At 51.5% G+C, this 57,671-nt stretch carries 38 protein-coding genes (2 of these 38 cut by a window edge); 10 read left to right on the forward strand and 28 right to left on the reverse strand.

What is annotated here, in order from left to right:
- The 3 genes from ACYVBJ_RS19540 to ACYVBJ_RS19550 form a co-directional block, all read left to right on the forward strand.
- Positions 1-750, forward strand: the 3' portion of a protein-coding gene (locus tag ACYVBJ_RS19540; RefSeq protein ID WP_460983989.1) for an NAD-dependent epimerase/dehydratase family protein. 312 nt of this gene lie to the left of the window's left edge; only the last 750 of its 1,062 coding nucleotides appear in the window; its start codon lies off the left edge, out of view; it ends in the stop codon at positions 748-750.
- A gap of 258 nt (positions 751-1,008) precedes the next feature.
- Entirely contained in the window at positions 1,009-2,502 is a 1,494-nt protein-coding gene (locus tag ACYVBJ_RS19545; RefSeq protein ID WP_460983990.1) for a Gfo/Idh/MocA family protein, read from the forward strand.
- 285 nt (positions 2,503-2,787) lie between these two features.
- Positions 2,788-3,450, forward strand: coding sequence for an OBAP family protein (locus ACYVBJ_RS19550; RefSeq protein ID WP_460983991.1), 663 nt, complete (start codon positions 2,788-2,790; stop codon positions 3,448-3,450).
- A gap of 90 nt (positions 3,451-3,540) precedes the next feature.
- Here the strand turns inward: ACYVBJ_RS19550 and ACYVBJ_RS19555 are convergent, their stop codons facing one another.
- The 3 genes from ACYVBJ_RS19555 to ACYVBJ_RS19565 form a co-directional block, all read right to left on the reverse strand.
- Positions 3,541-3,945 carry a hypothetical protein gene (locus ACYVBJ_RS19555; RefSeq protein ID WP_460983992.1) on the reverse strand — a complete coding sequence of 135 codons (405 nt, stop codon included), beginning with the start codon at positions 3,943-3,945 and terminating at the stop codon, positions 3,541-3,543.
- A gap of 80 nt (positions 3,946-4,025) precedes the next feature.
- Positions 4,026-5,123 carry an FG-GAP repeat domain-containing protein gene (locus tag ACYVBJ_RS19560; protein ID WP_460984153.1) on the reverse strand — a complete coding sequence of 366 codons (1,098 nt, stop codon included), beginning with the start codon at positions 5,121-5,123 and terminating at the stop codon, positions 4,026-4,028.
- A 262-nt stretch (positions 5,124-5,385) separates the two neighbouring features.
- Positions 5,386-6,234, reverse strand: a complete 849-nt coding sequence (locus ACYVBJ_RS19565) for a helix-turn-helix domain-containing protein (RefSeq protein WP_460983993.1) — start codon at positions 6,232-6,234, stop codon at positions 5,386-5,388.
- Between the two features lie 136 nt (positions 6,235-6,370).
- Between ACYVBJ_RS19565 and msrA the strand changes: the two genes are divergently transcribed.
- Both msrA and ACYVBJ_RS19575 read left to right on the forward strand, forming a co-directional pair.
- Complete coding sequence (msrA, locus tag ACYVBJ_RS19570) at positions 6,371-7,030, forward strand: peptide-methionine (S)-S-oxide reductase MsrA (RefSeq protein ID WP_460983994.1); 660 nt, start codon at positions 6,371-6,373, stop codon at positions 7,028-7,030.
- Positions 7,031-7,118: 88 nt separating this feature from the next.
- Positions 7,119-8,327 (forward strand): MFS transporter, encoded by a 1,209-nt coding sequence (locus ACYVBJ_RS19575; protein ID WP_460983995.1) that lies wholly within the window; start codon positions 7,119-7,121, stop codon positions 8,325-8,327.
- A 111-nt stretch (positions 8,328-8,438) separates the two neighbouring features.
- Here the strand turns inward: ACYVBJ_RS19575 and ACYVBJ_RS19580 are convergent, their stop codons facing one another.
- The 17 genes from ACYVBJ_RS19580 to ACYVBJ_RS19660 form a co-directional block, all read right to left on the reverse strand.
- Complete coding sequence (locus ACYVBJ_RS19580) at positions 8,439-10,283, reverse strand: glycoside hydrolase family 9 protein (protein ID WP_460983996.1); 1,845 nt, start codon at positions 10,281-10,283, stop codon at positions 8,439-8,441.
- Positions 10,284-10,342: 59 nt separating this feature from the next.
- Positions 10,343-11,131: a ThuA domain-containing protein gene (locus ACYVBJ_RS19585; RefSeq protein ID WP_460983997.1), complete on the reverse strand. Its 789-nt coding sequence runs from the start codon at positions 11,129-11,131 to the stop codon at positions 10,343-10,345.
- A 121-nt stretch (positions 11,132-11,252) separates the two neighbouring features.
- Entirely contained in the window at positions 11,253-13,628 is a 2,376-nt protein-coding gene (locus tag ACYVBJ_RS19590) for a TonB-dependent receptor (RefSeq protein WP_460983998.1), read from the reverse strand.
- 18 nt (positions 13,629-13,646) lie between these two features.
- A complete protein-coding gene (locus ACYVBJ_RS19595) occupies positions 13,647-14,729 on the reverse strand; it encodes a DUF4249 domain-containing protein (protein ID WP_460983999.1) in 1,083 nt (360 codons plus the stop codon).
- 56 nt (positions 14,730-14,785) lie between these two features.
- On the reverse strand, positions 14,786-16,126 hold the full coding sequence (locus ACYVBJ_RS19600) for a Kelch repeat-containing protein (protein ID WP_460984000.1): 1,341 nt from the start codon (positions 16,124-16,126) through the stop codon (positions 14,786-14,788).
- A gap of 398 nt (positions 16,127-16,524) precedes the next feature.
- Positions 16,525-22,116 (reverse strand): leucine-rich repeat domain-containing protein, encoded by a 5,592-nt coding sequence (locus ACYVBJ_RS19605; protein WP_460984001.1) that lies wholly within the window; start codon positions 22,114-22,116, stop codon positions 16,525-16,527.
- A gap of 616 nt (positions 22,117-22,732) precedes the next feature.
- Complete coding sequence (locus ACYVBJ_RS19610) at positions 22,733-23,158, reverse strand: cupin domain-containing protein (protein ID WP_460984002.1); 426 nt, start codon at positions 23,156-23,158, stop codon at positions 22,733-22,735.
- Positions 23,159-23,415: 257 nt separating this feature from the next.
- Positions 23,416-23,856: a cupin domain-containing protein gene (locus ACYVBJ_RS19615; protein WP_460984003.1), complete on the reverse strand. Its 441-nt coding sequence runs from the start codon at positions 23,854-23,856 to the stop codon at positions 23,416-23,418.
- Between the two features lie 60 nt (positions 23,857-23,916).
- On the reverse strand, positions 23,917-24,528 hold the full coding sequence (locus ACYVBJ_RS19620) for a Crp/Fnr family transcriptional regulator (protein WP_460984004.1): 612 nt from the start codon (positions 24,526-24,528) through the stop codon (positions 23,917-23,919).
- Between the two features lie 293 nt (positions 24,529-24,821).
- Complete coding sequence (locus ACYVBJ_RS19625) at positions 24,822-25,871, reverse strand: ScyD/ScyE family protein (protein WP_460984005.1); 1,050 nt, start codon at positions 25,869-25,871, stop codon at positions 24,822-24,824.
- 658 nt (positions 25,872-26,529) lie between these two features.
- Positions 26,530-30,708 (reverse strand): hybrid sensor histidine kinase/response regulator transcription factor, encoded by a 4,179-nt coding sequence (locus tag ACYVBJ_RS19630; protein WP_460984006.1) that lies wholly within the window; start codon positions 30,706-30,708, stop codon positions 26,530-26,532.
- Between the two features lie 391 nt (positions 30,709-31,099).
- Positions 31,100-31,303, reverse strand: coding sequence for a hypothetical protein (locus tag ACYVBJ_RS19635; protein WP_460984007.1), 204 nt, complete (start codon positions 31,301-31,303; stop codon positions 31,100-31,102).
- Positions 31,304-31,549: 246 nt separating this feature from the next.
- On the reverse strand, positions 31,550-32,602 hold the full coding sequence (locus ACYVBJ_RS19640; protein ID WP_460984008.1) for a sugar phosphate isomerase/epimerase family protein: 1,053 nt from the start codon (positions 32,600-32,602) through the stop codon (positions 31,550-31,552).
- Positions 32,603-32,662: 60 nt separating this feature from the next.
- Positions 32,663-32,968 (reverse strand): DUF5615 family PIN-like protein, encoded by a 306-nt coding sequence (locus ACYVBJ_RS19645; protein WP_460984009.1) that lies wholly within the window; start codon positions 32,966-32,968, stop codon positions 32,663-32,665.
- Positions 32,968-33,204 (reverse strand): DUF433 domain-containing protein, encoded by a 237-nt coding sequence (locus ACYVBJ_RS19650; RefSeq protein WP_460984010.1) that lies wholly within the window; start codon positions 33,202-33,204, stop codon positions 32,968-32,970. Before ACYVBJ_RS19650 ends, ACYVBJ_RS19645 begins: the two co-directional genes overlap by 1 nt.
- Positions 33,205-33,243: 39 nt before the next feature.
- Positions 33,244-34,389 (reverse strand): Gfo/Idh/MocA family protein, encoded by a 1,146-nt coding sequence (locus tag ACYVBJ_RS19655; protein WP_460984011.1) that lies wholly within the window; start codon positions 34,387-34,389, stop codon positions 33,244-33,246.
- Between the two features lie 224 nt (positions 34,390-34,613).
- A complete protein-coding gene (locus tag ACYVBJ_RS19660; protein WP_460984154.1) occupies positions 34,614-35,750 on the reverse strand; it encodes a Gfo/Idh/MocA family protein in 1,137 nt (378 codons plus the stop codon).
- A 329-nt stretch (positions 35,751-36,079) separates the two neighbouring features.
- On the opposite strand from ACYVBJ_RS19660, the gene ACYVBJ_RS19665 reads away from it, so the two are divergent.
- Positions 36,080-37,333, forward strand: a complete 1,254-nt coding sequence (locus ACYVBJ_RS19665; protein WP_460984012.1) for an MFS transporter — start codon at positions 36,080-36,082, stop codon at positions 37,331-37,333.
- 254 nt (positions 37,334-37,587) lie between these two features.
- On the forward strand, positions 37,588-39,279 hold the full coding sequence (locus ACYVBJ_RS19670; protein ID WP_460984013.1) for a hypothetical protein: 1,692 nt from the start codon (positions 37,588-37,590) through the stop codon (positions 39,277-39,279).
- Positions 39,280-39,465: 186 nt separating this feature from the next.
- On the opposite strand, the gene ACYVBJ_RS19675 is transcribed toward ACYVBJ_RS19670, so the two are convergent.
- On the reverse strand, positions 39,466-42,387 hold the full coding sequence (locus tag ACYVBJ_RS19675; RefSeq protein ID WP_460984014.1) for a PAS domain-containing protein: 2,922 nt from the start codon (positions 42,385-42,387) through the stop codon (positions 39,466-39,468).
- A gap of 442 nt (positions 42,388-42,829) precedes the next feature.
- Between ACYVBJ_RS19675 and ACYVBJ_RS19680 the strand changes: the two genes are divergently transcribed.
- Positions 42,830-44,356: a serine hydrolase gene (locus ACYVBJ_RS19680; protein ID WP_460984015.1), complete on the forward strand. Its 1,527-nt coding sequence runs from the start codon at positions 42,830-42,832 to the stop codon at positions 44,354-44,356.
- 5 nt (positions 44,357-44,361) lie between these two features.
- Here ACYVBJ_RS19680 and ACYVBJ_RS19685 read toward each other — a convergent pair whose 3' ends face one another.
- Both ACYVBJ_RS19685 and ACYVBJ_RS19690 read right to left on the reverse strand, forming a co-directional pair.
- Positions 44,362-44,946, reverse strand: coding sequence for an HD domain-containing protein (locus ACYVBJ_RS19685; RefSeq protein ID WP_460984016.1), 585 nt, complete (start codon positions 44,944-44,946; stop codon positions 44,362-44,364).
- Positions 44,947-45,132: 186 nt separating this feature from the next.
- A complete protein-coding gene (locus ACYVBJ_RS19690; RefSeq protein WP_460984017.1) occupies positions 45,133-46,041 on the reverse strand; it encodes an LEA/WHy family protein in 909 nt (302 codons plus the stop codon).
- A gap of 173 nt (positions 46,042-46,214) precedes the next feature.
- On the opposite strand from ACYVBJ_RS19690, the gene ACYVBJ_RS19695 reads away from it, so the two are divergent.
- Positions 46,215-47,003 carry an META domain-containing protein gene (locus ACYVBJ_RS19695; RefSeq protein ID WP_460984018.1) on the forward strand — a complete coding sequence of 263 codons (789 nt, stop codon included), beginning with the start codon at positions 46,215-46,217 and terminating at the stop codon, positions 47,001-47,003.
- A 291-nt stretch (positions 47,004-47,294) separates the two neighbouring features.
- Complete coding sequence (locus tag ACYVBJ_RS19700; protein WP_460984019.1) at positions 47,295-50,780, forward strand: ThuA domain-containing protein; 3,486 nt, start codon at positions 47,295-47,297, stop codon at positions 50,778-50,780.
- A gap of 415 nt (positions 50,781-51,195) precedes the next feature.
- Here ACYVBJ_RS19700 and ACYVBJ_RS19705 read toward each other — a convergent pair whose 3' ends face one another.
- From ACYVBJ_RS19705 to ACYVBJ_RS19725, 5 genes are all read right to left on the reverse strand, one after another.
- A complete protein-coding gene (locus tag ACYVBJ_RS19705) occupies positions 51,196-51,951 on the reverse strand; it encodes a GLPGLI family protein (RefSeq protein WP_460984020.1) in 756 nt (251 codons plus the stop codon).
- Positions 51,952-52,002: 51 nt separating this feature from the next.
- Positions 52,003-54,870: a TonB-dependent receptor domain-containing protein gene (locus tag ACYVBJ_RS19710; protein WP_460984021.1), complete on the reverse strand. Its 2,868-nt coding sequence runs from the start codon at positions 54,868-54,870 to the stop codon at positions 52,003-52,005.
- 205 nt (positions 54,871-55,075) lie between these two features.
- Positions 55,076-55,567: a hypothetical protein gene (locus tag ACYVBJ_RS19715; RefSeq protein ID WP_460984022.1), complete on the reverse strand. Its 492-nt coding sequence runs from the start codon at positions 55,565-55,567 to the stop codon at positions 55,076-55,078.
- Positions 55,568-55,675: 108 nt separating this feature from the next.
- The gene (locus ACYVBJ_RS19720) at positions 55,676-56,974 is read right to left on the reverse strand and encodes an anthranilate synthase component I family protein (protein WP_460984023.1); all 1,299 of its coding nucleotides are present in this window, start codon (positions 56,972-56,974) and stop codon (positions 55,676-55,678) included.
- An 18-nt stretch (positions 56,975-56,992) separates the two neighbouring features.
- A protein-coding gene (locus ACYVBJ_RS19725) for an NYN domain-containing protein (RefSeq protein ID WP_460984024.1) crosses the window boundary here: on the reverse strand, positions 56,993-57,671 show its 3' portion. Its footprint extends 326 nt past the window's final position; the window shows 679 of its 1,005 coding nt (coding positions 327-1,005); its start codon lies off the right edge, out of view; its stop codon occupies positions 56,993-56,995.

A 57,671-nucleotide genomic window follows, 5' to 3' on the forward strand; every position in this document is an offset into this window, starting at 1 on the left:
TGCCTCAACTACGCGCTGAAGCATAAGGCGAATTTCGTTTTTCTCTCAACGAGTCGAGTCTACCCGATCAAGACGATTGAAACGCTGGATTTCGCCGAAGCTGACACGCGTTTCGTCTTGACCGACGATCAACCCGTCGCTGGTGTATCTTCAAAGGGCATCGCCGAAAATTTCCCGCTGGATGGCGCGCGGTCGCTTTATGGCACGACCAAACTAGCGTCGGAGCTGCTGATCCAGGAGTACAATGAATTTTACGGACTGAAAACGGTCATCAACCGCTGCGGTGTCATCACCGGTCCGTGGCAAATGGGTAAAGTCGATCAGGGCGTAATGGTGCTCTGGATTGCCAAACATTACTTTGAGCAGCAGCTGGCGTACATTGGGTACGGCGGTACCGGCAAACAAACCCGCGATATGCTCCATATCGCTGACTTGTACCGGCTTATCGACTGGGAGCTGCACAACCTGGATACGGTCAACGGCGAAATTCTGAACGCGGGTGGTGGCAACGAAAGCAGTGCCTCCTTGCAGGAACTGACCAAAGTGTGCCAGGAAGTGACCGGCAAAACCATCCCCATCAAAGAGGTAACCGAAAACCGAGCCGCCGACATCCGGCTGTACATCACCGACAACACCAAAGTAATCCAACTCACCGGCTGGAAACCCGAACTCGGCATCCGCGAAATTGTGAGCGACATCCATGACTGGCTTAACGAAAACCGGGCCGCCCTGGAGCCGATTTTAAAGTAAGTTTTAGACGCCGGTTGTAGAAATGCGATCGGCGTTTTTATAGTCTATCACTCTTGTGTGTATACTCTTTCTTAGCTTAGATAAAATCTATCAATAGCACAGTTGACAATTTATTCAATCAAACAAGATAGCTCTTTCTTACAGTCTACAGTTGGTCTGAACCAGCAAGATGAACTACTTATTAAAAAATTTGAAAAAACCGGGTAAAAAGACATAGGCGGGTACTTTTATAAGATAAACTAGTTTGATCCTTGATACATGAATCAGTCAGATAACTCAATGTCAAATCCGAAACCGGCTGAAGGAGCGACCACCTCCCGTCGGCAGTTTCTACAAACCGGCGCTTTGGCAGCAACCAGTTTCCTTATTGTACCACGTCACGTATTAGGTGGCAAAGGGTTCATCGCACCAAGCGATAAGCTCAACATCGCGGGGGTAGGCGTAGCGGGTAAAGGTTTTTCGGATACCAATAACGCCTTCAACAAAGGAGCGAACAACATGGTAGCCCTATGCGACGTGGATTGGGGACGCGATCAGGTGAAAAAGAACTTTGAACAGCATCCGAACGCGAAGCGGTATAAAGACTTCCGCGAGATGCTCGATAAGGAAGGTAAAAACATTGATGCAGTGACTGTATCAACCGCCGATCATACGCACGCGGTTGTTGCCATGGCCGCTATGCAGCGGGGCAAGCACGTATACGTGCAGAAGCCATTAACCCATAATATCTACGAAGCCCGGATGCTGACCGAAGCGGCCCGCAAATACAAAGTGGTAACGCAGATGGGTAACCAGGGTTCATCGAACCCGCAGCAGAAGCAAATGGTCGAGTGGTTCGACAAAGGCCTGGTCGGCAATGTACATACTGTTTATTTGTGGACCAACCGCCCTGTATGGCCACAGGGTATACCAGTGCCTCAGCCTGTGGCCGAAGTACCGGCTGATCTCGACTGGGATCTGTGGATCGGACCCGCTCAAAAGGTAGGCTACACCCCTCAATATCATCCGTTCAAATGGCGCGGCTGGTGGAACTTCGGTGCCGGTGCACTGGGCGATATCGGTTGCCATATCATGGACGTACCGTTCCGCGTTTTGGGCCTGGGCTATCCAACCGAAGTTGAGACCAGCATCGGCCAGGTGTTCCTGAAGGACTGGACACCCGAATACATTCCGGAAGGTTGCCCACCTTCGTCGCACGTGGAGTTGAAATTCCCCGCGTCAGCGAAGAACAAGTCAGAGATTAAGATGGTGTGGATGGATGGCGGTCTTCGTCCGTTCCGGCCCGATATGCTGCCCGCCAACGAACCGTTCCCTGAAAACGGCGAGAACGGCGTATTCCTGATTGGTGATAAAGGGTTAATTGCCTGTGGTATGTACGGCGATGATCCAAAATTGTACACGAAAAGCGGACAGAAAATGGAAGCCGCGCCGAAGCCGAAGAGTGACGTGCCCGAGAATGGTCACCAGGTTCTCTGGACAGAAGCCTGCAAAGCTGGCTTTAACAGCAAAGAACATAAGGCGCTTACGTCGTCGTTTGACTTTGCGGGTCCGCTTACCGAGTCAGTGCTGATGGGTAACCTCGCCATTCGCAGCTACACGCTCCGTACGCCCAAAGCCGATGGGCGTGGCTTCAACTACCCCGGTCGTAAGAAGCTGACCTGGGATGGTAAAAATATGAAGATCACGAACTTCGATGAAGCTAATCAATTCGTGTCACGTAAGTACCGCGAAGGCTGGTCGTTAACAACGTAGTTTGCTCAGTCTGATCTGTAACTCCGACAGGAACGGTCTGCCGTTGCGGTGTCGGAGCTACGCAGGAAACCGCTCGAAAGGGCGGTTTTTTATTTTCTGCCTACTTGATAACTAGAATAAACAACGCCCGCGCCAGCCGGTTCTGTCTTCAAAATCAACGGATAACAGCATGAAGCGGATAGTGAGTTGGTTAGGCCTAGTTGGTATAATGCTGGCCTGCGGGGGCGAAAATACGTCGCCGAACGTATAAGTACCCGGCAGTGAAAAGTCTGGGAAACGAAGGTGATGGAGGCTGGCGCAGCGGCTATTCAGGATAAAACGCCCATTGGCAAGCTAACTATCTATCTCAACGGCTTTCCCTTCTACAACGGTCAGCTTAACGGACAAATGGAAGCCCATCATTATTGCGCTAAACTTAATGAAGACGTAACGCAGTGCCTCATCTATGACGGCAACGGCGACAGCGCCAAAATCATGGGCGTTGAACACATCATTTCCGAAAAGCTGTTCATGACCTTGCCCGCCGATGAGAAGAAACTCTGGCACAGCCACCGGTATGAGGTCAAGAGTGGCGAACTAATTGCGCCCGGCCTGCCCAAAGTGGCCGAACACGAATTGATGGAGCAGGTTGTCTCAACCTATGGCAAGACCTGGCACACCTGGCATACCAATCAGGATATTGAACTGCCTTTCGCCAATCCGGCGCTGATGATGGGCTTTACCAGAGACGGGCAACTCAACCCAAAACTCGTTCAGGACCGTGACAAACGCTTTAACGTATCAACCGAAGAAAACCGAAAGAACCGGGCCGATATACCCGATCCGACTCATCAACCCGGTGCCGATTCCTGGGAAACAGGCGAAATTATTCAGTTGCCCGCGCTAACCGGCCACAAACACCAGCACGTTAAGCAAGATAGCTTCAAGGACGAGAAACCGATGAAATAGACGGTCATTGCGGTAAGTAAAACGAGTGGAATACGTTACATGGTGAACGTGTTCCACTCGTTTTACTTACCGCACTTAAAGCGATACCATTTAGGCCCTTCTCACAAAAAGAGACCGCGCGAGGGTACGTAGCCGCTCGTGAGCAACGTAAGCCCAGATCAGCAGCATATACATCGAAAAATCCTGGTACGATACAGGCAGTGCGATGCTGTTGAAATAGTAGCGGGTAACCGTAAAATCGAGGGTTGGCGTGAAACCTACCAGGTTTTCATAACCTAGAATAAGGGTTAGCCCTAAGACATAGAACAGATACTGTGGTTTGCGAAATGCCCACAGGATGCCTACCAGTGCGGTAGCACCAAAGCCAGCGTAATGCTGCCAGGTTAAGGTTAAGTCGGTGGTTGACGCAATGTAAACTGAATAAGCCTGAACGGCGGCCAGGACTCCTAAAATAAGCCCGTAGCCATAGAATTCCTTTAATTGAGCACGCTGCATAAACGAGTTGATTGAGTAAAGAGGAGATTAAGCATGTTAAAAATACATGCAAAACCGCTAAATAGATCGGTTATATAGAATTATTTTTTCTTAACTCCCTCATTAAAAAATACTACCAGCCCATCCTTTCCAGCTACCACAAGGTCATTGCGGCCGGTTTTGTGCAAATCGGCCACGGCAAAGTAAATACCCGTTCCTTTACCTACGCCAGCGGGCCCGTACGTAATGTCGTGTTTTGTAAACTGCTTACGCGCCATATCCCAGGTAAAATAATACAAACCGACGGGGTCGTCGGCACCGGGGTCATTGTCGTTGTGCGCCCGGAATCGCTTACCCGTTATCAACTCAGGACGGCCATCGCCAGTAATATCAATCCATTCCAGACAGTGATATTGCGAGTTCTTATCGTCGATCAGGTGTTTCGTCCAGCCCCGCTGCCCGTTTGCACCCTGCGTTTGCTCATACCAGTGCAGGCCGTATCCGTGCCCCTGTCCAACAATGAGATCGTTACGTCGGTCACCATTGACATCCGCTACAATAACGGGTACGCTGGCCGTTCCTAAGGCAAACTCCCTGTGTAAAGTCCACGGACCGGCATTGCGGTCAACCGGTGCTTCGAGCCAGCCATCACTGACAATAAAATCGCCACGGCCGTCGGCATTGATATCCCCAAAGCCCAGGCCATGGCCCTGCGTAGGAGCTACGTTAACCGTCTGAAACTGATTAGGCCCGGTCAATTTCAGGTACTTTAAGGGATGATTTGGGTTATTGGGTACAATTTCGACTACACCATCGCCATCGACATCCCAGGCGCGGGTAGTCTCTACGTTCCCTACCTTAGCAATATCGTGCGAGGGCCACAGGCCTTTTTTACCCGGATTTTCGACCCAGCGTAACGTAGCGTTAAACCAGCCGCCCGTTACGAAATCCATCCGGCCGTCGGCGTTTACATCGAGCGGTATGGTTGAGAAATCATCGTAGTATTGGTCTTGCCGAACCTGATCGCTGATTAATTGTCGACGCCAGAAGCGAGGGCCTTTGTACCAGAAATCGCCGGAAACAACATCGAGGGTATCATCTTTGTCTACATCAAATACGCCAACCGATTCAAAGCTTTCAGCCGCAATAAACTGCCGATTAAAACGCACCGTAGGCTCCGGAGCCGGCGGGGTGAACATCGAAAAAGAATACAAAACAAACAGGGAGCCAATTCGCTGAGCTACGTTCATAATCAATAAGGTTAAGCGCGGGTGTTAGGCAGGTTAAACGTTGTTCGTGTTACGTTCTAACAATATTCACAAATCATCGATCAGGTACTTTCCTACTCTTTCCTGTTCATCAAGCGCTGCGAATAACGCATCAGACCGATTTAATCAGCACTGTACCTGATCCGGAAACGGCATACTGGTAATGCCCCATCCGTAACAAGTCAACGCTGGCTTAACTTACCAATGCCTTCCGGTAGGCGCTGGGCGTCTGTCCGGTTATAGCGCGAAACGTTTTGTTGAAGTGCGACAGATTATTGAATCCAACCGTGAAACTTACGTCAGCAACCGTTCGGGACGATTGCAGCAGCCGCCGGGCCTGATTGACACGGTATTCGTTGACAAAATCCGTAAACGTCAGGTGCGTCATGCGCTTGAAATAGCGACAGAAGGCCGGAACGGTCATGCTGGCCAGATCAGCCACGGCCTGGATGTTCACGGGTTCAGCGTAGTGCTGCTCAACGTGCTGACACACCCGGTTGATACGTTCCTGCTCTTTCGGATTCAGGTCAAACCGAACCCCGTCGGCATGTAATAATTCGGCATCCGAGGCATCGGCTAACTGCTGTAAAATTTGAAGCAACGTTAAAAACCGCTCAAAAGGCGGCTGGTTGGGCAATTGCGTCAGCCAGGCACCAACCCGTTGTTTGGTTTCCGGCCCGAAGACAAGTCCCCGATGCGCCCGCTCGAACAGCCGCCGAACCGTTGCCAGTTCCGGTTTCTGTAGAAAGGCATCGCCCATGAAGTCTTCCCGCATCTGCACGACAATTTCTTCGTACTGCCCTTCTTTACCATAGCTGAAATTCAGGTGCGGCAGGTTTGGGCCGATAAAAGCCAGCTCGCCCGATTCATAGCGCGATACGTTAGTACCCACCCGTCGCCGACCGTCTCCGGCGGGTATATAAACAATCTCGTATTCAGGGTGGTAGTGCCAGTACACCCCACAGGTTTCTACCTCTGTGTGATGGATAACCCGAAACGAGCTACCAGCCTCGGGTTCTATTTTCTCGAATTGCAATTTCATAGGCGTAACCCGGACGTGATCATCCGGTTATAAATACCGTTTAGAGCAATCTGAACTTGTCTACTCGGCCTGTAGTCTTGAAACCGATCTCAGTGTTTATACGTTTATATACTATCAACTTGCTTCAAATATTGGTATGAAACAAATTCATTTATATGTACTTAGCCTGCTCCTGCTGGCCGGTTGCGTTCAGGGTCAGTCGAACGACTACGCGTTTGCCAAACTTCCGGCTTTGAAACCCGGTGAGGCCGTGGCCACCTTTGCGGGCGGCTGCTTCTGGGCACTGGAAGAAGGCATGAACCAGCTCAAAGGCGTCCGCGAGGTGGTGTCCGGCTACGCAGGCGGTAATGTCAAAAACCCGACCTATGAGCAGGTTGGCACTGACCAGACCGGCCATGCTGAATCGGTTCAGGTTTACTACGATCCGAAGGTGATTACCTATGCCCAATTGCTCGACGCTTTTTTTGCGGGCCATGACCCTACGACTTTAAACCGCCAGGGCCCTGACGTTGGCCGTGATTACCGCTCGGCTGCCTTTTACCGGACCCCTGCCGAGAAAGCCGAAATTTTGGCCGCCATCAAGCGTACAAACGACTCAAAGCACTACGCGAATCCGGTCGTAACGGAAGTATTGCCGTTGACCGCTTTCTACCCAGCCGAGAATTATCACCAGAATTATTTTGCCCTGCACCCCGACCAGCCTTACATCCAGCGTGTGTCGTTACCCAAGGTCGAAAAGCTGCGCAAAGCTATGGCAGGGCATTTGAAAAATAATACGTCGTTAACAATGAAATAATCGTTCTAATCCCATAACGGGTAATAGAGCACTAGAAAAAGCCAATAGATTAGAAAAATAGCCGGTACGTACCGGCTATTTTTGTGCCATGAATACAACCGTTTTATTTAACCGACCACGCCGAAGTTTATTCATACGTAACCTGCTGACCATCTTCCTGAATCCACAGGCGCTGGCGGTCGGCCTGGTGTTTGCCTCAGATAGTATTTTGCTGGGTAGCTGGGTAGCCCACATTCCGTACGTAAAAGACAAGCTACACCTGTCGGACGCGCAACTGGGTTTTCTACTGTTTGCGATGCCGGTCGGTCTGCTGATTATGAATCCGTTTACGGGCTGGATCATTGCCCGGCTTGGCGAAGCGCGTTCCTGCTTCTGGTCGGCAATTGCGTTAACATTTGCCGTTTGCATTCCCTTGAATGCGCCAAACGCGATAATAATGGCCATTGGGTTATTCCTGATGGGTGTCAGCGCAGCCCTGATTAACGTAGCGATGAACACCAGCGCGACCAATCTGGAACGGGCTCAGGGGATTGCTATTATGTCGTCCTGCCACGGCATGTGGAGTCTGGGCGGACTGATCGGTTCAGGTATTGCCGGTGCCGTAATTGCACTGCACGTGTCTCCACAGATACATATTATGGTAATGGCGGCATTGATTTTAGGTCTAACATTCTTGTTACAGCCACAGCTAGCTAAAATTCCGTCGAGCAGCCGGTCGGAATCGGGTGAGAAAACAGGTTCATCGTTTGTAAAGCCCAATCTGGATCTATTGCTTATGATCCTGATTGGGTTAGCCATTGCGATGGGCGAAGGCGTTGCGTTAGACTGGAGCGCCGTTTACCTGCGTCAGACACTCGGAGCCAGCAGTCAGATTGCCGCTTTAGGCTTTGCCAGCTTCTCGCTAACAATGACCGGTTTTCGCCTGTTCGGCGACGCGATTATTCCTAAAATTGGAGGTAAACGCTGGCTATTTTTTGGTGGGCTGCTGGGCGCGGTTGGTTTGCTGGTAGCCATTGCGCTTCCCTATCCCGCAACTGCCTTACTTGGGTTTGCCTTGCTCGGTGCGGGCTGTTCACTTGGCGCACCGATTCTGTATGGAGCATCCATGCGGATTCCGGGCATTCCGCCAGCCGCTGGATTGGCTACGTTCGCTACGTTTAGCTTTATTGGCTTTTTGGCCGGGCCTCCGGTCATTGGTTTCGTCGCTGAAGCGTTTGGCCTGTATTACGGCTTGGCGTTTGTCGCCCTGATCCTCCTTATCTCTGCAGGACTCGCTCGACTTGTCAGCTTATTTTAACGTGACTCGCAGCTAGAAAGCTTACACGTAGCCCCGCTACGCCAGCAAAGTGATGGGTTATAAATCAATTGACTTATACCAATTTGTAATTCAGATTATTTTAAAACTTAGTTATTCGTTATTGACTGCCAAGGCCATCAGGTACCACGCTGCGTGTGGTAGCCATTGTTCAGCCCACCGCCAGTCAGCGTCTTTTCCCGTCATTTTGTAGGACAGGTTGAAATCAATGTCCTCTTCGTCGTGTAGTCCCGACGTAACGCCGTTGACAATACCGCCTGGCGCATTCGTGTACTCAAACGTACCAAAGAATCCATAAGATGGGTTGTTATGACCGCTGCCCTGTAGCATACAGGCATCGTACGGATTTAGTCCCAGAATCCAGTTCAGTTGATTGAGCGCAAAGTCTTCGAGTTTTGCCTGAAACGCCTTATCGTCACTGAACAGCGGAGCGCTCAAACGGGCGGCTGTGGCCATAGACGCAATACGGGCATTTTCTCCCTGCCACCAGGGCGAGGCTTCGCTGCCGTGCGGAAAGAAGAACGTAGTACGTCGTTTGCCAAGTGTATCCTGCACTAACTGCCGACTGTAGCCAAACGGATTTTTGACTTCCTGCGTTACCGACAGTTCATACGTCATAGATTGCCGGATGACTTGCCTAATCGCCTTCTGTTTGTCGGCGGATGCCAGTGGGTAATATTCTATTAAACTGGTCACGGGCAAACCGGCGTCGGACGGATGAAAGAACGGCCGATCCTGATCATCAGCCCGCCAATAGTTTCGATACGTTTTCCAGGATGCCAGTCGGTTCAATAAGTTCTGAGCCCGTTTGTCAGCCGCTTTCCGATACGTATCCTGCTGGGTAGCCCTGTATAGTTCCGTGGCAGCGGTCAGCGCGCAGTAATCATCCACGATATTTTCTTTGCCATCGTTGGTCATTGCGGGGTTCTCTTTCTCCAGAAACGCAAAGGCCTGCTCGGCGGCTCGCCGGTAATCAGCGGGCCCGAAATCACCCGTCTGATCCGGCGCATACGTAGCCGCCATTGCCAGGGCCGCAATGGCCATACCCCCACCCGACCGGTAACTCACCTGATACCGACGCCAGTTTGTTTCGTCAGCCGTAGTAGCTAATGTCTGGTCTTTCGACTGCTTGATCCGATAGGCTTTGTCTTCCGCCTGAATAACCCGATCTTTTGCCAGTTTACCCGGCCCCGGCGCTTTCACGGAGCGGTAAAAGGAGCCGTCTTTAGCTTGCATTCGTACCAGATAATCAGCGCCATACATGGCCTCATCCAGCAGTCGGCGGTTGAACTGCCGAAAGTCAGCGCCTTTGCGCTTCGTCAGTTGCGCGTAGCTTTTTAGTAAACTGTAAGCCGTCAGCGTAATTTGCTGCGGATTGAAGTAGGACGAAAACGTCAGGTGCGAAAGATGCTTGCCATAGTCGCCCGTGGCATCGTACCAGCCGCCGTGCACGTCGAGTGTATCAGTCGCGCTACCCGCCAGCACCAGCTTGCGGTCCGCTTTATCCAGCAGTCCGGAGCTTCGCTGCCCTTTAAAGTAATAGATTACGTCCGACAGCGTGTACTGCTCCAGTACGTTCCTGCCAATCACGAACGGATAAGATGATACGTTTTTACCCGGCGTTGTAATTTGTACCTGATACGTTCCCTCCGTAGTGTACGCGCTGAAATCGACCGTCCAGAACAGCCAGTTTTTCCACTTGTTGACTGGTCCGCTATAGACCGGCTTGCCCGAGTAAACGACTTTGCCCGTTCCCGTATTGATGAGCTGAAACGTTGGAATCGAGACCTGGCGATCCGCCATCACCATCGCCCGTTTGGCTTTTGCCGGTTCATAGCCCACCTGATTTGTCAGCACTTTAACGCCCTGAGCCCGAAGCAGAAACGAAGCCAGAACGAAGCCGACCAGACTAACTAATTTTAGCAGTTTTTTAAGCATCGTATACTATGGATAACACCTGAATCACAATGACATCGGCGTTCCGTTTAATCAGTAGATCAGTTGCCAGCACCCCACAATATGGCATTCCGGACGATTTTCACGAACGCGTCGTTCCTGAACAGAGTAGGGTCATGGCCCATAAAAATATAGACGTTACGAGCTTTCATTCGCTCGTTGGACCAGATCACCGGATGATCGCCCCCCATTTTTATGGTTGATTCGGGCGAATACGTAGTCTCATCGACGGTGGCCAGTACGTTTACATTGGGGCGAGGGCTTTTATCGTAGGTATACCACTCTTCTTTCTCAACCGCAAACGTAGCGGGCAAACCTTTCATCACCGGATGGCTATTCGCTTCGACATGCACGGTTGCTTTGGCGAAGGTAGCGATGTAGTTTTTATACCGGATACCGCCCATAAATTCCGAAAACCAGGGCCACATCGCGTAGCCATCGAACTCGCCCAGCAACGTAGCGTGATGAAAGCCGACCCAGCCGCCCCCTTTTCCGTCTGTAATATATCTGCGAAACGCTTCTTTAGCCGTATCTGTCCACATATACGGTGGATAATTCAGTTGAACAAATAGCTGATACCTCGCCAGAAACGCATCGTTGATCGGTTCCGTATTCTCGATGTACTCAACAGTAAAATTGTTCTCCGACGCTACCTGTGCCAGCCATTTTTTAGCCTCTGCAACGAAAGGAGCATGGACACCCCCACCCTTTTCGGCAAGGGCCACCACTTTAAATTGAGGCTTTTGCCCAACTACTGCGGACGTGAAGCCCACTAGAAATAAGAGGAGTAAGTAGTAAATCCGGCGCGGAACGGCCGTTCGATTTTGCATTCTGTCTTTCAATGTGCAGCGTACCTGTTTAGAGCGGTAAAAGTAAACAAGGAATGGCAGTTCGGTAAACTTGAAACTAACGATTTGAACGCTGGTGTACTCCCTGCAGACGAGGGTATGCTCAATACGTAAAATTCCAGCTGACGGAAGGAATGATCGAGCCAAATACCGAGAGTTGATAACTTCGGGTAGTGGTATTGACACGCTGAAAGTAAACTGAGTACGGGTTTTTGCGGGCGTACACGTTGTAAAACGATACTGACCAGTTGCTGTACCGACGCTGGCCGGGCGTTCGTCGACCGTCTTTCGTAAACGCCACATCCAGCCGGTGATAGCCGGCAATGCGGTCGGCGTTACGTTGTGAATAGTCGAGCACCTTGGTTCCATTGAGCCGGTAACTGCCATCAGGGTACGTAGTCGGCCGACCGGAGGTATAGACGAAGTTAGTGCCGAACGTCCAGCCGCGTCGCCACTTCCACTGCGTAGCGATAGTCAGGTTATGGGGGCGGTCGAACGTGGAGGGATACCAGTCGCCCTTATTAATCAGATCACGGACAAACGTAGTTGGTACCCGAGCCAGCGTTCGCGAATAAGTATAAGCCAAAAGGCCCGTTAGCAGGCCGCGCGTTTTCTGAATACTCACTTCTACCCCGTAGGCCCGTCCCTGAGCCCGTAACAAATCGGCATCCAATGTCGGATTCAACAGCAGGGTAGCTCCGTTCCGGTACTCGATCAGATTCGTCATGTCTTTGTGATAGACCTCCACGGACGTTTCATACTGATTGTCCTGGAAATTCTGAAAGTAGCCCACCGCCCACTGGTCCGCTACCTGCGGAGGTACCAGTGCATCGCTTACTTTCCAGAAATCAACCGGTGAAATAGCGGTTGTATTTGAGATCAGGTGCAGGTATTGGCGGGTCCGGTTATAACTGATTTTCAGCGAGCTGACCGGCGTTATATTTACCCGAACCGTCAGGCGGGGTTCCCAGCCGCCATACTGAGCCAGCGGCTGGCCAGCGCCGACTTGAAGGGTATCGGTAATGGTCTCGCGACTACGGGCCTGCCCTTCGGCATACTGGTACGTAACACCCGGCCCTACGTTTGTAAACTGTGCATAACGAATGCCAGCCTGTACCGACAGCCACCGAACTGGAGTGAATTCTTCCGATACGTACCCCGCCCACTCACGGGCCTGCTCAGCAGGTAACGTTTGCGCATTAACATTCGTACGCTCGCCAGTCGGCGCAATAGCTCCCGGCAGCAGACTATAGCCCGTGAGTGAACCCCCGAACTCCAGCCGATGTTTTGAGAGATTTTTTCCGGAAGGCGGAGTCCAGAGCATATCCAACCGGGCCTCGCGCTGGCGCAGGGTTGAGCGGTATCGATACGTGTTTGTCGTGTTCTGACCATCCAGATAAAACCGATAATCGCTTTGTGTGGCGGTCGCATTTACTGACAGATTTGAATTCAGGCGCTGGCTGTAGCGGGCCGTAATCAGTGTCGACTGGGTGGTATAGAGCGTATCCTGCGGAAATTTGAACGTATCAAACGATCGATACACCGTAGTCGTTAACTGGCTTCCGGCATTAAATCGGTAGGTTAGTCGACCGTTCAGGTCATAAAAGGAAGCTCGGTTCCGGTTAGTGGGGGCTGGAAACAGGCCGAGCAGCAGCGACGGGTACGCGATGCGTCCCCCCGCCAGAAATGTTAACTTTCTGTTTTTGATCAACGGTCCCTGCACCAGCAGCCGACTCGTGATCAGCCCAATGCCGCCGTTTATGCTGATTCGTTCGGTTTCACCCGATTTAGTGTTCATCAGCAGCAAGCTGGATAGCCGCCCACCGTAGGCTGCCGGAATACCGCCCTTATAAAGCGTCACATCCTGAATGGCATCGGCATTAAGGTTACTTAGTAAACCCAGCAGGTGACTCGTATTGAATAGTGGGGCACCGTCTAACAAGACCAAGTTCTGGTCGGTGCGGCCACCCCGGACGTTGAAGCCGCCTGCTCCTTCGCCAACCGTGCTCACACCCGGCTGCAAGGTCAACGCTTTGAGAATATCTACTTCACCGAAGACGACCGGAATGTTGCGCAGGTTTTTCATATCGAGCTTGACAATGCTCATCTGGGCTGCCGATACGTTGGCATCGGGTGCCCGGCCGGTTACGTTCACCTCTTCTAACTGGCGAACGTCGGGATTCATCTGGACATCGACCACCTCATCGGCCCGGCTCAGGTCTGCGTATCGGTTACGGCTATAATACCCCACCGCCGAAAAAGTCAGGTTGTAAAGACCGGGTAACACCGCTAGTCGGTAGGCACCCGTGCTATCGGTGGTCGTGCCAGCGCCCTGCTTTTTGTCCGTAACAGACACGCCCGCCAGCCCGCGCCCCGACGTACCGTCGGTTACCCGCCCCCGGATGACGTAACGTGTCTGAGCCAGCAACGGCAGCGACAGGATAGACCCCAAAAAAACGATAAGCAGACGTTGATACATACAAACACAAGGTAAACGCTATTTCCCGTATGTAAGCCAGTTGGTGGGACCGGCTGGTTGACTTTGATCTTGCGCCAGGCCCGGAACCACGGGTGGCGTGTTACTAAACAGAATCGGCCCATATCGGGTCACAAACTTGGCGTAATTCAACGTGTCGGTGTACATAACGATGCGCTGGCGACTAACAGCCGACGCGCCAAAGTAACCCAATGCCAGCTTATTCGTATCCGCCACCGACCTGACGTTACCTTCAATGCTGGCGGGCTGCGGGTCGAAAATCGTTCCACTACGGGAGAGTTGTTCCTGGTATAGGAGCCAGTACTGATAAGCTTCCCGCGAGAGCGAATACTGCCTGACTTCTGCGTATTGCGTGCCCAGTGCCACCAGCGGTGGAACCAGGACCAGCTGCCCCTCGATTCGATTGCCGTTAATGAGTTGATCACTTAATACGTTGGTGAGCGTACCATAGAACGGAGCGTACCTTCCCGGAGCGGATACATTATTATAAAAACCTAACGGGTCGCTGCCCCCCCAGATGGGCATATAACACATGGCCTGCCAGCGGTAGAAGTTACCGGAAGTGGCTGGATCACGGGTGTCAATTTTTACTTGAAACGTATTGAATTGTATCGTGTTCGGATCCGACTCCTGGTACTCAGCATACAGTCGTTCGATGGGAGGCACGGGTGCCATTAACTCAGGTCGGGAGACGTATTGACTTCCGTCGGGCAACGTAACGCGTAGGGTGTATAAACGACCCGGTACACCCCGCAGCCGTTCATCGCGTAGCCAGTAAAAAGCGGGATTCAGCGGATCCTGCAGCAGTTGGGCCTGGTTGCCGAGGTTATCCTCTACCGTAACGGAAGCTCCGTTAATAGCCAGTTCGTCTGGAATCAGCAGCGACCGGCTTAAATTTCCCGAATACGTCAGCTTTATGGGATAAGGAGGAACTTCATCGGTAATCAGTCCCTCCACGACCAGTCGTCGCTCCGTTTGGCGGATGGGTAAGTCCACCTGATCAACGCATCCCCACAAGATGCACACTAGCAGGCACCCGGCCGCCCACCGTCGAATGAGGAGAAGAAATTGCCTATTTATCATTACAAGATCAAAGTGTGTATGACTAGACTCTACTCAGCCAGGTTCAAAACTCCGTCTCATGGTGTTAGCTCCCACCAGTCGGTGCAGCCCACGGTGCGGTTAACTCCCGTATTGATCCGTTGCGCTTCGTAACCCCATCCCAGGTAGGCCCGTTCGGGCTTGGCTCCGTCGGGGGCACTAAAGACGGCCAGCAACTGGTTACCCTGACCCGGATAGTCGGTTACGTATTGCCAACGATCCGTAGCAGGATCATACTGCCAGATGTCACGAAGACCCTGACCATCGAGAGTCAGGCCCAGACCGAAATAGCCTTGACGGGCCAGCGTAAAGCCTGTACCCCGTTGCCGGAACGGACCAGGAAAATCAGCTCGCCTGGTCCACGTATCGGTTGTTGGATCATAGGCCCACAGTCGGATTGGCTCGCCCGGCCGCTGGTTCACCACATAGCCGATGTTGCGAATAGAAAAGGTAGCGAGCGTGCCGGGCGGCTCGGGCAAGGGGGCACGTACCGTCTGGGTGAATATGGCGTGGATGCTGCGCATAGCTGGTGAACCATTCTGAGTTAGAAAATAAGCTTCGTCAGTGGTGGTGAAAAAAGCCAGTTCACCATCTTCACCGCCATAGAGCGGTAAAACAGGGCTACCCCCTACTGGAAAAACGGCCGACATATCGCGGTAATAGAAATACTTGCTGGGTGCCCGCTCCTCGGTAACAAAGCCCAATCCGCTGAATAGGTACCGGTCTACACCCAGGAAAAATAGGTTGTATTGTATCATACCGTGGCGAGGTATTCGGTTGTCGACCGGATAGTATGGCCAGCTATCGGTAGCCCGATCGTAGAACTTCACATCCATGTAGTTCCTCTCCTGCGGGCTAGGGTACCGTAACAACTTCACCTGCTTACCTATATACGCGCCGATACTCGGGTTGCCACAGCCATTGTCTGGATTAGGCCCGCAGATGCCATCCATCGCCACGGGGTAACCGGTGTAGTCGCCCCCGCTGAAACTGACATGGGCCAAGCGCGTCCAGTGAAGAGCAGTGTTCAGCTTGTGCGTGTACATCCGTACCGCCGTGATCGAGTCCTGATCAGCAAAGCGAAAGGCCAGCCGGACTTGATAAGTTTGCCCGCTGCTGAGGCCACTCATTTTCAAGGTTGTCAGATTGAAGTCCTTCAGAGCTTTGGTTTCACTAGGCGTTATGGTGACGTTACTACCCTTATCGTCTGGTGAAACCGTGATGCGCCAGTCAGCTGCTTCAAGCCGGATGTCTTTTACGATAATCTCCGCCGAGCTGGCATCTATAGCCTGAACACTTACCAGGGATGCCTGAGAGGCCGTAACCGGATCGAGTGGGATGATGGGCGCTACTACATCGGTGGTTTGGCAATCTACCATGGCGAACAGTATACCGAAACCAGCAAACCATCGAAAAACCCAGACTAACCAGCAGGAGCGATTTTCCATAAACGCTTCACAATAGGCAACAACTTAGTAAATATTGCATTTAACTTAGTGAAAACAATCCAATTAAAGGATTTACGAGCTACTTACCTCTCGCCGTTGTATAAGGGCATGTTAACGTCTGTTCGTTACGTCCGTCGACTACCTACTTTCATCGATTCAGGTACGACCATCACAAACAGGGGTATTAACCAGGGGTTAGCTGATCTTCGTTTGAGTTAGGCAGCACTACCTCTAACTCCCGATTAAACGTACTTGGCTCTCCAACGAGCTAAAACAACCTCAATCAGGCGTTTTTAGTACAGATCCTTATTCAGCAGAAAAACAGGCAGCTAAGGCTTGATTATTTTTAGGTTCTGCCGCTGAGCCTGAACGCCATTACCGGCCTCACTTACCACTCGCAAGAGATAAGCACCTGAATTTTGCCCCTGCATGTCCCAGTCCACGAGCTGTACAGCCTCCGCCTGATCCCAGTGCTGGCGATGGATCGGCTTACCGCTTAGATCAACCAGTTCAACTTGTAACGAGCGACCCTCAGCACCGCGAACAACGGCCCGTAGTTTATCTTGCTGGATGGGGTTAGGCGCTAATTCTACCTGCAGCGGTCTCTCGAATTGGGCCTCTTCCCGAGCCCGGCAGTTAGCGTCAACCGCTAACCGATACGGACCGTAGACCTTCACCGCGCCCGAGCGGTCAGTGACTTTGACAAAGAAGTTGCCCTGGGTGTTACTCTGCGCGTTGATTAAGGTCAGGCTCGACGTAGCCGTACCTCTGAAAAGCTGGGGCGTCTCCATCAGCTTAGGACTCGTCAGGCTGTTCTTGTACCATTCATACTTCACCGGATCTCCATCAACGACTACGTTAATGACGGTTGTCGCTCCCCGGCAGGCGGTGGGGTTATTGCCCCCCAGCACCGTCGTGGAAGCCGTAGCCGTACAGCCATTGTCTAAACGGATAACGGTTACGGAGTAGACGCCCGTGGTGGTTACTTTAGCCGTGTTGCCGCCCTCCTGCTGAACAGCGCCAGTACTGAAGACATAACTGTAGTTGGGGCTGGACGTAGCCATCAACGTAACGGAAGTGTTGGTAAAGGATAAGGGACCGTTGTTGGTCAGATCGACCGTAGCGGCATTTACGTTGATACCAACTGTGGTAACGGCCGATGCTGAGCAGCCATTATCTCCCGTCACCGTCACAGTATAAGTACCCGGCTCGGTTGTCGTAGCCTTAGCGAAACCCGTTTGAGCGATTGTCGTTGACCCGGCAAAACTGTAACTCAGAGAGCCCGTAGTACTGCTGGCAGCAATAAGCTGGGCAGAGCGCTTCGCGCAGGTAATCGCTCCATCATTAGTTAAGGTTACATTTTGAGGAGCGGTCGTGTTACTCTCAACCGTTGCTGTTGTCGCAGCGGAGCAGCCATTAGCGCCCGTGACTGTAACCGTGTACGTACCACCTTCGGTGACGGAAGCTATGGCATTGGTACCGCTCTGGTTGAGGCCCGGCCCGGAGAAAGCGTAGTTGCTCTGACCTGATGGCCGCGCGGTCAGTGTGACCGTAGGATTCGCACAAGTGATTGTGCCAGAACTAACCAGGCTGGCGTTGGGGGCAATCGTGTTACTCTCAACCGTCGTGACTGCGGTGCTTACACAGCTATTGGCACCCATAACGGTTACGGTGTAGGTACCGGGCTGGCTTATCTGTGCAATACGCCCGGTGGCGCTTATGGCCTCTGGCCCGGAGAAGGTGTACGTAACATTTTCTGTGCTGCTGCCAGCCGTCAGGCTGACGCTGGTTTGGGCACAAGTCAGCGTACCGCTATTACCTAAAGTCACATTTTGGGGAACCACTGTGTTACTCAGAACTTCCGTAGTTGCGGTGGCCGTGCAACCAGTAGCGTTGGTCACTGTAACCGAATACGTACCGCTTGCCGTGAGCGAAACGGTTGGGCTGGCTCCACGCTGGCTGAAGCCTGGTCCGGAGAAAGCATAGCTACTCTGCCCTGATGGACGGGCTGTCAACGTAACGGTAGGATTCGCGCAGGTGATGGTACCCGAGCTGGCCAGACTGGTAGTCAAAGCCTCAGGTTCACTGATGGTGAACTGGCGGTTCATCTTGCAACCGTTAGCATCCTCCACTGTAACGATGTACGTACCGGCTGACAGCCCGGAGGCTGTGGCTTCTCTTCCACCCGAGGGTGACCAGTTGTAGGTGTAGCCCGGTGTGCCACCTGTTGTCGTAACGGTAGCGGAGCCATTGCTCCCCCCAAAGCACGTAACATCCTGCTGAGAGCCGCCGGTTTGCAGCAAAGGTGGCTGATTGACCGTAACCTGTTGGGTGAGAGTACAGTTGTTGGCATCAGTCACCGTCACACTGTAGACCCCTGCTACTAGTCCGGTGGCAGTAGCCTGGTCGCCCCCCGACGGCGACCAGCGGTAGGTGTAAACTGCTGCCCCCCCGCTGACATTGACCGTAGCACTACCATTACTACCCCCAAAACAGGAAACATCCACACCAGATGCGGTAGCCTGTAAGGGCTCGGGCCGTGACACGGTCGTGGTTGCCGTTGAAGAGCAGCCATTGGCTCCTGTCACCGTTACGGAGTAAGTGCCGCTTGCCGTGACTGATACGGTTGGGCTGCTCCCGCTCTGATTGAGTCCCGGTCCGGAAAAGACGTAACTGCTCTGACCCAATGGGCTGGCCGACAACGTAACGCTGGTCTTGTTGCACGTTAACGGCCCGTTGTTCGTTAACGTCACGTTTTGGGGAGCCGTCGTGTTCTGTTCAACAAGGATGGTTGCGGTGGCTGTGCAGCCAGTGGCGTTGGTCAGCGTGACCGAATACGTACCGCTTGCCGTGAGCGAAACGGTTGAGCTGGCTCCACTCTGGCTGATGCCGGATCCCGAGAAAGCATAGTTACTCTGCCCTGATGGACGGGCCGTCAACGTAACGGTGGGATTCGCACAGGTGATGGTGCCCGAGCTGGATAGACTGGTAGTCAACGCTTCAGGCTCACTGATAATGAACTGGCGGGTGGCCTGGCAACTATTGGCATCCGTTACGGTGACTGTATACGTATCGGCACGCAGGTTGGCAGCGGTTGCCTGGCTTCCCCCAGCCGGCGACCAGCTATATCGATAACCAGGTGTACCACCCAAAACATTGACGGTTGCCGAACCATTGCTGCCGCCGTTGCAACTCACGTCAGTCACGGAGCCATCGAGAGTCAAGTTGGTCACAGTTAGAGGAGTCACAGCAGTACTGGTCTGGTTGTTGGCAGCTACAGTGAGTGTATAACTCTGGCCCCCCGAACCGTTCGCTACGAGGGTCTGATTGAAGGGGCTGCTGTTGGCGGTGCCATTAATCGAGCTGGTGCCATTCGTGAGTGTGTAGGTATAGCTGCCCGTTACGTTGCTCAGGTTGGCCGTGAACGTAGCAGGGCTACCCGCACAAACCGTACCTGCGCTTGCAGCAAAATTGCTGATAGCAGGCAAAGCAGCCGTGACCGTCACCGGTACAGTGGCTGGCTGGCTACAGGTCCCTCCCTGGCTTACTACCACGGTGAAGGTCTTGACGCCCGTCGTAGTCAGCGTAGCCGACACCACAGCGCCGGTAGTACTGCTCAGCTGGGCACCTACTGGAGTCATCCATTGGTAGCTACTACCTCCGGCTGTACTCAAACTAACAACACTACCTACGGCAGCCGTCGATAAACTGGTGGTTGCGGTGGCAACAAAAGCATCACCCCCCTGCCCTGTAGAACAGAAAAGGCTAAACGCAGCGGCACTGCCCCCATCGGGCAAGCCCGCATTATTACTAAAATCTTTGTTCACAACCCTACACAGGGCCGTCAGGCTGGCCGGGTAACAACCACTCAACTGATTTTGGTAGAGGTATAGAATTTGAATATTGATCAGACTGCCCAGACTCGAAGGGAGGCTACCACTCAACTGGTTGTTGTGGAAGGCTAGATATCTCAGATTGGTCAGGTTGCCCAGGCTCACAGGAATACTTCCGCTCAACTGGTTGTTCTGGAGGGCTAGGATTCGCAGGTTAGTCAGATCACCTAGACTTGCAGGAATACTTCCACTCAACTGATTATCGCCGAGAGTTAGATTTTGCAAGTTGGTTAGGCTACCCAAGCTCACAGGAATACTTCCACTCAACTGATTGGTGGAGAGAAGTAGAGTTTGCAGATTAGCCAGACTACCCAGGCTCGCAGGAATACTCCCACTCAACTGGTTGTTGCCGAGGGCTAAAGTTTGCAAGTTGGTCAGACTACCCAGGCTCGAAGGGAGGCTACCATTCAACTGGTTGTATGGTAAATCTAAACGAGTCACTCGTCCGCCTAAGCAGGTTACCCCATACCAGCCACAAGGGTTACAGTTAGTGAGCCAACCCGTCTTGTTAGCCCAGTCTGTGCCATTGGTGCTGTTATACAAATCCACCAGGGGCTGGTAGTCGGGGTGGCTGTCCACCGTCAGGTTGGTGCTGGCCTGAGCCATCTGCCCGTTGTTACTTACCGTCAGCGAGAAGCTTTGACTACCTGCCCCACTGGCTAGCAACGTCTGACTAAAGGGATTGCTGCTGGCGGTGCCATTGACCGAGTTAGTGCCATTCGTGAGTGTGTAGGTATAGCTGCCTGTTACGTTGACCAGGTTGGCCGTGAACTGAGCCGTCTGACCGGCGCAAACAGAGTTGGCACTGGCCGAGAATTCAGTAATAGTAGGTGTAGAGACGCCCAATTTGACGATCCAATAGTCAATTGTACCCTGATTTCCGGTCACATCACCATCATTGGAGGCTGTATAGCCTGCGGCTACATACTCTCCATTTGAGGTTGGCACAATGCCAGCTGCCAGCTCCGCCTGTGAGCCACCAAGCGACTTTTGCCAGACCAGGTTGCCCGATTCGTTTAACTTCAACACCCATAGGTCAAAGTAGCCACGCGGATTAGTTATATCGCCATTGGAAGAATTAGTCGTACCGATTACAACGAAGCCGCCATCTGGGGTAACTTTTATATCTTTAGCACTATCGCTGTCGTCTCCACCGTACGTTTTCTGCCAGACCAGGTTGCCCGCACTGTTCAGTTTCACAATCCAATAATCAGCTCCCCACCTCTTACCCAATAAATCACCGTCCTCAGATGCCGAATAGCCAGCAATGACAATGCCGCCGTCGGGGGTAACCACCAGGCTATTTCCTTCTTCGAAATGGGTTCCTCCTAACGACTTCTGCCAGAGCAGATTACCCGACGCGTTCAGTTTGGCAACCCATAAATCATCAAGCCCATGATTGCCGGTCACCTGACCGTCGGCGGAGTCAGAGCTACCGGCCACGACAAGGCCCCCATCAGCGGTAGTTGTTATGGCATAAGCTCGATCATAACCACTTCCCCCCAGTGCTTTCTGCCAGAGCAGATTACCCGCGCTGTTCAGCTTGAGTACCCAAAAGTCAATGTATCCGTGATTATCCGTTACATCTCCATCAAAGGACATGGACGACCCAACAACTGCGAAGCCGCCATCTGGCGTGGAAACTATATCCTGGGCTACGTCATTTAAGGAACCACCGAAGGTTTTTTGCCAGACCAGACCACCCGCGCTATTTAACTTAACTATCCAATAATCGGTTGTCGAATGATCGCCCGTTACGTCTCCGTCACTGGAGGAGGTTCCACCTGCAATCACAAAACCACCGTCCAACGTAGTAGTCACCGCATACGCGTCGTCACCGCTGCTGCCCCCCAACGCTTTTTGCCAGACCAGATCACCCGCGCTATTCACTTTAACGACCCAGACATCAGCCCGCCCATGATTTCCGGTAACATTGCCATCTGTAGATTGTGCCCGTCCTACCGCTACATAGCCCCCATCCGGTGTAGCAACAATATCATTTGGAATATCAAGAGCTGATCCTCCCAACGCCTTCTGCCATATTATCGAAGGAGCCTGGCTAACTCCAGGTAATGGTAAGCTGAGAAAAAGTAGAGTGAACCAAAAGCCAAGTGCATATCGAACTGACGCTATCAGAGAAATACGGATGGGTTTATGTCGCTGGTTTATCGAGAGATAACGCTGATCGGGAAGAGAGTAAAAACAAATCATATATGCGTTGAATTAACTGTCAAAATATTAAGTACTACTAGCGGCCATAGGGTACGCATGCATTTGAGGAAGCGCTCATATACCAGGTCAGGGGTCTGGACAGGCAGCAAGAAGGGTTATTGCAGGCAAGAACGAGCTAAAGCCGCTTGCTGGAGCGGTCGAAGAAGCGCTGGAAGTTACTATCATTGAGAACAGACTGCCGTATCGAAAAGAGGTCAGAAACGGCGGTGTAAGTTTAGAGGACAAAAAATCAAACGGGGTGGACTTCCGTTCGAAAAAGGTGGACTCTTGTTCAGATGGGGCGGAGAAGCGGAAAACGAGCGGCTGAAACGGTGAATGCGGCTAAAATCGACGCTGGAAAGAAATAATGAGTTGTCGCCAATGGGCCGACCGTTCAGTTGTTACTTGAATGATTGAACGGTCGGTCCATTGGTTACGCCTGCTGGGGCAGCAGAATCGTCATGCCGTGTTCGGCGAAGATCTGAGTGATTCTGGCCATGTCGGGTTCACCGGGTGGCAAGGCCGCCAGCTTTTCAAAAAACGCTTCGAAGCTGCCCGCGTTCTGAAAACCGTGGGGTACGAACCGGGGAAAGAAGATACGGTCCCCCGCCTGAGCCACAAACTGCTGATCTCCTATCATAACTTCCAGCTCACCCTCCAGTACATAGATCAGTTCATCTTCCCGTTCGTGAACGTGGGGCGGCAAGCTCAAACCTGGTGGGGTAATCAGCTCAAAGACGTAGTAGTTTCCTTCGGTGGTATGTTGGGTAAAGAGAGCCGTAATGGCATGACCCAGCACGTTAAATTGTTTGCCTTCGCCCTGACGGACGACCCCGCCGGTGGTAGTTAATGACTGCATGGTTATGGTTGTTTTATCACTGTAGAGGAGGTGTTATTTACTGAACAAAGCTATCTGCCGAGCAGGGCGGGAATCGTTCACCTAGGTTAAGAAATCAGGGCCGGCCCTTACTTTTTTACGGCTGCAGCTTGGCAACTGAGATTTGGTTGCGACAATCCACCATCCACCACCAGGCATAGCATCGAACGTAGGTGTACGCTGCTACAAAACGATACGTCGACGGGGTTGCGTCACAATCGGTCCAGCACTCTGATGGATCAGCCGGCTTTCACCGGTTCCAGCCCATGCTGCTTCATAATAGCTAAAACCCGCTGCATATCTGGCGGTCCACCCGCATTGATCACCTCCGCCAGTTCGCGGAAGTAAGCCGGGCCAATACTGCCCGGCGATAGTGTGCATAAAACCCGGGCGTCGTGGGGGTGATTGTTGGAAAACCCGTGCACGAGCCCGCGCTTAATGAATAACGTATCACCTGGATTTAAGCGCAGGGTTTCTGGGCCATAAAGCATTGTCAATGTCCCCTCCAGCATGTAGAGCGTTTCGTCGACATCGACATGAAAGTGCGGAGCGGGGACTCTGGCGTTAGACGGAACCAGCATCTCGAACATCACCAGGCTACCATCGGTATCCTGACCATCGACCAGGAAGTTTAACTGCAGGCCACCAATAGTGATCTGCTCTTTATACGTAGGAAACATACGGGAAAGGTTTACTGAACAAAAGTACCGGCGCGGGCAGCCGCCAAACGTTCACCCAGGTTAAGAAATCAGGGCCGGCCCCATGATTTTCTTGCGAATTCGGCTCAACGATTGGGGCTTGATGCCAAAATAGGAAGCGATGTAATGCTGAGGGATTTGCTGCACGATGCCAGGGGCATCTTCATGCAGTCTGAGGTACTTTTCTTCGGCCGATAGGGTCTGCCATTCAATGAGCTTGCGTTGGGCCGCTTCGAGCGTTCGGCGGGAGTGAAGCCGGTACCAGGCCTCCAGAGCGGGGATACCCTCCATGGCTTCCTCCCAGCCATCTTTATCGAAATACACGATTTCTGAATCTTCCAGCGCATGAATACTATAGCTGGAAGGGCGATTCGAGTACAAGCTGGTTTTATCGCCTGCCCACATACCGGGAAAGGCAAAAAACACGGTGAATTCGTCCCCCGCATCGTTGGTATGAAAGGCCCGCAAACAGCCTTGATTGACGTAGGCGACAAAACGGGCATGCTCGTTTTGCAGGTTAAAAAACTCTTTTTTTCTTAGCTTTTTCACTCCCAGATAACCCGCCAGCTGCTCAAACTCGGCGTCGGTAAAACTATGATTACCCGTCATGTCCAGAGTACGGCGCAGGGAAAGAAATTTATCAAGGTTTTCCATGTGTATAGACAATTGAAGAGGTAAAACGTTGGGGTACGTAAGGCCAGTTACCGGGCCTGAAATCTCTTCACAAGTCTACTGGGATGCCGCCACAAAGAGGTGGATTCCCCTTCGAAAAAGGTGGACTATTGTTCGGATCAGCCACAAAACCGGACTTTGGCGGGTGAAATACCTATTTTTCTGAAAACATCTGGTAAAATGCCCCCAGTGATGAGCAATAAAAAAGCCCACCTGAGGTATATGTTGGTCATCAACATCCCCGGTGGGCCAGACTATGGCTACGTAGCAATAAGCTAGTTTGTTGCCTGTAGTTTTGTAATTAAACCCGGTCCGTAATACAATACGTAATACGTATCCCGATTCGCATTGCTCAACAGAATATCGACGGGGGTGATGGCCGGAGTGAACAAACTCATTGTGGCATCGTCGCCACTGGCAACCCGTCCGGGCGTTGAAAAGCCGAACTCCGTCACCAGAATTTTGCCACCAGGAGCCAACAAAATATCGGTTAAGCCCGAGAAGCCATCTTTCTGAACGGTTACTGTGCCGGTTGCACTCACTTTATAAATTTTCGAAAGTCCCGTAGGAAATGGGAAGCCGGTCAGTGTGCTGACCAAGAAGTTGGTTCCATCGTACACAATACCCGTGGGCACAGCATCGATCGTCGGCGGCCCCACCGTTGGAAAACTAGGGTTGGGGACATCAGGGAACGTAGCGAAAATACTCAGACTTCCGTCGGTTTTCTTCCGGCGCACAATCGCATTCCCACCTGCGTCGACAATGAACAAATCGCCATCGGGCCCGAATGTCAGATTGTATGGATTTGAATCGGGGGTATCGGGCGCATTAGGATGCTTAGCTTTCACAAAGCTGCCGATGTCTTCACTTTTCAGGGTGCTGAAGTCTACGGCTGGCGTTACACCGGGCACAAATCCCGCCACGTTGGCTATGTATAATTTGTCTTCCGTAGCATGCAGGATGTATAATGTTCCATTGTCATACAACAAATGGTTCAGCCCTTCGGGAGAGTTTTCGGGGCTCAGGGCCGACGGGAAACCGGTGATAACCGGATAGGTCGAACCCGATGGAGTAATTACAGTAACCTGCCCGTTGTTTACGGTTCCGCTACCGGCTTCGGTTACCCACACATTGCCTTTCGGATCTTCAGCTAATCCAATCGGAGACTTGAGCCCGGTTGCCAGTGGGGGGCCCTGCACGGCTACTAACCGGGTAGGAGCCGGAAACTGGTGGTCTAAGATAGCACATCCGGCCAAACCGAACAGAAAAAGACTGGTCAGCGCAAACGGCTGAAATAAACGGGAAACGTAACGGTTTTTGAACATAATTGTACGAGTTGAAACTAAGTGTAGGAAAGATCCAAAAATAAGGTGTGGCTATATCTGTTTCATAGTCAATACAGAACTATTATAAATATTTTTATTACACAGCAAATGGCGTACTACTCACTTACAATGTCACTATAGCTATTTATCGCAAATTTGGTAACATCCATGTTTGTATGTGGGCAGTTGATTACCTGTGTTCCCGTAACTTACCCCAGAAGGGCAGAAGTGTCTTCCTTCGTGATAAGGGCCGGCCAATCTGGCCTCCATTCGTGTTTTTTGAAAGCTCTCATACACACTGAAGAATTGGCTTGTCCGGCAATAAGTCATTACACCATTCGCAATCAGCGCCTACATGCGCAGCGAGAAACGCGTGAGGGCTAAAGCAGATGCCCGCAAGTTTACAGGACGAACTTCAACAGGATGCGATTTTTTTAGTGTGTGGTTATCACCAGCAGCAACGTATAAAATTAGAATCCGATTCGTCGTTGTCACTGTCTGCATCGTAATTCTGTCTATATGATAAATCGAGCAATGTTGCTTGCCGTCGACAGAAATCGTAAAACAGGAACCTGCATAGTTTTACGGTTACAAATGACTCCGCAAGATTACGAGAGACTCGGCAGAATCAGGTGGAGAATTGTTCGAAAAAGGTGGACTATTGTTCAGATTGGACCGAAAGGCGGAACTTGGCGGGTGAAACGCCAAATTCTTCTGAAAACACCCGGCTGAAATACTTGGGATCCTCAAAGCCCACTGCATAGGCGACCTGAGAAATGTTCAGGTCTGTAGTAACAAGTAGTTCCCTGGCCTTAGTCAGCCGCAGTGCTCGCACGTAGCGCGTGATGGACATCCCCGTCAGGGCGACCAGCTTCGAATGGAGAGTAGTGCGGCTCATTCCCATCTGCTGGCAAAGATCGTCAATCGACAAATCGGTATTGGTCAGCTGCTCATCCAGCGCCGACCGCAGCTTCAATAAAAATTCAGCTTCGGATGAAGCCGTTTCCTCCGGAAGCGGCAGCTCGGGCGGGGCGCTGGCCAGGGCCAGTTGGCTGTAGTGCTGCTGGAGCAAACGCCGGGATTGAAGCAGGTTACTCAGCACTACCTGCAGCTCTTCCCGGTGGAAGGGCTTGGTCAGGTAAGCATCGGCCCCGCGCCGGAGCCCGGCAATGCGGTCGCTGGCTGCGGCTTTGGCCGTCAGCAGCACAACTGGAATATGGCTGGTGCGTGGGTCGTTTTTTAGCTCGTCACACAATTGAAACCCGTCTTTGAGCGGCATCATTACGTCGCTCAGAATCAGATCCGGTATGTTGTTGACAGCCAGGTCGACGCCAACCTGTCCGTTTTCGGCCCGGATGGCCTGGTACTCGGCTTGTATGCAGGCGAGAATATAGGCAGCTACGTCTTCATTGTCTTCCACCAGCAACAGTACCGGTTTTTTGCCCTCAATATCAGTTGTCGGTTCAGCCTCTTCCAACCTATTCATATACGGGCTAACGGGCTCGGCAATGGGTACTACTGCCACCGGGGCCTGCTGGGTATGGCGCAACAAGATAACAAACTCAGCCCCCTCGCCCGGCCTGCTCCAAACAGCCAGACCGCCATGCATCAGGGAAACGAGTTCGCGCACCAGCGAGAGTCCAATACCCGTTCCGCCGGCTTCAGAGACCGGATGCATACTGGCAGCATCGGCAGACCGCTGATAAAATCGATCGAAAATTCTCGGCAGGTCATGAGCGTTGATACCGGAGCCGGTATTACGTACCCGTACGGCAATCCAGGGAGAGCTGCGGTGTTGCGTCGGGGCAATCGCTTCATGATAGCCTTCGGGCAACGGAATCCATTTCTCGTGGGTGCTTACCTGTAAGGAAACGCGTCCATCGGCGGGAGTGAACTTAATGGCATTGGTGAGCAGGTTGGACAAAATATCCTGCAGTTTATCCTTATCGAAATCAGCGTCGAGAACCTCCCTATCCGATTGAAAATGCAGATGAACTCTTTTCGCAGCCGCTATCGTATGGAACGACTCGGCAACGTAGCGGGTGAACCCGATCAGGTCGGCCCGGATGGGCTGCAAATACATCTCCCCCGCTTCGAGTTTGGAGAGATCCAAAATCTGGTTGATGAGCCGCAGGAGGTTGCGCCCGTTACGTTCGATCAGTTCCGACGACCGTTGGATCCGTTGCGTCAGTTCGACTGGATCATAGCGTTTCAACTCCGAGGTCATGCCTAGAATAACCGTCAGCGGAGTACGAAACTCATGCGAAATGTTGGCAAAAAACCGCGATTTCGTTTCGTTGAGTCGATGAAGCAGTTGAGCTTGTTGCTCGATGAGTGTTTTGTCCTCTTCAATTTGAGCGGTAGCCTGCCGAATTTCAGTCTGGAGTCGCACTTCAACCCGCTGATGCGACCAGATACGCCACTGCATCCAGGCCCAGATGCCACCCATCAATGCCAGAGCACTCAGCAGTAAGAACCAGATTTGCAGGTAAAAAGGCCGCTGAACCTCAACCTGAATGGTCAATGTATTGGCCGACCATTGGCCGTTGGCAGCCTGCCCTTTAATCAGAAGCTGATGCGTACCATAGGGCAGATTACTCAGCCGCAGCGATGACTCGGTCTGTTGCGTCCACGACTCGTCGAGGTCTTTGAACTGATAGGCATACATGTTTTTTTCGGCGTCGGTATAGTTCAGCAGTACAAAATCCAGCACCGCCGTCTGGTCGTCGGGCCGAATCGTGATCGTTTGTGTTTTCGCTACGTCCCCGGTTTTGTCGACAAGCTGCCGAAGCCCCGGATCGAACTGCCGAAACGAAACCAGGCGCATCAGCAGCGGAGCGGGTGTTTTTTCCGTCTCAAAATTGCGGGGGTCAAAAGCAGTAATGCCGTTCAGTCCGCCGAAATAAATCTGACCATCTTTGTCCTGAACATGCGAAATTCGATTGAACTCGTTATGCGTAATGCCATCCTGCACAAAATAGGTCTGTGTGGTTTGCCGGATTGGATCGAACCGCATAATCCCGTAGTCGCTGCTCATCCAGAGGTTTCCCCGCCGGTCAGGGTAAACGGCATAAATATTGTCGTTCGACAATCCCTCGCTACGCCGGAACTGGCGATACTGATTTTGTTTACGATCCCAGCGGATCAGACCGGCATTAGCCGTTGCCAGCCAGTATACGCCCTTCGGGTCCTGATAAAAGTGTTGATAACTATCGGCGGGCAGGCGAAACCCACCCTGCCCGCCCGTCCAGTAACGGGCCGTAATGCCTTTTTGCGGATCGAGCGTGTATAGACCGGTGTCTGAGCAAATCCAGATGGTTCCGGTACGGTCGGCCCCGATATGCAGTACGTGCGACTGGGCCAGCTCCGTAAATCCATTGTACTGGGTGAATGGAGCAGCCTGCCCGGTTGCAGACCAAATGTACCAAAGTCCCATACGGCCTCCAGCGATCAGCTGGGTTTGGCGGTAAGGAGCCATCGTCCAGACCGTTTCGTTGGTCACCGGATTTTTAGGCAGGGAATCTATCAGTGTATAGGGCGCTGTGCGGCTTGGTAAAATAGATTGGTTGTACTTCCCCGTTTTAAGATCATACAGGAGCAACTCACCTTTAAGACTAACGTATAGCTTTCCCGCACCATCCGCCCGCAGGCCAGACATCCCGGCAAACGCCGATTTTCCGTACAATTTTTTTGGTGCGCCCCCTACCTGGCTGCTAGTGTAAAGCCCAAATTTCTCCAGATTTGCGAAAACCTGATTGTCAGTTACTACGATACCACGGATGGCAGCAACCGTTTCACCCGAATTTGATTCCGTATAAAAAAACCGACGAAAATGGTTTCTGGCGATTTTTACCTGATAAACCCCAAAACTGGTGCCCAGCCACATCCAGCCATTTCGGTCACAGAGGAAGCTTCGGTTGGTGATTGCCTCGCCCGACAACTGATTTGTAACGTCCAGCACGACCTCACCGGCTGAATTCCGCAGTCGTATCCCATCCCATATCAATCCCGTTGTGTCAACTGAGTAGCGAACCGGAAACAGGAGTTGTTGAGTTGATTGCGACTCCGGAAAAGCCATTCGATGCTGATTGCCGAACTCATCTATTCGAAAGAATATCCTCTCATTAGTAACCAGATTGGTTGTAAAAAAGAAAAGCTCAGTACCGGCATTTCGCTGACTAAAACACGGTACAACAGTAGTCCCCTGATGTTGATAATCTTTAAGAACATGTCCTTCTGCACTTATTTCAACCAGGTGCTTCGTATCAGCGATGGCCCAAACCGTATTGCGGACAGTAACCTGAATGACCGACAGTGTCTTAAATCCAGATAATGAAGCATGCCGAAGTCCGGTTTTTGGGTGGTAAGTAGTAAGGTGGGCGGGTTGACAACTCGCCAGGAAAATAGTGCCGTTTTCGCTATTCAGAACACGCAGGGGTGGGTTTATGCAAGTAGCTACCAGTTTCTGGTTAAATTTTTTTTCAAATGAAACAGCGGTATTCGTCAGGGGATTGAAAATTGTAACTTGTGATTTGCCGTACGGCCCCATTAACCACAAGTTTCCATCGGCATCCTGAGCAATGGATTGAATATCATCAAAATCAAGTCCGCTACGCTCTTTGGTGAAGGTAGTGAATGTCTTACCGTCGAAGCGGTTCAGGCCGAACTTGGTACCAAACCACATGAACCCCTGCCGATCCTGAAAAATGGCGTTGATTTCCCGGTGCGACAAGCCGTTTTCGGGTCCGTAGTGTTTTACCCAGGCGACGTAGGGCTGCGCTTTAGCCAATGTACAGACCCAGACGAGTAGGCTTATGAGAAGACTTGTAACTTTCACTATCGTCGATTCAGGCCTGCGAAACGAAAAACAAACTTTCATTACGTTTGAACGAACCCAGGTACTGATCAGACTGCTCTCTGAATGGATACGTTACGTTCGTAAATATACCCCATAAATGAATCAATGCGGGTACTTCATTAAGTTCATGTTTGTTCGTGCTGGCTAAGCCTCCTAACGGATTGCGTTCATTTCAAGCTGTCTGCCCCAATCTTACAAAACAGGTCCAGATGCGTTACCGATCTAATGAGTAAGCAGGAGAAAGGCATTGTCTGTCGAAACTTTATCGCCCTGAATGCGTAGACAAACTCCCCTGATTAACAAAAATTACCCTGTAAGGAACTCACTACCTCCCAGTCTAATCAATCAAGTAATTTAACTTTTGTAAAAGCTATCGGGCAGGATCGTACCGGGCGGCATCGATAATCGACCAAAGGTGGATAATCCATCCCATCAGAATGAACCACAGGACGCCCGCCAGGACAAACTGAACAATGGCCATGAGTAGCCGTCCCTGTAACAGCTGACCTAATCCCGGAATGAAGAAACTACAAAGAGCCGCTAATACGTTGCCACCTGATCCCTGACCTGCCATTGTGCTGTTTTTTCAATAAAATTCGCTTTCCCTGATTGGTTTGCCAATCAATTTTTGATGTATGCCGGTCTGAGCGTACTAACGGTCAAACTAATTGATAGCAGTCGATAACGTAATTCATTGCCTGTAAATCTGACGTACTGAACTACTATTTACAGGCTCGCCGTTTACAAACACATACAATCAAAAAAGCCCCGGCACTTATGTAGTGGACCGGAGCTTCTTATCAGTTGACTGTGCTGTCGATTACAATCCTAATACTTTCTTGTTGAAGCTTTCATCGGCACCGGTTCCGGCAAAGTCGTCGAACGCGCGTTCGGTGACCCGAATGATGTGCTGTTCGATGAACGGTGCCCCTTCAGCCGCCCCCTGTTCAGGGTGCTTCAAGGCGCATTCCCACTCCAACACGGCCCAGCGGTCGTAGTCATACTGAGCCAGTTTAGAGAAGATGCCCGAGAAATCAACCTGACCATCGCCCAGCGAACGGAAGCGGCCCGCGCGTTCAACCCAGCCCTGATACCCACCGTACACGCCTTGTTTGCCCGTTGGGTTAAACTCAGCATCTTTCACGTGGTACGCATAGATCCGCTCGTGGTAGAAGTCGATGAATTGCAGATAATCAAGTTGCTGCAACACAAAGTGACTGGGGTCATAGTTAATGCCCGCCCGTGGGTGGTTGTTCGTGTGCTCCAGGAACATCTCGAACGTAATGCCGTCGTGCAGGTCCTCACCGGGGTGCAGTTCGTACGCTAGGTCAATGCCTGCTTCGTCGTAAGCATTCAGAATAGGCAACCAGCGGTCGGCCAGTTCTTTGAAACCCGTTTCGACCAGACCCGCCGGACGTTGCGGCCAGGGATAAATGAACGGCCACAGCAAGGCACCCGAAAACGTAGGGCTAGCCTGTAAGCCAAGATTTTTGCTGGCTTTAGCGGTCATGATCAGTTGGTCGGTAGCCCACGCCTGCTGCTCTTTTGGCTTACCCGCCAGTTCGGCCGGGCCGAAGCCGTCGAACATCGAACCGTAAGCCGGATGAACGGCTACAAGCTGCCCTTGCAAGTGTGTAGCCAGTTCGGTAATTTCTACGCCGATGTCGGCGAGCTTGCCTTTAAACTCATCGCAGTACGTCTGACTTTCTGAAGCCTGCTTCAGGTCAATCATACGCGGGTCCCAGGTTGGAATCTGGATGCCTTTATAACCGAGGTCGGCCATGTATTTGGCAATCGTATCGAGCGAATTGAAAGGGGCTTGGTCACCCAAAAACTGCGCCAAAAATATGGCCGGGCCTTTCATTGTCTTCATAATTCTGTAGTTGGGTTTGAAGGAGTTGAGCCGGAATAAACCAGCAGACACCCTTTTTTATCATTTGCTATAAAAAGCGATAATATCACTAGCTTGATCAATAAAGAGAGATACAACCGCTTGGTTGCTCAAATAACCCGTACGTAGCCAAATGATCTTGGGTGGGAATCCTTTAACGGAACATATGGCTGGAGTATCTTTATCGAAAGTCACAACTGTATAATTGTTCTGTAAAGCGTACTCCCAAATCTGATAATCGTTGGCGTTGTAAAGTCCACATTCCCGAACGCCTATAACCTCCGAGAACATGGTCTTCAACTGTTTTACCACACGAAACGAGATATTTTGATCAAGCAACAGTCGCATCACGCAGCGATTAGCATTGTACCGTTATCACGATCGGCAGCAAACAGTAACGCGGCTTGAATATCTTCACGGGTCAGCTCGGGAAAATCATCAATAATTTCTTCTACTGTTCTCCCGCCACCTAACCATCCTAAGATATCACCAACGGTAATCCGCATTCCACGAATACAGGGCTTACCTCCGCGCTTGCCAGGTTCAATTGTAATAATATTGTTGTACTTGGCTTGATACTGCATGACTTATACTAAATTAATAGTCCTGATCAAATAACATGTTTACACATCCACCCATGCCTGCTGGCGGTTGCTTTCCAGGATCTTCTCGCAGATAAGCAACTCGCGGTAGCCGTCGGCGAAGGTTGGGAACGTTGGGTTCTCGGGCTGTTTTCCGGCCGCGATGGCGTCGTAAACTTCCTTGAACAGCTGCTTCGACGTGTCGGGGAAACCTTCGTTATGACCGCCGGGAAACGAAATGACCGAGCGAGCTTCGGGATGAACCAGAGCCGGATCGCGCATGAACGATTCGTTAGCACCGTCGCGGTTACCGATCCACATCTCGTTGGGGGCCTCCGAGTTCCACGCAAATGTTTTCTTCGATCCGGCAATCTCCAGTTTCATCTGGTTCTTGCGTCCGGCCGACACCTGCGACACTGTAATCACACCCCGGTTGCCATTATCGAACTTGAGCAGTACGTTGGCGTGATCTTCGGTATTGATAGGGACGTCGGCATAATCTTCCGGTTGCAGCATCTTGCCCGAATAGGTTTCAACGGGCTTCAATGGCTTCTTCCGTACTTTATGAATCGTGTTGAAGTCAGCCATAACCGCTACTGTCTTCAGACCTGTGATGTACTCCAGGCTATCCATCAGGTGCGAACCAATGTCGGCAATAGCCCGTGAATCGCCCGATTTGTCAGGTTCCAGACGCCAGTTGTAATCAGTATCGTAGAACAGCCAGTCCTGCAAATAGGAGCCGATTACAGAGTACACCTCGCCCAGATCGTCTTTCTCCCGCATGGCCTTCATCTGACGGACCAGCGGATAGTAACGCAGGTTGAAATGCACCGCGTTGACAAGGCCCGTCTGAGCCGCCAGTTCCACAAGTTCTTTCGCTTCGTGGAGGTCTTTGGCCAGCGGTTTTTCGCAGACGACGTGTTTGCCCGCCAGTAAAGCCGCTTTCGACTGTTCGTAGTGCAGAAAGTTTGGCGTACAAATGTGTACAACCTGGATATCATCCTGTTTGAGCAGCTCATCAAACGTATACGACCGTTCGATACCTAACTGATCCGCTTTCTGACGAGCCAGTTCAGCGGTTACTTCGCAGAGTGCGACTACGTTCGTATTGGGTAGGCGACGCAGGGCTTCGATGTGCGCAGGTCCGATGAATCCGGTGCCAACAACACCGACATTGATTTTTTGCATGAGGGTTAAAGAGCGAAAGAGTGAATGAGTGAATGAGTGTGGAGCCGTTTCAATTTCTTTCGCTCTTTCACTCTTTGTCTCTTTCACTCTTTGTTTCAGTCGCTCACTGTTTTGCGGGATTTAGTTAAAATTCTTAATAATCAATATGAAAATTAATGTTTCGAGTCTTTGAGAATGTATCGCATCGCTCTATCACCGCTCCGGCGGCCCGGTCTTTCGCTCATTCACTCTTTAAATTTCGTCCACTTGGTAGAGTCATCCTGGCTTGAGGCAATAACGGTTTCGATAAACGCCAGTCCACGAACGCCATCTTTAGCCGTCGGAAAGTCATAGACAGGATCAGGCTCCTGACCATTTGCGCGGGCACGGATCGCAAAGGCAAAATTGCGGTAGATATTAGCGAACGCTTCAAAGAACCCTTCGGGGTGGCCGGATGGAAGGCGAATGTGAGCCTTGGCCGCAGCCGAATTTTCGCCAACGTTCGGCCGGATGATCCGCTGACCTTCCTGCGTTTTGTATTTCAACGTATTCGGCTCCATCTGATGCCACTCCAACCCACCCAGTTCGCCATAGACAAAGATTTTCAGGGCGTTTTCTTCACCATTACTGATTTGACTGGCATGCAGTACCCCTTTGGCTCCTCCTTCAAACCGAAGTAATACGTTTCCATCATCGTCGAGCTGGCGACCGGGCACGAACGTACTCAAGTCGGCACAAAGCTCACTGATTTTAAGTCCCGTAACGTACTCAGCCAGGTTTTCGGCGTGGGTGCCGATATCGCCCATGCATCCGGCAGCACCCGACTTGGCCGGATCAGTCCGCCAGATGGCCTGTTTGTAGTTGTTGTCCTCTTCTTTTTTGGAGAGCCAGCCCTGCGGGTACTCAACGACCACCTTCCGAATGGCTCCCAGCTTGCCGTTACGTATCATGTCACGCGCTTCTTTCACCATCGGGTAGCCCGTGTAGTTGTGAGTCAGCGCAAACACCAGTCCCGACTTTTCGACGATTTCAGTCAGCTCTTTTGCCTCCTGCAGATTCAGCGTCATCGGCTTGTCGCAGATGACATGAAAGCCGTTTTCAAGCGCCATCTTGGCCGGTGGAAAGTGCAGGTGATTGGGTGTAACGATCGATACAAAATCCATACGTTGGCCTTCGGGCAGGGCTTTCTCCCGCTCAATCATCTCTTCAAACGACGTGTAAACGCGGTCTTCCGGCAGATAAAGGCTATGGCCGGTAGCTTTGGATTTTTCGGGCGACGAGCTAAAAACACCACAGACCAGTTCGATTTCACCATCAAAATTAGCGGCCCGGCGATGAACTGCCCCAATAAACGCTTCGAGGCTTCCCCCTACCTGGCCCATTCGCAATTTTCTATGCATTGTGCTTTGAGTTGAGTGTTTGTTAACGATACTTACAGTTGACTATGAACGACTTGGTACTCCAGAAATTGAACCAGCGTTGCCCTAAAGCGAATTTAACGTAGCAAACCCAGAAAGTCCAACCGGCCAGACGCCCTAATGTCAAGAACAATGCTGGCGGAACCTACTCTAAATTTTGCGGCCGGAAATTAGCGGTTTTACTTTTTTTTCGGAAATTTTGCACAAATACGACGTATAAACGGGGAGTTTTAGCCCGCCTATCGTCTTTTGTTCGTTGAACTAACTATAACCACTAAATCCCTTTTGCAGAAATGAACCCAACCGTTAATCCTTCGCGGCTGTTCTTGGCTAGCTGTCTTGCCATTATCACCACGGCCTTCTCCTTCAGCATCCGGGCGGGCATCCTGCCCCAGTTAGGCACTGAATTTGGTTTAACTGCTGAGCAATTAGGCTTTATCAACTCGATGTTCTTTTTTGGCTTCCCTATTTCGATGGTGATTGGTGGTATCGTATACCATACCGTGGGGCCCAAAATCATTATGCAGGTTGCCGTCGTTGCCCATACATTGGGAATTTTGCTGACCATCTACGCGGGTGGATATACCGGTCTGCTGTTCTCGACGTTCTTCATCGGCTTTGGGAACGGTTGTACCGAAGCCGCCTGTAACCCGATGATTGCGGACATGTATTCCAGCAATAAGCTGAACAAAATGCTGGGCCGTTTCCACATGTGGTTTCCGGGCGGGATCGTTATCGGCAGCCTGATCTCTAAGTTTATGACCGATGCCGGTTTCTCCTGGCAGGCTCAGATTTGGGTGCTTATGCTGCCGACGGTAGTGTATGCGTTCCTGTTCTTAGGTCAGGCTTTCCCAAGACCAAAAGTAGAAGGTGTTACGTCGCTGGCGAAAAACTTCCAGGCGATGCTAACTCCTTTATATATTGTCCTGTTCTGCTGCATGGCGCTGACCGCCATTACTGAATTTGGTCCTAACCAATGGGTAGCCGTAGTATTGAGCAGCAGTGGAGCCGATGCCATGCTGGTGTTAGCGTTGACGTTCGGCGTCATGACGCTGGGTCGACTGTTCACGGGTCCGGTTGTTGATCGGCTGGGTCAGACGGGCGTATTGCTGGGCGGAGCCGTTCTGGCGGCAATCGGTATTTACATGTTTAGTACTGTTACGGGTCCGATCGCTTATCTGGCCGCCGTTATATTTGGTCTGGGCGTATGCTTCAACTGGCCGACTATGATTGGTTTTGTGGCGCAGCGGGTGCCATTAAGCGGTGCCTTAGGCATGTCGATTATTGGTGGAGTAGGAATGTTGTCTACATCAATTTTTCAGCCGATCATTGGCCGGTGGATTGATTCCGATCATGCCGAAGCTTCAGCTAAAGGTCTAACCGGATCAGCGCTGGAATTAGCTGCTGGTCAGGCTACGCTGTCGACCATGATGACCTTCCCGATTATCCTGATTGTTGCGTTCACCGCGCTATGGTTCTGGGCAGGTAATCAGAAATCATCAGGCCACGTCGATGAAACACTAGTAGCCGAACAGCCACAACTCTAGTTCCTTACGACTAAACCCTGTTAACGAAAATTCCCCATCTCGGAGGAGATGGGGAATTTTCGTTAACAGCCTCTTTAAAACCACTGCCTTTTAACGTTCCTAGTAGTTCATGGCTTGATACGGCGTATTCCAGAGCCTGTAGCTTCGCCGTTGCCGAATTAACCGCTCACTAAAAACCAGTAGACGCGCTGCTGCATTACATCCCTTCGGCCGGATAAATCGCTAACTTTCAGTATAGCTTACTCTGAACGGCCATGAAGCGCGTCTACTTGTATTCTCTCCTGCCAGCCTTTTTACTGGTGATAATGATTGAGCAGTTAACTGTCCCCGACAATCGATATTTTTCAGATCGTCCGGCTAGTTACTCCGTTTCAGCTATTCCAGTTTGCGGTGTAACTCACGTAGGCAATATTCCCGCTACGTTGCTGCGGCAGCCGGTTGCGCTTCGGTCAGGTATTGGTCAGTTCCCAACGCCTACCTCCGCAAAAAGTGATAAAGCTCAGGCGTATTTCGAACAAGGTATGGGGTATCTGCACGGTTATGCCCTCATTGAAGCGGCCCGTTCGTTTCACGAAGCACTACGTAATGATTCAACGCTGGCCATGGCATACGTTGGGTTGAGTCGGGTGTACATGGAACTAGACGACAAGCCAGCCGCCAGAAAAGCTGCGGAAAGGGCCAAGACGTTGTCGGCTTATGGGTCTGATCGGGAAAAAGCCCACATTGACCTGCGATTTTCTCAGCTAAAAGCGGTCGACTCGCTCAGCAATCAAAAGCTGTTGAACGAGTACCGCTCGGCAGTTAACCGAGCGGTCAGGCGATTCCCGCAGGATATGGAATTGTGGCTGATGGCTGGTAACGCCTATGAACGTCTGGCATCCGGCCGAGGTCAGGGATCATCTTCAGCCAGCATCGCCATTTATGAAAAAGTGTTACAGGCTTATCCCAATCATCCATCGGCGCATCATTTTCTGGTCCATGCCTACGAGGGTATGATGGATTATAGCAAAGCGCGTGAACACGGCGAAGTATACGCCCGGCTGGCTCCGAACCTGGCCCACTCGCTGCACATGTACGCCCATGACCTAATGAAAACCGGCGATGTGGATGAAGCGATTGTGCAGATGAAGCGGACCGATGCCATTGAACGGAACCTCTACAAATCGGACCAGTACGAGTCGATGTACGACTGGCATCACATTCATAACATTTCGTTACTGGCCCTCAGCTACCAGTACCAAGGCCGGTTAAAGGAAGCAGAGGAACTGGTTAAGGAGCGCTTCGAGACCAGACGTCCGACGAATCCGCAGCAAACCTTTTACAATAAGATGGGCTACCCGGCCTTACTCATCACTCAAAACCGCGATGCCGAAGTCATTCCGATTGCTGGTGAGCTGATAAAAGCCAGCACACCCGGCGAACGCGTCATTGGTAATTGCCTGATGGGTTTAGTACAACTGCGAAAAAACCAGATTAATCAGGCGCGTCTGTCACTAAAAGTGGCAAAAAGCGAATTAAATGAGGCTATGAACGGCGACGCCGACAATAGAGAATGGCTTAACGCCTGGCTCGCTCCGCAGCCTAAATTCTTAGCGGCCCTGATCGCACTCTCCGACCCTGCCGAGCGCGAAACAGGCATAGCGCAGGTACGTTTGTTTCAGGCAGGTGCCCGTGAGCAATTTGGCCCTGACCCCTGGATTGAAGCCTTGTTTCAACTGGAGACAATTGCCCAGGTCGCCTGCCAGCTAAAATTAACCGACTTCGCGGAGGAGTCGGCCAACGTACTGGCGGAACACGACCCCGCTTATCCCGGCACGCACTACGTGCTGGCGCGTGTTGCCAGCCTGAAAGGCGACGCAGCTACGGCCGACCGCGAACAGAAACTCGCCCGGCAGGGCTGGGCGAAGGCCGATCGGGCATTTCTGGCTCAGAATTTTGAAAAATAAGAGCCTGACTTTTCTGAAAACGGTTGCCGGTTTATTTACGCAGCATCAACTCAGAGACGGGCTTAAAAGCTAATCAAATCCGATAGGTTTATCAGAATCTCGGAAAACACTGCTGGTTTTGTACGCAGGCGAAAGCCGGTTGCTTAGGGAGATTAATTTTATTAGCCAGCTCCATACTGTACCAGCTCAAGCCGGTAGATATACCCTGAACGTAGCGCCCTGACCCGGCTGACTGCTGGCGGTAATCGCTCCGCCGTGATTAGTCACAACCTTTTCACAGATGGCCAATCCAATGCCCGTACCCTCATACGCACTTCGGCCATGCAGCCGCTGAAAGACCTCAAACATGCGGTCCAGGTACTTCTCATGGAACCCGATGCCGTTATCGGCCACTTCAATTAAATGATACCGACTTGCTTTCCGGAAGGGTTTGATGCCCGCAGGCAGGTCTTCAGCCGATACCCGTTTGGCGCTTACTTCAATCAGAGGGGGCACTCCCTCCCGCCGAAACTTCAAGGCATTGCTCAGCAGATTCTGAAACAGCTGACCCAGTTGCAGGCTATCCCCCATCACCGTTGGCAGCGGCTCAACGACAACCTGGGCACCCGTCTCTTCGATAATTAAATCCAGATCGCCCAGAACCGTTCGCACAATTGGCTCCAGCGAGACCAGTTCACGACGCTCCTGCTGCGTTGATATGCGGGAGTAATTGAGCAGATCTTTGATCAACGTCGACATACGGCTGGCCGCCGACTGCATCCGATCCAGGTAGTTGATGTTCTCGTCAAATGCGTCGCCATGCCGTTTCTTCAGCAAATCGCCAAAGGATTGAATTTTACGTAGGGGCTCCTGCAAATCATGCGACGCTACGTAAGCAAAGCGCTGTAGGTTCTCATTCGAGCGCTGCAAGAGCTCGTTGGATTCGGAAAGCTCCTCCAACGTAGCGGCCAGCTCTTCATTAATAGCCGCATATTCTTCATTGGTCGCCATCAGTTCCTCGTTGGTGGCGGCTAGCTCCTGGGTACGCTCCCGAACCTGACGTTCAAGCTCCCGCTGCAACTGCCGTTGCCGGGTAACGTCCTGAGCCGTTCCTACCAGCTTATAGACTTCACCCTGTTCGTTAACGAGAACTTTCCCACGGGCGTGAATCACTCGCTCCTCGCCCGTAACATATCCCGAGAGCCTATATTCTGCATCATAGATACCTTCCGAACCGGGCCGCAGTGCTTCCTGAATGGCCGCTACTACCTTTGGTTGATCATCAGGATGAATGGGAGTAAGCAGTTGGGGATAGTCAACCGACAACTGATTATAACCTAGCCAGGCTTTGATGGTATCCGAATAATGAAGCTGGCCCGTCGCTACGTCCAGTTCCCATGTACCCAGTTGAGCCAACTCGATGGCCCCCTGCAGGTTAGCCTGCGCTTCTTCCAGTTGCTGGCGGGCTACCACCTGCGCGGTCACTTCGCTCGCCGTTACAATAACCCCATACCGTTCACCGGCGGAGTTACTCAGGGCTTTGTATATGTACTGAAAATAACCCGTGTAGGGCTTCCCAAACCGGATCAGGTTGAGTTTTTCTTCGGGCTTCGTAAACGTCTCTCCTGTACTAAGCACATGGCGCAGGCGATCCATGAGTGGGGTGTCGATCCATTCAGGCATCGCTTTCATAAATGGTTTACCCACGATGGACGCATCACGACCCAGTATTTGCAGCATGTTCTGATTAATCCGCTCAATGACCATGTCCTCGCCCACAAACACCACTTTGGCTATAGGTGAATGGTCAATAATGCTGCGGGAGAACCACTCGCTTTCTTCCAGCTGGTGGTGCGCCTTGACCTGACCGGTAACATCGACAGCCATATTTAAAATGGCGTACACTTCCCCGGCTTCGTTACGTAACGGCTTGTAGGTAAAGTCAAAGTAATACGTATCCAGCACGCCGTCCACGACCAGATCAGCGCGCATACCCTGCGCGATATAGGGCTCACCCGTAGTAAACACCTGATCCAGAATAGCAAAAAAAGGCTGGCTTTCGAGTTCGGGTAAGGCCTCAGCCAAAGACTTGCCAACGACCGATGGTCCTTTACCCCACAGGCCGATCATCACCTCATTCGCCAGCTCGATGCGCAGTTCACGGCCCACAAATAAGCCAGTGGCCACGGGAGCTTCCTCAACCAGCGAACGAAACCGGGCCTCGCTTTGTCGCACAGTCTCTTCGGCTAGGCTGCGCTGGGTAATATCCTGCAAGGTGCCATTGAAGCGGTAGGCCCGCTGCTCCTCCGTAAACCAGGCCCGGCCTTTAGCCCGAACTCGTCGTGGCTGGCGCGTGTGGGGGTGAACAATAGTGTATTCGGTATCATAGCGTCCGCCCGATGCGTAGTCAAGCGCCTGCTCAATTAAGGCGGACACCCGCTGCTGATCTTCGGCGGCTATTACGTTTACAGCCTGCGAAAGCAATACCTCGTCGTCAGGTCTTAAGCCAAACCATTCTTTCAGGCGAGCGTTGGCCCGGAATTTACCCGAACTGGGGTTCAAATCCCAGGTACCCAGTTCGGTGGCTTCAATGGCAAAGGCGAGCTCCTCATTGCTTTCGGCTAATTGCTTCTGGCTTTCAACCGCCTGGGTGGTCTCGGTACAGGTTACTAAAACACCTTGTATTACCCCCTCATCGTCGGTGAGCGCACTAAAGCTATACGTCCAGTAGGCATATCCCATCCGACCATCCCGATAGATGGGCAACTTCTGATCTTCAAACCAGACCGCTTCTCCGCCCGCCAGAATGCTGTTAATCATTGGCCCGATAACCGGCCACGATTCGGCCCAGCTTTGATGAGCAGGCTGGCCTAACGAAGAAGGGTGTTTACCATTACTGCCCAGACTGGGCCGGAAGGCATCATTGTAGAAGGTAATCAGATCCGCTCCCCAGAAAACCACCATGGGAAACCGGGACCTGAGCATCATACTGATCACCGTACGCAGACTCAGAGACCATTCCTCAAAGCCGCCAAGAGCGGTTGCAGACCAGTCGTAATGGCGGGTTAGCTCAGCCATCTCTCCTCCTCCGTTCAGGAAGGACGAGCTAGTAGTATCAGTAGGTTTCAAGCAATTGGTTACGTAAGATGAGCGCAAGTTATAGATAAACAAAACAAGGGGCTTATCGGATGCACGAGAACCTCATTTATACGTACCGCTACCGTGCCCTACCCGCTTGCAGATCTGCTAGCCTGCACTCCTTTATAAGATTCATGTTCGATAAACACCTACCCCCTTGGCCTATTTATACCGATAACTAACTCATCATCAATACACTAATACAAGCCAGACATCCAAACGCAGGCCTCATCCCCGATTCGGTTTGATTCAACGGATCTGAGTTCTGATTTCCGAAAGGAAATTCACAGATTGAGGTGATTTCCCGGTTAATATTGAATTCAATCTGCTTTTGTGCATTGCTGACGGCTATGAGACGCCCCTCTATCCGAACGGGTATAAGTCAGTTCGTAAGCGGTACCTCCAAATACGCGATAAACCCTTAATTTCCGGCATGAAAAAGCTGTTCCTTGTCCTCTGTGTTACGTTTCCCCTTATCGCTTCCGCGCAACGGCAGCCTGCTTTTGTTGCGGATAGCCTCGATGCCTATGTTAAGCGGGGCATGACCGAGTGGCAGATACCCGGTTTGGCCATTGCCATTGTTAAAGACGGAAAAGTTGTCGTCTCCAAAGGATTCGGCGTTCGAGAAGTCGGGAAAAATGAGCCGGTTGACGAGACTACGTTGTTCTTCATTGCCTCGAACTCGAAACTGTTCACCGGCTCGGCCATGGCGAAACTCGAAGACGAGAAAAAGCTATCTCTGAACGATAAAGTGACGAAATACCTGCCCGATTATAAACTGTACGACCCGGCCGCTACGCAACTGGTTACCCTGCGCGACCTGCTCTGCCATCGACTGGGTACGAAAACGTTTCAGGGCGACTTCACCTTCTGGGACTCGAACCTACCCCGTACCGAAATCATTCGGCGAATGCGGCTCTTAAAACCCACGGGCGAATTTCGGCAGGATTACGGCTACTGCAACTCCGGGTTTGTCACAGCGGGCGAAGTCCTGCAAAAAGTAACCGGACAACCCTGGGAGCAATACGTCGAAAGCAGCTTCATAAAGCCGCTGGGTATGACCAATACGTATATGCTAACGGCTGGGGCCGAGAACCGCCCTAACATCGCCCGACCGTATACGACCAGCTTCGGCAGCCTGAAACGCATTCCGTATGATAATATCGATAACCTGGCTCCGGCCGGCAGTATGGTATCATGCGTGAAAGACCTGAGCAGGTGGCTCATGATGCAGCTGAACAGCGGACGCTTCGGTGGTAAGCCCATACTTCCCTGGTCGGTGGTTCAGAAAACGCGTGACGCCAATACGTTGCTCGGCAGCCGCAAATCGGGCGCGTTTCCGACGCATGTGCGGACCTATGGCTTAGGGGTATTGATGACTGATTACAACGGGCGTCAGGTCTATTGGCACACGGGTGGCGCGTTTGGCTTCGTGACCAATACCTGCTTCGTACCCGAAGAAAAACTGGCCATTACCATCCTGACCAACCAGGACAATCAAAGTTTCTTTGAAGCCCTGCGTTACCAGATTCTGGATGCGTATTTGGGCGTTCCTTACACCGACCGCAGCCGGTTGTTTCTGACCGGTGCCAAACAGGACGACCAAAAGCAGCAGCAGGAGCTGGAAGCAATGGCCGACCGGGTTGCCAGACGTACTAAACCCGAGTTGCCGCTGACAGCTTATACCGGTACGTATCAGAACGAACTATACGGAACCATTTCTATCAGGCCCGATGGGACCGGTTTGAAGGTAACGTTCCAGAATCACCCCAACCTCTCCGCCCAGCTCGATTACATGGACGACAACACGTTCCGAATGACGTATTCCAATCAGGCGTTTGGCGTATTTCCGACCAAATTTGATGTGGCTGGTAAAACGGTGAAAAGCGTAGTAATTAAAGCCAGCGATTTTGTGGAGTACGACCCGTACCTGTTCACAAAGACGGTACGTAGTGAATAGGCTCTTTAGGACGTAACGAGCGCCTGGAGCGCCCGGAGGTGTTGTTCCTTACCCGGCTGGCGGCTGGCAATGGAACTGGCTGTCCAGTAGCTGTGACCCTCCAGAAACTTAATCTGCGTCTGGTTCCAGGTGGCTTCATCGGCGATAACTCCTCGAGCAAACAATTCGTCATACAATGAGCGGGCAATAGGCGTAAAATCGTCGCGGCCCAGGTAGTCAAGATCAGCATCGCACAGGACTTGTTCGAGCTTGGTCTGCGGAAACTGGGGAACGCGGGTAGCCATAATCATACCGCAGATAACATCAATCTGCGCCGGAGTATAGTTAAAGCGCGGTAAGACGTCCCGCACATACTGGCAGCCCCATTCTTCGTGGCCATTATACGTAGCAATGAAGCCAATGTCGTGAAAAAGGGCGGCAGTTCTGAGCAGATCAAGTGATTCGGCATCCGTAATTTGTTCAGCCTGCGCAATTCGACTGGCCGCTTCCACTACGTCGAGTACGTGATGAAGCCCGTGGTAAAACAGCGTTGGCGAAAGCCCGGCGGCTAACGTCGACAAGGCAAACTGCTCGGCTTCCGCAACGTTCATAACTCAATCGATTACAACTAAATGGTATCGACTAAGTACGAAAAGAAAGTTTGTTTTATCAAAATCGGCCTCAAAAAAGACGATCTGCACAACGGTTTGTTATGCAATGCCTTATTCCAATAAACAGCGTGTGGCCTTATAGAGCTATTACGATTCCATAAGGCCACACGTCAACAGAATGCCCTCTTAATCCTTCTTGAAATCAGCCAGGGTACCGCGAACTGTCGTGTTCATCTGACTATTACTGAACATGGGGTTATCGTCCTTACTGACGAGCTTACTCTTGAGTGTAACCAGAAAAGGAGTATCCTTCTTGTCGAACAGCATTTTAGGCACAAGACCCAACGTTTTGCCCGGCTTCATCGTGACCGGAAATACGACGGACGTTGTTCCCTGCGCTTTAATCAGCACTGGTTCCGGCTGGTCGCCTTCGGCAATTAGCTTGCCATCGATTGAGACGGTGTAATGCGTATCGGTGAAGGAGAACGGAAATTTGTTCTCATTGGTGATGTTCACTTTGGCGGCTACATCGGTCTGCTTCAGGCCAAGTTTGCCGAAGTCAATATCGTCGATTTTCACTTTCGGGACGTAGAAAGTAGGTAGCCGCTTCTCGAACGTCTGGGTAAACGTCCGGTCCCCAAGAATCGGTACGTCGAGGTCGAAGGCGGCCCGAACGCCATAGGTAGTGCTGTCAATATCCTTTCGATCAAGCGTTTTCAGGACTGTATTTAGCTGCTTGATATATAGCTTGGCCGGTATTGTTATCAACGTACTGTCGCCCGATTTGACTTCAATTGCCTTGTCATACGACTCTTCCATAATAGGCGTTTTGGCCATATACACCGTATACCGGAGTCGATTGGCCTTGAACCCAACCGGCAGCGGATTGTCGATCAGCATTTTCAGGTTCATGGTAACCACATCGTCGTCAATGTTGGTAATTTCTATGGTGCTCATTTCCAGCCGGGGCTTGAGCGTATCGTCATACGCCCCGCCTTCAGCAGCTGCGTTACTTTTCAGTCGGTTATACCAGACATAAGCCCCTATGGCACCCAGTACCAGCAGCCCAAGTGCAATGATCCATCCCTTTTTCATACCGTTGTTGTGTCGTGATAAGTAACCATAACAGTTGCTGGTAGACGACTGTTTTTAGTTATGAGGTAACAGTACCTCCAGTGCAACCGGCTTATTTCAGCGTATCGTTAAACCTTTCCAGCCAGGCTTAACCTATATGATAATTAATCCGATGCGTTTAACAACCGAAAATCATGCGGACTTCCCTGCTTTTTATTTTCCTGCTTATCGCCAGCTGCCGACGGCCATCGAAACAACTGGCTGCTACGTTAACGCCCATCGCCGAAAAATCGACGGCGGCTTCCGTTGCCGATTATACCCGTTTCCTTAAAGCAGGCGATGAACTGGTGGCGCATGGCGAAGGCCCCAACTGGATGCTGACCATTAACCCCGGCAAAAATGAGCTTCAGTTTAAATCGGGCAGCGAAGAACCGATCAATACGTCGGTACCTGAACGAATAACCGATTCCGACGGCTCGTTTTACTTCGATATACCGGTCAAAGCGGAACGAATGAAAATTACGTTTGCCCCCGACAGCTGCATTGACAAACGGTCGGGTCAGCGGCTGGATTACCGGGTTCAGGTTGACGTTCGGGCAAAACATTACGTTGGCTGTGGCGTGTCGCTGCGGCAACTGGCCTTGTTGCAGGATATCTGGGTATTAACTGACTTCAAAGGCAAACGCATCGCGGTTCACAGTGGACAAGGCGAAGCACCCCGTCTGGAAATCCGGCTCACCGAAGGTCAGGTTACCGGCACAACCGGATGCAACCGGCTTACGGGCCGGATTCAGGCCGACAGCCGCCGGGTTTTGTTTGGTCCGCTCATCACAACAAAGATGGCCTGTGCGGGCGACGTAGGTACTCTGGAGGGGGATCTGCTGAGTGCGCTGAATGAGCCGCTATCCTACCGCATCGGCGACGCACGGCTGACCTTGCTGCGGGGTAATGAAGCCGTCATGGCATTCAAAAAGGTCGACTAATCCAAGCAGAGACCGGCTGAGCTATTTGGGATTTACCGGATCAGCATTCCACCAGAACACGGGTACGTACCGTTGTCGACAACTGATGGGCTCTAAACTTCGCTTTGCCTCTGTTTTTCCCGGCGAACCGGCACTGACGGATTATAAAGCTTCGCCACAGGTCTATTTAGAAGAATTATTGTTTCGGATAGACTAGCTTTTTTGCTACATTTGTTTCTTGTTTAATGCCTATCGCGCATTAAAATAAGTCAACGTTTTTTGCGCAACCTGTAAGCTTAATTTCTCGTTCCCATGAAACAATTCATGCTTCCCACTCGTCCTCTTTTACTGGCGGGTGTGTTGGCCGTATCTACGCTCGGTACAACCTGGGCGCAGACGCCTGCGAAGCGGGCTGTAGCCGCTAAGTCCGCTACAACTCAGTCAGCAGCAACAAAAGGCGAACCCACTGCCCTTAATCGGGTGCTGGTGTTCTCTAAAACAAAAGGGTTCCGGCACGCATCAATTCCGGTCGGTCGACGCGCAATCATGAAGTTAGGCCAGGAGAACGGCTTTGCGGTTGACACGACAGAGGACGCATCTAAGTTTACGGAAGATAATCTGAAGCGTTACGGGGCCGTAATCTGGCTGAGTACCACCGGCAACGTACTGGACGACGCGCAGCAGGCCGCTTTTGAGCGCTACATTCAGGCCGGAGGAGGTTTCGTTGGTGTGCACGCAGCCGCCGACACCGAATACGACTGGCCGTGGTATAACCAGTTGGTAGGCGCTTACTTCCTGCACCACCCGAAACAGCAGAACGTAGACATTAAGGTGCTGGATAAAAGCCACCCCTCTACCCAAATGCTGCCCGATGTCTGGAAACGCTTCGATGAGCTATACAGCTACAAAAGCATCGTTAAAGACATCAAAGTCCTGGCAAAATTAGACGAAAGCACCTACGAGGGCGGCAAAAACGGCGACAATCACCCGTTCATCTGGTACCGCGAATTCGACGGCGGTAAGTCGTTCTATACGGGCGGAGGCCACACCGACGAGTCGTACAGCGAACCGCTCTTTATGCAGCACCTGCTGGGCGGTATCAAGTCGGTGATGGCGAAAGACCTGAAGTATAGCCAGGCTAAAACGCAGGCTTTCCCCGAGGAGAACCGCTTCATGAAGAATGTTCTGATGGAGAAACTCGATGAGCCGACAGAACTGGTTGTGCTGGATAACGGTAAAGTCTTGTTTACCGAGCGCAAAGGTGCCGTTAAGATGTACGATACGAATACCAAAACCAGTAAAGTGGTGGCGAACGTACCGGTACACTTTGACCGCGAATACGGCCTGATGGGGCTTAACGTCGACCCGAAATTCAATGAGAATAAATGGGTATATCTGTATTATTCAGCCGTTAAGCCCGATTCGAACAACCGGCTGGTGCGGGTCAAGTGGGACGATGCCAAAAACGAACTGCTGCTGAATACCGAACAACTCCTGCTGACGGTAACCGAAAATCGGACGTACGACAAAGACGACTGCTGCCATACAGGAGGTTCAATTGCCTGGGATAAGCAAGGTAACCTGTACTTGTCCACTGGCGATAACACCAATCCGTTCTTCTCCAAAGGTTTTTCGCCGAGCGACGACCGGAAGGAGCGGAAGAAGTTTAACGCATTATTGTCTGCCAGTAATACGAACAATCTACGGGGTAAAATCCTGCGGATCAAGCCACGTACTGACAGCGGTTACGATATTCCGGATGGTAACCTGTTCCCAAAAGGTACGCCAAACGCCCGGCCTGAAATCTACGTAATGGGTAACAGAAACCCATACCGTATTTCTGTTGACCAACGTACTGGCTTTCTGTACTGGGGAGAAGTAGGGCCCGACGCTGGCGAGAACAGCGACAAATATGGTCCTCGTGGTCACGACGAAATGAACCAGGCACGGAAAGCTGGCTATTTTGGCTGGCCTTTGTTTGTCGCTGATAACAAGCCGTATCGTCAGTTCAATTTTGCCGACAGTACGTCTGGTCCATACAATGATCCAGCGAAGCCCATCAACTATTCTGCCCATAACACGGGGTTGAAGGAGCTTCCACCAGCGCAAAAAGCGTTTATTTATTACCCATACGCTGACTCGCCTGAGTTTGGTGAGATTGTGGGTAAAGGTGGCCGTAATGCTATGGGCGGACCGGTTTATTACTACGACGATTACGCGGACAGCCCGGTGAAATTCCCACGTCATTACGATGGTAAGTTTTTTGCCTACGAATGGATGCGTGGCTGGATAAACCCAGTGACGATGAACGAAAACGGCGATTTCGTGAAGATGGAGAAGTTCATGCCGAACACCAAGTTTGACCACCCCATGGACATGCAGTTTGCCAAAGACGGCTCACTCTGGATGCTCGAATACGGTACCAACTGGTTTGCGCAGAACGACGACGCCCGGCTCGTTCATATTACGTACAATGCTGGTAACCGTCAGCCAATTGCTGCAGCCAGCGCGAATAAAGTGGTTGGAGCGGCTCCACTCACCGTGGCTTTCTCCAGCAAGGGAACGATGGATTACGACGGAGACGCCATCAAATATGAATGGACCTTTGGTAAAGGAATGCCAAAGAGCACGCAGGCGAACCCAACCATTACGTTTAGCAAGCCCGGCATCTATCAGCCTACGCTGAAAGTAACGGACGCCAGCGGAAACGTATCGACGAAGACGATGGAGATCAAAGTCGGTAACGACGCGCCAAAAGTTGAGGTAGCGATTAAAGGCAACAAAACCTTCTATTTCGACAACAAGCCAATTGATTACGAAGTAAAAGTAGCTGACAAGGAAGATGGTACGCTGGCAGCTGGAAAAATCAGTCCCGAAGATGTTACCGTGACGGTTAACTACCTCGAAGGCTTCGATAAGGCGATGCTGGCCCAGGGTCACCAGATCAACACGGGCTTCGCCACCGGCCGACGGCTGATCGAGCTGAGCGATTGCAAAGCCTGCCACAGCATCGACAAGAAATCGGTTGGGCCTGCTTACGTAGCAGTAGCGGAGCGCTACGCCAAAGAACGCCGGGCGTCTATTGTGAACCAACTGGCCAAGAAAGTTATCGCGGGTGGTGGTGGCAACTGGGGAGAGCAGGCGATGAGCGCTCACCCACAGTTGAAAGAAGACGAAGCCAAAGAGATGGTGAGCTACATTTTGTCGCTGGGCGATAAGAAGAAAATCGACAAGCAGCCCCTCAAAGGCACGTACGTAGCGAAACCAAAAGAAAAAGACGGTTCGTACATTTTCACCGCCAGCTATACAGATAAAGGCAGTTCGGTTATTGGTCCGCAGACTGGTTCGAACACCATCGCGCTACGTTCCTCGACCGTGAAAGCCGTTACAGCGGATGTTAAGCAGGACATTTATCAGGCAGACATTCCAAAACTTGGCGCAGCCGCCATTGGACTCAAATCAGGCAGCTATCTGGCCTTCAACGATCTGGATCTGACCGGAATTCAAAGCATAGCGGCCAATGCATTCAGCGCCGACGACCGCACGGCGGGTGGTAAGCTCGAAGCTCGTCTGGATTCCCCAACGGGAACACTATTGGGTGAAGCCGACGTAAAGCAAGGCTCATCCGGACTGGTTACGATACCTTTCCGGCAGTCAGCCAGCGGTATGCACAAAGTATATTTTGTCTTCGTCAATCCTGGTGCGGGTCAAAAGCCACTCTTCGCCGTCGACAAGCTTCAGTTTATGGCTCAGGGAGCCTCTGCCAGTTCAGGCAGCAGCACTGGTCAGGGCAAATAAATTGTCTTTATCAATACGTAAAAAGCCCCGGCAGTCATGTCGGGGCTTTTTACGTATTGATAAAGTTATACCGACCGGCAAACAGTCTGACTAACGTAATTTACGCTCTAGCCGTTAGCCAGTTACAATCAAAACTCGGATACGTATCCAGACTGTGGACGTTTTGGGCTAGTTAGTAGATTATTATCTGATCCGCTATCTTCTCCGTTCTTGCTGGTAAAAATTTGGGCGATTTTCTTCAAAATGACGTTCACGCCAAACGCATCAAACATCCAACGAGCCCAGCTGGCTAGCACTTGAAATATATCCATTGCTTCAAAGTTGATTATAGAACAACAAGAGAAAGGAACCACATTGTTTGCATTAAGCCTAAAAAGTCTGCTGTTTACTCTAATTCTACGTAGCCTGTCCTCTATCAATATCGAATAGCCCAGTAGGGGTTACGATGAGCCGTCATACTTTCGGCAATGTGCTGCCTAATCAGGGCGTCATAGGCAGCATCATCAATCTTCCTGCCTTTTAATTTGGGTAGCTTAAGATCATCGGGTGTCAGTTTTCGGAAGGCGACTCCGGTTGCCTCAATCACTACGTCATCGTTCAGGCTTAGTTCCATGATCAGGCCCGGCAGACCGTTGTAACGTTCCGGTCCGGCAGGTACCGGAATATCCTGCGCAAACCAAGCCGTAATTTTTTGCTTCTTAATCGGGTCTTCCGTTTCCGCCTTCATGCAGATGTAGCCAGCGACTTCCTTGATCTGATTGCCAATTTTCCAGACTGGTGTATGCAGCGAATCGTCGATGACGTACGTTTTCCCCAACATTTCCATAATGTCGATCTTTTTGTCTTTCTCAAAATTCCGGTACAGCTTCAGTTCTGAATTACGCCACGAATAACTCCCATCGTCTGTTTCGCCCGATTCACTGGCGTAGGTGTACAAGCTTTCGTTGGGGTTAAACGCCAGCTTCATCTTCTCGGCGTTATTTTCCTCCTCGTAATTCTTCCAGGTTTGGGCCGCCCGGTCTTTCTCTTCCTGGCTCAGGAAGGTCATCCGGCTAATGATTTTAATCCAGTGCGTTCGGCGCTTATAGGACACGACGCCTTCGGTGTTCTGAGCGATGGCGGTTGTACCGACCAACCATCCGCTAATGAATAATAGTAATACCGATCTCATGAATACGTGAATTAGTATAGACCTGAATGCTTCGTTGAAACGAATGAACAATTAATAACCTTCCCGGCGCATGTTCGCTTTTACCCCGCGCATGTTGTACGAGAAGCTCAGCAAGAAGTAGCGTGCCAACGTTGATACACGCTCATCCTGTACGTAGTTCTGACCCGCGTATTGCGTTACGTTTATATTCCGGTTCAGCAGATCAACGGCCGACAGGCGTATCTCGGCTTTTTTGGCTTTGCCCAGAATGCGATAGGCGGAAGCATTCCAGAGTGGAATTCGCTGGTCGAAGCCAAACCGATCGTTTTTGTACACTCTGTAATTAAGACTCGTACTGATGTAAAAATCGTGGGGGAGTTTCAGGTTCATATCCCCACTGAAGTTGTTATTGATGATCGTCTGGTTCTGACCCGAGTTGATGGAATAGCGCGTATTGCTAACGCCGATGTTGGCATTCCCGTAGAACGTAAACCACTCGGTCGGCGTCAGGTCCAGCCGCGTACCGACGTTCACGTTCTGGTTATTCGTTACGTTCAGGACGTTGTTGACATTGGTTAGGTTACGGCCAAAATTCAGGTTAGTATTCAGGTTGAGTGTAACCTTGGTTTTCTTGATCGGAAACCCAAAACTGGCATACGAACCCACGTTACGCCCGCCCGTCAGGTTTTCCGGGCGCGTCCGGGTAATGAGCGTTTGCGGATCAACGAACTGGCTGTACACAATCTGATTGACGTAGTACGTACCGTAAATATTCGCGAAGAAGTTCGTAAAGCTACCTGGATTGAAATAGCTGAATCCCATGTTCAGATTGTGCTGCAACTCGGGGAGCAGATTCGGATTTCCTTCGTTGATAAACAGCGGATTCGTATTGTTGATAATGGGCTGGAGATCCCGCGAGGATGGAATGCGTACGTTGACATCGTACCCACCGTACAGGTATTTGTTATTTTTCATGTCGTAGTTCAAGGACACATTGGGAATAAAGGCGGTGAACGTACGGTTAATGAAATTGAACGCCGTTGAGGTCTGGTCGGCCGCGTATCGCCCATCAAGCGTAAACTGTTGCCCCGCCAAACCCGCCGACAGATTCAGCCCTTTGTAGGAGTACCGAACGCTGCTGCCAAGCCGATTAAACAGATAGTTGTTTTTGTAATACCGGCTGAGCGAATCGTTACGTACCCGGCTTACGTCACCCACATTGAACACATCGCGGTCGACCTCATCGTAGCGCAGGCTGAAATTGTAAAAGCTTTCCCAGAAAAATTTCTTGGCAAACGGCTCTACATACAGCAGACTGGCTTTGTATTCATTGCGAAGGCTATTCGTACCCTGATCCTGCCGAATAACCCGCAGCTGATCGTTCACGTTGGTGGCTTCCAGAAATTCGTTACGGGCGTTCAAGGCCAGGCTGGCATCGTTGGTATTAATCTGGTACGACGCGCTGGCTGCGAATGATCGACCTTTCTTTTTAAATTTCAGCCGGTAAATAAGCGAGTTAGCCGAGCCGAACTGCTGCGAGTTGTTGCGATTGTCCGTTGTATTCCGGGTAGACGGTACTTCAGCGGCCGTGGACCCGGTACCCGCGCTCCGAAACAGATTCTGCCGCGTGAACAGACTGGCATTGCCGTTGTTTAGCCGACTATTGTTCACAAACACAAGCGTATTCAACGAATCGAGTGCCTTCTCAAACCGCAGGCTAACGCGGTGATTGCCGTTGAAATTAACCTGATTGCTGGTTTCTTCGGTACGAAACGATCCGCTTTGCAAAAAATTCCGGCGGTTACGTAACGCATCGAGTTCCAGGCGGGTCTGGCTGTAGTAATAACTTGTGCTCAGCTTCGTTTTCTTCGTATCATAGTTGTAGTTCGCCCCGGCCGCTACGTTGTTGGAGAACCCCCTTCCGGCCCGGCCATCAACCGGAATACCCAGGCTTTCGTCGTCATCGTTGCCGAAGTAAATAAACCGCCCACCACTACTGAAGCCAAAGTCGGCGTTGTCGTTCCAGTTGAACGAATTACTGCCTCTAAAATCCTGATAGTCGTTGAACGATAGGCCCTGCTGGTTGGTATTGTTCCCCAACCCAATCAGCGAAAGCTGCTGCTTGGAATCAAACTTGTTGTAGTTCCCCTTTACTTCCATGCGAGCGGGCAGGTTGTTGGACGCTGGTCCGGCCGAAGCGGTAATCTTGCCAAAACCACCTTTTTTAAACTCCTCCTTTAGTTCGAGATTAACCGTTTTCTCTTTTTTGCCATCTTCAACACCCGTCAGCTTGGCCTGCTCGGTTTTGTCGTTATAGACCTGCACCTTCGTAATAGCTTCAGCCTGCAAGTTCTTGGTAGCCAGCTTCGGATCGTTGCCAAAGAAGTTTTTACCGTCTACGGTTACCTTCTTCACCTCCTGCCCCTGCGCCCGAATGTTGCCGTCCTGATCGACCTGAACGCCGGGCAGTTTACGTAATAAATCTTCGACAGTAGAGCCGGGTGGCACCTTAAACGAACTGGCGTTGTACTCAATCGTATCGCCTTTGATTGTCAGGGGAGCTTTCGCTGTTTTGACCACCACTTCGAATAGCTCTTTCGTAATTGGCTTCAGTTTCAGCTCGCCGAGGTTTACCGCAGCCTCTCCATTGGGGCTTATCACCTGATTGTAAGGGATAAACCCAACGAAGGAAATCTTCAACAGATACGTACCGGCTTTCAGATTTTTGAACGTAAAGGCACCTTTGTCATCCGCCCGTCCAAAATTGACCAGCGATGAATCTTTCGGATTGAGCAGCATCACCGTCGACGATGCCAGTGGAGCGGCTGACGTATCGACTACCCGCCCCTGTAACGTAAAGCGGGTGGGTGCCGATGGACTTTGGGCAAAGAGCGCAGCCGTCAGCAGACTTAGTACGACGACTAAGAAAAGGTTTTTCATGAAAAGAGAAGGTTTAGGTAATGGATGATTAAGGGCAAAACTACAGGCAAAACGATTGCACGATACCTGATTAACGATTTTTAACTAAAAATATAGTAGTTATTTTCGTAAGTGGATTAACTCACTGATTTAAAGGCTTATTTACTTTTTAATCATTGCACACATACAGACAGAGAGTCTTTTTTGTCTCAAATTCCACAAGCGTTTACCGACTATTTATTTTAAGGAAGTCCAGCTTCGCCGTTACCTCTTTTTTAGTACATTTTAATAAACCGACATAAATACATAGAGTTGATAGGTTGACAATACGATGTCGACTTAAACACAACGTTTCAACTATGAAAAAGACAATGGCAATGCTGTCGGTGGCCTTACTGCTGGCAGGCTCGGTAATGGCCCAGCAAGGAGGCAGTAGCAGCAGTAACCGGAGTACCGGGAATTCCGGCCGGTCGGGCAGCAGTTCAACAACAGGTTCCGGCTCAACCGGTTCATCGACTTCCGGTTCAACCATGAATTCCGGATCGTCGGGGTCCGGCTCCATGCGCAGCGGCTCCGGCTCGACAGGCAGTACGTCGGGCTCAAAAGCGATGCACAATGGCTCATCAAAAACAGGCACAATGAAACGGTCCGGAAACGGCTCAACGTCAAACGGTTCCTCATCGGGCAGTGGCTCCTCAGGTTCTGGTTCTACGAGCAACCCACCCCGGTAGTCGCCTACATACACATACCAACAAACCCCACTAACTGTCTAGTTGGTGGGGTTTGCTGTTGAGATCGTTACCCGTTTCAGCCGAGACGAATTGGATTAATCCTTGCTTTCCAATACGTTACGTATGGCCTGAGCTTTCAGCAAACACTCTTCCCATTCCTGAGCAGGATCGGCATCATACGTAATGGCGCTGCCTACCGAAAACGATGCGTACCGGCTCGTGGCATTGTACAGTAACGACCGGATCACCACGTTAAAGTCGAAATCACCGGCTGGCGTTACGTAACCAATGGTACCTGAATAAAGCCCCCGGCGGCTCACCTCCAGCTCATCGATTAACTCCATCGCCCGAATCTTAGGAGCGCCGGTCATGCTGCCCATTGGAAACGCGTGACGAATGGCATCTGCCCACGTCACCCCCGAACGTAGTGTAGCCGACACCGTCGAGATCATCTGGTACACCTGCCGAAAGCCATAGATGCCAAACAATTCGTCGACCTGCACCGAACCCGTTTTGGCGCTCCGGGCCAGGTCGTTACGCATCAGATCGACGATCATCAAATTTTCGGCCCGCTCCTTTTCCGACCGGAGCAACTGCTCCCGAAGCTGTTGATCTTCGGCCGGGGTCAGTCCCCGCCGGGCGGTGCCTTTAATGGGCTGCGCAATAAGTCTTGGGCCTTCTTTCTTAAGAAAGCGCTCCGGCGAAGCGCCTAGTACGTACCGGTCGCCTACCTTCAGAAACGACGAAAAAGGCATGGGCGACTGCTCGGTTAAAGCGTAATATGTGGCCAGAGGATCTAACTGAGCCTGCTCTACAAAGAATTCGATGCAGTAATTCAACTCATACACATCGCCCTCCCGAATGTGCTCCTGGATGCGCCGGACAGCAGTCTGATACGCTTCGGGCGACACCCGGCATTGCACCAACTGCGGCTTCAGGACGGGCGGGGTTTTGATGGGTTCCGTGTTATTGATCGCTTCAAGAACGGCCTCTACGTCGCCTTCGCCGTGAATACATACAGCTCCGTCTTCAAACTCAATTACCCAGGCTGGTTCTACAAAATAAGCTTCGGGAAAGCCCAGCCGGTCGGGGTTACGACTGCTCAGGTGTTCGAGCCGGTTCTTTACGTCATAGGCCAGGTAGCCAACCAGATAGGACGGCTGCTGTTGATGAACCTTGTACAATTCCCGGAATAAATCTTCATTTGAAAACGAAACAACCCGTTTCGCCCCGACAAATAATCGGTCTGGAAACGGGTTGTCTGGGTACTGAATGCCGTTGTTCGCTAGAAAAGCGACGAATCCGGCGTCATCGGCTTGCCGGGCAACGGCCCAGGCCAGCGCCCGCCAACGCCAGGTGTCACTATTGGGGATTGAAACGCGTCGGCTACTCATCGAACCACTACGTCGTTCTTAGGCACGTAGCAACCGCACATCGACCGCAATGTCCTTGCCTTCCGCATTTTTACCCACGCTAAACTCGACCTCGTCGTCAACTTGTAGTTCGTTAAAGTCCGTGTCGATCAGGCTGGTGTAATGAAAGAACAGGTTATTCGGCGGGTAATTGACAAAGCCATAGCCTGTTTTCAGACTTCGGATGGTGCTGATCTTACGTCCCTCCGGGTCGCTATCGTCATCGGACAGATTATAAGTAAGCGGATCGTGTGCGTACGCGTCGTAGGTAGTATCGGTATCAAAATCACTATCGTAGCCGTTGTTGAATCCGTTGCTGGTCGTTACGGCCGTAAATGCGGGCTTTGCCTGCTGCTTCACGAACAGGTTCTGAATAACCATGTCGTTCTTACGGCTCCGTTCGTCAATCAGTGCATGCATGGCCACAGGGTACGAAACCTCTTCCAGCAAATCCTGCGACGTGCGGGTTACCTGTTTTTCACCCTGCTCATTGAGAAATTCGAAGTCCCAGCTGAGCACCATAATCCGCGAGCCGAGCGTGTTCAGTTTCCGGATCAGCGGAACGTAATCACCATCCGACGTAATGAGCACCACAACATCGAATTTCTTGTACTGTGCCAGCTCAAATGCTTCGAGCGCTAACCATACATCAATGCCTTTTTCCTGGCGGTACCCTTGG

Source organism: Spirosoma fluminis (assembly GCF_054778895.1).

Excerpts from the sequence above, each read along its gene's own strand:
- ACYVBJ_RS19640 (WP_460984008.1), bottom strand. The coding sequence starts at position 32,602 with ATGAAGACAATGAAAGGCCCGGCCATATTTTTGGCGCAGTTTTTGGGT.
- ACYVBJ_RS19645 (WP_460984009.1), bottom strand. The coding sequence starts at position 32,968 with ATGCGACTGTTGCTTGATCAAAATATCTCGTTTCGTGTGGTAAAACAG.
- ACYVBJ_RS19635 (WP_460984007.1), bottom strand. The coding sequence starts at position 31,303 with ATGGCAGGTCAGGGATCAGGTGGCAACGTATTAGCGGCTCTTTGTAGT.
- ACYVBJ_RS19580 (WP_460983996.1), bottom strand. The coding sequence starts at position 10,283 with ATGCTTAAAAAACTGCTAAAATTAGTTAGTCTGGTCGGCTTCGTTCTG.
- ACYVBJ_RS19670 (WP_460984013.1), top strand. The coding sequence starts at position 37,588 with ATGAAGCGCGTCTACTTGTATTCTCTCCTGCCAGCCTTTTTACTGGTG.
- ACYVBJ_RS19585 (WP_460983997.1), bottom strand. The coding sequence starts at position 11,131 with ATGCAAAATCGAACGGCCGTTCCGCGCCGGATTTACTACTTACTCCTC.
- ACYVBJ_RS19555 (WP_460983992.1), bottom strand. The coding sequence starts at position 3,945 with ATGCAGCGTGCTCAATTAAAGGAATTCTATGGCTACGGGCTTATTTTA.
- ACYVBJ_RS19705 (WP_460984020.1), bottom strand. The coding sequence starts at position 51,951 with ATGAGATCGGTATTACTATTATTCATTAGCGGATGGTTGGTCGGTACA.
- ACYVBJ_RS19680 (WP_460984015.1), top strand. The coding sequence starts at position 42,830 with ATGAAAAAGCTGTTCCTTGTCCTCTGTGTTACGTTTCCCCTTATCGCT.
- ACYVBJ_RS19660 (WP_460984154.1), bottom strand. The coding sequence starts at position 35,750 with ATGGGCCAGGTAGGGGGAAGCCTCGAAGCGTTTATTGGGGCAGTTCAT.
- ACYVBJ_RS19650 (WP_460984010.1), bottom strand. The coding sequence starts at position 33,204 with ATGCAGTATCAAGCCAAGTACAACAATATTATTACAATTGAACCTGGC.
- ACYVBJ_RS19720 (WP_460984023.1), bottom strand. The coding sequence starts at position 56,974 with ATGAGTAGCCGACGCGTTTCAATCCCCAATAGTGACACCTGGCGTTGG.
- ACYVBJ_RS19595 (WP_460983999.1), bottom strand. The coding sequence starts at position 14,729 with ATGATAAATAGGCAATTTCTTCTCCTCATTCGACGGTGGGCGGCCGGG.
- msrA (WP_460983994.1), top strand. The coding sequence starts at position 6,371 with ATGAAACAAATTCATTTATATGTACTTAGCCTGCTCCTGCTGGCCGGT.
- ACYVBJ_RS19685 (WP_460984016.1), bottom strand. The coding sequence starts at position 44,946 with ATGAACGTTGCGGAAGCCGAGCAGTTTGCCTTGTCGACGTTAGCCGCC.
- ACYVBJ_RS19575 (WP_460983995.1), top strand. The coding sequence starts at position 7,119 with ATGAATACAACCGTTTTATTTAACCGACCACGCCGAAGTTTATTCATA.
- ACYVBJ_RS19710 (WP_460984021.1), bottom strand. The coding sequence starts at position 54,870 with ATGAAAAACCTTTTCTTAGTCGTCGTACTAAGTCTGCTGACGGCTGCG.
- ACYVBJ_RS19550 (WP_460983991.1), top strand. The coding sequence starts at position 2,788 with ATGGAGGCTGGCGCAGCGGCTATTCAGGATAAAACGCCCATTGGCAAG.
- ACYVBJ_RS19615 (WP_460984003.1), bottom strand. The coding sequence starts at position 23,856 with ATGTTTCCTACGTATAAAGAGCAGATCACTATTGGTGGCCTGCAGTTA.
- ACYVBJ_RS19565 (WP_460983993.1), bottom strand. The coding sequence starts at position 6,234 with ATGAAATTGCAATTCGAGAAAATAGAACCCGAGGCTGGTAGCTCGTTT.
- ACYVBJ_RS19690 (WP_460984017.1), bottom strand. The coding sequence starts at position 46,041 with ATGAAAAAGGGATGGATCATTGCACTTGGGCTGCTGGTACTGGGTGCC.
- ACYVBJ_RS19700 (WP_460984019.1), top strand. The coding sequence starts at position 47,295 with ATGAAACAATTCATGCTTCCCACTCGTCCTCTTTTACTGGCGGGTGTG.
- ACYVBJ_RS19610 (WP_460984002.1), bottom strand. The coding sequence starts at position 23,158 with ATGCAGTCATTAACTACCACCGGCGGGGTCGTCCGTCAGGGCGAAGGC.
- ACYVBJ_RS19655 (WP_460984011.1), bottom strand. The coding sequence starts at position 34,389 with ATGCAAAAAATCAATGTCGGTGTTGTTGGCACCGGATTCATCGGACCT.
- ACYVBJ_RS19560 (WP_460984153.1), bottom strand. The coding sequence starts at position 5,123 with ATGTTCACCCCGCCGGCTCCGGAGCCTACGGTGCGTTTTAATCGGCAG.
- ACYVBJ_RS19620 (WP_460984004.1), bottom strand. The coding sequence starts at position 24,528 with ATGGAAAACCTTGATAAATTTCTTTCCCTGCGCCGTACTCTGGACATG.
- ACYVBJ_RS19545 (WP_460983990.1), top strand. The coding sequence starts at position 1,009 with ATGAATCAGTCAGATAACTCAATGTCAAATCCGAAACCGGCTGAAGGA.
- ACYVBJ_RS19600 (WP_460984000.1), bottom strand. The coding sequence starts at position 16,126 with ATGGTAGATTGCCAAACCACCGATGTAGTAGCGCCCATCATCCCACTC.
- ACYVBJ_RS19590 (WP_460983998.1), bottom strand. The coding sequence starts at position 13,628 with ATGTATCAACGTCTGCTTATCGTTTTTTTGGGGTCTATCCTGTCGCTG.
- ACYVBJ_RS19665 (WP_460984012.1), top strand. The coding sequence starts at position 36,080 with ATGAACCCAACCGTTAATCCTTCGCGGCTGTTCTTGGCTAGCTGTCTT.
- ACYVBJ_RS19625 (WP_460984005.1), bottom strand. The coding sequence starts at position 25,871 with ATGTTCAAAAACCGTTACGTTTCCCGTTTATTTCAGCCGTTTGCGCTG.
- ACYVBJ_RS19695 (WP_460984018.1), top strand. The coding sequence starts at position 46,215 with ATGCGGACTTCCCTGCTTTTTATTTTCCTGCTTATCGCCAGCTGCCGA.